Genomic DNA, 57,187 nt, shown 5'->3' with positions numbered 1-57,187 from the left:
GATGCGGTTCTTGAACGTGCTTTTTCCCGCCTTGGACGGTCCCGCCACGACGGTCAGGTGCTTGATGCGCCTTTTGGTGGCAACCACCAGGAAGCTTTTGCCCGCATTCGAGCTGAAGACCTGGACGGGCTCGAACGTGGCCATGTGCTGGTTGAGAATTCCCGCCATTGCCGCGGCGTTCGGCAGGAATGTGCAGCCGGCGACCTCATGCATCCTCGCCGCCAGCGGAACATCGATGACAGGCTCAGGCGCCCGAAAACGCGAAAGCCATCCGCGGCGCCGGCTCGGCAACTCGATGATCAGCCTCTCGCGCGCCATGGCCGCCATTCGCCTCAAGGCGTGAATCGGATCGAACAGCTCGGGCAGAACATTCAGGCAGGCCACGATATCGAAGTTTCCCGGTTCTTCGCCGCGCTCGAAGTCCCCGTGGATATATTCAGCAGCAAGCCCGGCCTCCTCCGCACGGTTCCTGGCGATGAGGACATTTTCCCGGATCAGCTCCACTCCGACAGCCCGCGCGGCGCCGAGGCGGAGCGCTTCGAGGCACAAATCGCCATGGTGACTCCCGATATCGAGAAAGCTCCTGCCTTCTATTTTGCCGTCGAAGATGCGGGCGTTACGAAAACCGACCTCCGCCGCATCCTGCCGGGCTGCGCCAGAATCGGTCAGCATCTCAGGCAGAAACCGCTCAACATCCATAGGCCCCACGCCATCGAGAACCCGACCCGGTCTCCGATATGTCAATCGCTCGAAATGCATCTGTCACTAAATTAGCAATTAAGCAACACTGGCGGCCACACGCTGATCCATGACCTCGACACCGAGCCAATCCTGGCCTCAATGCAAAAGGGGTTTGGCCGCACCGGCGCGCAGCAGATCACGGTCCACAATCTGCTCGGCAAGCCGCGGCATCCGCCCCTTTCCCGGTGAAATGCACTGCGTCCCGGTAGTTGTCGTTCAAACTCCGGTTGCCGACCGAAGAACAGTCCAGGCGACCGTTGAGGTCGACGACGAAGCCCACCCTCGCCGATGTCCTCCACAACGCGCCTATGCTCCCCGACGGCATCCGCGGGATCATCGGATTCGGCGGTCTCTATCGACTTTCCGAGGATGCAGGTTCCACTAAATTAGAGTTTTTGCAACATCAGCAGAGCGTGTAAGGTTCCAATGACTCCAGGACAGCATGCGCCGCTCGGTGAGAGCGGTCCCCTTCGGCGCGATTTGCACAAGTTGCGTTTCTGGACATTGTCGCTTACGGGCTGGCGCCTGGTTGGTGCTCGCTCCCCGCTAAGCAAGCTTGGCTATGCCACCTTTGGAGACGAATGATTTGCTTTGGTCAAAACCTGAAAAGAGATTCAAGGGCACTTGGGAAGACAGACTGGACGGAATTTTCTCCGCAGGCGTCACCTACACCGGCAAGTCGGTTTTAGATGTCGGTTGCAACATGGGCGTTGTCGCCTATGAGATATCCAAGCTGAGGCCCAGTTCGATTCATGGAATAGACGTACTCAGACCTCATATCGAGACGGCGAGGATGATTTTCTTAGGCTCGCCAGTAGAAAGCCGTTTTGATTGCCTCAACCTTGGCAGTCAGAAGCTGGGACGAGTGCTCCGACCGCGATATGATATCGTCATGCTCCTGGCAATCTACCATCACATGCAGGCCAGTATTGGCCAGAAAAAAGCGCGAGAGGTGCTTGCCGACATAGTGAGGCGCACCCAGACGATCGTTGCCCGCGTCCCCCCCAGAAAGGATCGCGAATTGATCGAATTGCTTTCAGGTGAAGGCTTTTCGGTCAAAGGCACCCACGTATCGCCTCTTGGCAGCCATGTCATTGTGCTCGAGAGATACTGACCGAGCATAGCAGCGGGAAGCGCTCGGCCAGCCGGGCCGTCGAACGCCACGCCAGGCAAAGGATTCCTGTTTGGCATTGACTGTGATCAAGAACGAAGTCACAGACAAATGGCCCATTAGGGGCAACTTATAAGCTGAACTGGACCGGTGCAACACCGGCATTGGCGGCAACGGGCGACGCAATGAAGGCGAAGAAACGGATTTCGGCGGCGCTAGCCTATCCGCTGGTGAACCGACTAATCGTCGAGAACCTGCCGCCGCACAAGATGCTGTACCTGACAGGGTTGCTGTGCTCGATCGCGGCCGCCGGCGCGACCGGCGCATCGGCCTGGATCATGAAAATCATGATCAACACCATCTATGTGGAGCGCAATGCCGCCGCCGTCTGGGGCATCAGCGCCGTGATCATCGGCATTTCGCTGATCAAGGGCATCGCCGCCTACAGCCAGACGATCACGACGGGAAAAATTCGCCGCGCCATCGTCTCCGATCTGCAGAACCGTCAGTTTTCCCGGGTGGTGCGTTTCGACATCAGCCGTTTCGCCAATCAGCATCCGGCGAAGTTCGTCTCCAAGATCATGTTCAACGCGCGCGCCGGTGCGTCCGTCATTCTCACCTTGACGAGCAGCACCGTTTCGGACGCCCTGACGCTGGTCAGCCTGACGGTCGTCATGATCAATCAGGACCCGGTGATGTCGCTGATATCCGTGGCGATTCTGCCCGTGTTGTTCTTCTCGGTGGGCGCCATAACGCGAAAGATCAAGGCGCTGGCAAGGGGAGAAACGGAGCTGGCGGCGCTGGTCCAGTCGATCGGCACCGAAGCCATCGAGGGCATCCGCACGATCAAGTCGTTCCAGCTCGAGGACAAGGCGGTTGCCAGCTTTGCCAAGGCCGTCCGCAAGATGGAGAAGCGTGGCATAGAGATCAACCGGACGTCGGCGATGATGAGCCCGCTGATGGAGACCGGCGGCGGGCTGATCATCGGCCTCTTCATCATCTACGCGAGTTGGCAAAGCCTGGGCAACGGCAAGACCCCCGGCGAGTTCATGGCCTTCATCACCGCTTTCCTGTTCGCCTATGAGCCGGCCAAGCGGCTGGCGCGCGTCAATGTTGATATTCAGAAGCAATTGGTCGCGGTCGAGCAGATGTACGAGCTGATCGACATGCCGGTGCAGCAATCGCGAGGGGATGGCGGCGAACGGCTGACCAACGCCCAGGGTGCTATCCGTTTCGAAGGCGTTTCCTTCTCCTATGACGGCGGCAACCCGGCGCTGCATGATGTTTCCTTCGACGTGCGACCGCGCGAAAAGCTCGCGGTGGTGGGGCGCTCCGGTGCCGGCAAGACGACGATCGTCAACCTGCTTCTTCGCCTGGTCGAGCCTGACAAGGGCAAGGTCTTCATCGACGGCAGGGACAGCGCCGCGATCAGCCTGGCCGATATCCGCGACAACATCGCGTTGGTGTCGCAGGACGTGTTCCTGTTCGAAGGCACAATTCGCGACAACATCCGCGACGGGCGCCCCAGCGCCACGGACGCGCAAATACAATATTCCGCGGACCTCGCCCAGGTGAGCAGCTTCGCCTCCGGCCTCGAAAACGGGCTCGACACGCTCGTCGGACCTGGCGGCACCAATCTGTCGGGCGGGCAGAAGCAGCGCGTCGCCATAGCGCGCGCGCTGCTGAAGAACGCGCCGGTCATCATCTATGACGAAGCAACGTCCGCTCTCGACGGCGAGAACGAGCGAGCCGTGATGGACGCGGCGTTCGACGCCGCCTTCAACCGCACGGTGATCTGCATCGCGCACCGGCTTTCGACGATCAAGGCGGCCGACCGCATTCTGGTCTTCGATGCCGGCCAGCTGATCGATTCCGGGACCCATAAGGATCTGGCCGGGCGCTGCGAAATCTATCGCTCGATCTTCCATCTCTCGACACCGGCGGTGATCGAAGGCGGCAGGAAGCTGCGCGCATGATTCCGACACGCCGTCCTGGTGGCAAGATGTCTGGCGAAGGCCGATGACCAGCTTCTACCACGGCTCCTACGTCCGCTACGCGATCGGCGGCCTGGGCCTGCGCCTGAGATGGGCAACCAAGGCCGTGCGAAAGCTGCTCGGGGCCAATGATCGCGGACCAGTTCCGGCCGTAGCGCAGCAAGCCAGAATCGACGCCCTGATCGCGCACCGGGACTGGAACGGCCTCGCTGCCGGCGTCAACGAGATGGCCATCATGGCCAAAGATACCGCAAACCCCCAGTTGATGCTGAAAGCGGGTCAGGCCTATGAACGGCTCGGAGATTTCGCGCGCGCGGCCGAACTGCGCCTCGCGGCGCGACGCGAGCGCAGAGGCGAAAGCGTGGCGGACTGGGCCGGCGAGGACATCTCGGCCGATACACTGCTGATCGATCTTGTCGAGGACGATCCACGCAGCCTTGGCCGCGTCATCCGACATGCCAGGCTTGCCGGCGCGGCCGCCGCGCGCGCCAAGGACGCCACGATAAGGGTCGAGCCGCGTATCGTGCCGCTGCTGCAACGCACTTTTCCAACGGCCAGGATCGTCGCCGCCGGGCAGGCCGCATCCGGCCAGAAGTTCGCGACGTTCGAACATCTCGCCTGGGTGTTCGGCCGTGACCCAGCCAGGCTTGCCGCCAGCTTCAAGCCGCTGCTGGCAGATCCCGACCTCGTCGAGGCGTTCCGCAGACGGTATCGCGCAGCGACGGATCTGCCGCTGGTTGGCCTGTCGTGGGGAAGCAAGTCGCACACCAAGGATGTGCCGGACTTTCCCGAATGGGCAAACTTCATGGCCAAAACGCCTGCGACCTTCGTCTCCCTCCAATATGGCCCGATCAAGCCGGCCCTGCGGCGCCTGCGCAAAGGCGATGATGCGCGCCTTATCCATGACGAAAGCGTCGACCAGATGGTCGATATGGACCGTTTTGGCGCGCAGATCGCGGCGCTCGATGCGGTGGTGACGATCAGCAACACCGCAGCCCATCTGGCCGGCGCGCTCGGCGTGCCGACCATCTTCCTGATCGACGACAAATTTCAGACGGCCTGGCCGGTGGCCGGCGACCGGACCCCTTGGTATCCAAGCGGCGTCGTCCTTCACAAGGACGGACGCGAATGGCCGGCGGTGCTCGACGAGGCCCGCCGCCGTCTGGCGCCGGTCCTGGCCGGGCGCTCCGATACCGGCTCGGCCGGTGGCGGCCGAAAATGACGCGGTCGATCCTTGAAAAGGCCAGGTCAGCGGACCTTCGACCGCAAAGCACGGCCGGCAAGCGTCTGCGGGCGATCGTCGATAGGGCGAAAGGTCTTTTCAAGCGACCTTCATGGCATGCCGATGCGCAGGTCCAGCGGCACACGCGGTCGATGGAAGAGAGCATCGAGCGCAGGGATTGGCCGGCCGCCCGGGACCACGCGCTGGCGCTGGGCGGACTCGGCGAGCGCCTCGGCGACGCCGGCCTGGTCAAGAAGGCGGGGCGCGCCTTGAGACGCCTTCACGGCGGCAACCGCACCTGGCAGCTGATAGCGGCGAGCAAGCGCGTATCGGGCAAAGCGGAATGGGACGGCAGCGATCTCGCCGGCCGAACGCTGCTCGTCGACCGTCGCGCCGGCGACCTGGCGATCTTCTTTCAGTTCGCATCGCTGATTGGTCCGGCTGTCGCAGCCGCCGACCGATGCATCCTATTCGTCGAGCCCAGGTTGGCGTCGCTCTATCGCCGGACCTATCCAAAGCTCGATGTCAGGGTCGAGGGAGAAGAAGACCTGGACGCCGTCGGGGCTGACGCCTTCTCGGGCTTCGAGACGCTGGCGACGCATTTCTGGCCGGACGATCCGGCAGCACGCGCCCCCTTCATCCCATTGCGGCCGGACCCGCAACTGGTCGCCGAACTGCGCAGCAGGTATCTCGATCGCGGTCCGGGCCCCCTGATCGGTTTCGCCTGGGGAAGCCTGAATAAAAGCAAGGACCTGCCGGCGCTGGAGGATTGGCGGGGCTTGCTCGGCCGATTGCCGGGCCGGCTCGTCAGCTTGCAATATGGCGATGTCGGGCCGGCGCTTTTGGAACTCGAGCGCCATGCGCCGGGCCGCATTGTTCTCGACACGTCCGTCGATCAGCTCTCGGATATGGACCGCTTTGCGGCGCAGATCGCGGCGCTCGACATGGTGGTGACGATCAGCAACACCGGCGCCAATCTGGCCGGGGCGCTGGGCGTGCCGACCATCGTCATGCTCGACGACGGTTTTCGCCTGTCCTGGCCCGCCTTCGGCGACACCGTGGCCGCCTATCCCAGCGTGCGACTGATCCGAAAGGGCGGCCGGGCCTGGGCGCCTGCCTTGCAGGAAGCGGCCGATCTGGCGAAAAGCATCATGGGTGGGTCTCACGATGGGCAATAGCCGGATTGTGCGGGGGATCCGCCGTATGGCCACGCTGGCGGGATACCGGTACAAGGTGTGGTTCAGGCGCCACCGGCGCCAGCTCTTCCTTCGCCTGCGCGACGGTGACCTGGCCGTCCAGATGGCGGACTATCGGCAGAGCGTCGAGGATCGCGACTGGCAGGCCGCGCTGCCCAAGGCCCTTGCCCTGGGATCAAGAGCCAAGGAGATGGGAGAGGTCCGCCTGCTCGACGAGCTTGGCCAGGGGCTGATGCGGATGGGCGCCTACGGCCCGGCGGCCGAGCTGAAGATCGCCCGGCGCCACGTCGTCCAGGGCCGTTCGGACGGCGAGTGGCTAGGACAGGATATTTCCGGAAAAGTACTGCTTGTTGATCTCATGGAGACCGAGAAGCAGGGGCTGGCCACGGCGATCCACCATGCCAGTTCGGTCGGGCGCGCGCTCGCCAGCGCGGCCCGGGTGATCGTGCTTGTCGAGCACCGGCTCGTTCCGCTTTTTCAGCGCACATTTCCCGCGGCCGATGTCAGACCCGTGGGTCCCGGGAAGAAGCAGGCCTATGCCGAGGCGCAGGCCTTCGCCGGTGTCCAGCATCTGACCGCCTTGTTTGAGGCCGACGAAAGAGCGATCCGGGCGCACTTCGTGCCGCTGAAGCCGGACCCTCAGCGCGTCGCCGAGCTCCGCGCCCGCTATCGCAAGGATGGCCGGCCGTTGGTCGGTGTCGCCTGGGGCAGCTCAAACCCCGGCAAGGATCTGCCGCCGCTTACCGCCTGGTGCGACTTGATCGGCCGTCCCGGCTTCAACTTCGTCTCGCTGCAATACGGCCCGATCGAGAACGACCTGAGGGTGCTGAGTGACGGCGTGCCGGAGCGCATCCTTTATGATCGGACAGTTGACCAGTTGGTCGACATGGATCTCTTCGCGGCGCAAGTCGCGGCCATGGACGCCGTGTTGACCATCAGCAATACGGGCGCGCATCTTGCGGGGGCACTCGGCGTTCCGTCGGTCTTCATCCTGGGCGACGGCTTCAAACGCTCCTGGCCTGTCGAAGGCGATCGCACGCCTTATTATCCATCTGCCGTGCTCGTCTCGAAGCGGGAGCGGCCATGGGGCGCGGTGATGACCGAGGCCGAGAGCATCCTGGCGCGCTGGGTAAAAACCAGATAGCTTTCACCGGCAATTCAAGGAGATCATCTTTAATGCTTTTCTCGAAATTGTTTGGGTTGAACGAACCACCCGTCCTTGTATCGTTTCCAAAATCAGGCCGAACCTGGCTGCGCGTCATGCTTGATGATCTTGGTGTTAATTTTCAATATATACACGACGGCACAGATCACAAGCAACTTAGGTCAATATCAAGTATAAATACAAGTAAATCTAGATATAAAAGAAGAACAACAGTAGTTCTTGTTCGAGATCCAAAAGACACAGTTGTATCCGGTTATTTCCAGATGCAAAAACGCCATAACCTCCCCACCGGATCGTTTAGCGACTTTATCAGAAGCGATCTGCACGGAATTGAAAAAATAGCGCTTTTCAACCTTGGCTGGTTTTCAGCAATGCCGCGATTGCATGCGGTACGCTACATCCAGTACGAGGATATTCACCGAGACACCGCCGGCGCTCTGAAGGCCATACTTGATTTCCTTGGCATAGAAATGGATGTTGGCAAGCTTACCGAGGTTGCCAACAATCGTACCTTTGAGAATATGCGATCAAGCGAGCAGACGGGCGATTTTTCGAGGCGCTACGGACACATATTACAACCCCGCGACCTTAATGACCCGGAAAGCTTCAAAGTGCGCAAAGGTAAGATTGGCGGCTATCGCGATTATCTCTCTGATGACGACATAGCCTACTGCGACGATCTTTTGTTGAAGCTCCGATATTGGGTGGAGTTGGACAAGGTGTTTCGCCAGAACGGCCTGTGCTATCAGCCTCAGGAGCAATCTCGGATTGCGGTTTCCGACTAGGAGCCATTGCCGCGATGGTCATGAGGACCGGATTCATCTGCGGCTGCGGACATAGCGGCACGACGCTGATCGCGACGATCCTGGCGTCCCATCCGGACGTTTACCTGCCCTTCGACGAGACCAATATCTTCTTCAAATGGACGCCGCTGGCAATGTTCCGTTACTGGAAGCTGAAGCTGGCGGCGAACGGCGCCGGCAAGAGCTTGCTGCTTGAAAAGACGCCGCGGCACATTCGTCGTGTCGCCCGGATCCGGACGTTGGTGCCCGGAGCCCGCTTCATCATGCCGGTCCGGGACGGTCGCGACGTCGTGGCCTCGCTGACGAGGCGTCTGGGCGATCCGAAAGAGGCGCTCGACCGCTGGATCACCGACAATGGTCTCGTCCTGGCCGAGCGAGGTGAACCGGACGTGCTGATCTATCGCTACGAGGACCTTGTCGAGGAGCCGGCCAAGGTCGTCGAGCGGATTTGCACCTTTCTCGATTTGGCTTACAGCCCGGACCTGCTCGACTATCACAAGCATCCGCAGAACTGGTTCAAGTCGAGCGGCGCCCAGGCCGAGCAGCAAGGGCATGTCGCGCTTCGCAACCAACAGGTCAGCCAGCCGATCTATGACGGGCGTGGACGATGGCGCTCGGAGGTCGGAGACCTCGAGCTGGAGGACCTGATGCAGGGGCGAGGCGCGCAGCTTATGAAGGAATTCGGCTACCGGTAGAGTCGGGAGTTCCTGCCTACCAGTCGATCGGCTTGATCAGGTTGGTTTCGGCCAGGCTCCGCACGCCTTGATAACGCACCGAATGGTCCGTCATCGCGCTGAGCACCGCCCTTTCGCTCGAGACCGCGTGATACTGGCGATATTTGGCGGCGCCGTTCCAGTACTGCCCCTCCTCCACCGCGGCCCGCGCCTTTTCGTTGAAGTCGGAGAAGAACTTGAAGTGAAGCAGCGCGCCGAACGCGTCCGCGTAGTTGCGCCAGTAGGGCAGCGGCGCGTGGATCGAGGTGAAGATGGTTGGCCGGTCGACATAGATGAGCGGAAATTTCATCAGCTTGTGCTGCCGGTCGAAAAGCCGGGTCCTGGGCCCGCCGGTTATTTTCACGCCCCGGGGGCTCCTGGTCACCTGATAGCCGGTGCTGTCGAAATGATCGGCCACCTGCCACGGCGGCACGCCAGGATCGAATCTTGCATCCCAGATGTTGCCGCCGGGGTACATATCGATCATCGGCGCCAGCAGACGTGACATCTTCCGCCGTTCCAGCCAGCGGATCAGCGCGCCGAGCGGATGGCGATCCATGCCCTCATAGACAAGGTATTCGTCAGCATCCACCGTGACATGCCACCGCGGCTGTCCGTATATCCGCGCGATACGCTGTCTCCACAGGTTCCCAAGGTCCGCCTGCGCATAGCTTATCGGCGAACGGAACAGGTCGACGTCCGGCTGCGCGGAGAGCATTTCCGCCGTACCGTCGGTGGAACGGTCATCGAGCACGGCGAATCTGGTGATCCCAAGTTCGCGATAATGCCTCAGGAACGGCGCCAGCCGTTCGGCCTCGTTGCGAACGACAACGATCAAGGACAGATCGTCCGGCTTCAGCGGCAAGACCGGTTTTGCCGAAGTAACCTCCGCGCCGCTCAGGCCATGCCGTAGCCGGTAAAAGGCCGTGTCGGTTATGCTTCTGCGCACAACGCTTGGCCAGGCCGTTCTGCTCAATGTCGCGTTTCCCCATGCCAGAAGTGACCGAACGTCCGGGGCCTGGACCAAAAAGGCTTCAGACCGGGCGCCGGGTTGATCTTTGCCTGCTAAATGCAGCAATGCTAAACAAACCGCAAGCTGACGGGAGCCGGAAGCGGATCGATCGGCTTGGCGCCGGGCTTTCCTACATCCCCCCGCTTGAGACAGCGGGGGTGCCCTCTAGATGCAGACAACAGCTCTCCGGCCCGACGGCACCTCCCGGAAGCCCATTCTGTTTGTGCGCCGGCAATATTCGCCATTCGGCGGCGGCGAGATCATGCTCGACACGATAGCCAAGGAATTCCGCGCGAGGGACATGGCGGTCGCGATCATGTCCGGCGACTGGCCGGCTAGCGAAGGCATAGAGTTCATTCGCTGCACCGGCCGCCACTTCCCGCGTGCGTGGCGGGCTCGATCCTTCGCCACGGCGGCGTGTCGCAGGATTTCGCAGCTCGACCCGGCGCCGGTGCTTGTCCAGAGCAACGACAGGTTGCCCTGCTGTGATATCTTTCGCGCCGGAGAGGGAGTCCATGCAGCCTACCTCGCCGAGCGCCGCCGGCTGTCGAAATTGGACGGCGCAGGGCTCAGTCTCAGCCTGTTTCACAAGGAAATGCTGCGTCTTGAGCGGCTTACCTTTCGAAGCGCAGGGCTCAGGGCCGTGATCGCCATATCGAAAATGGTGGCCGACGACATTCGTCGCCACTATGATTTTCCGGCCGACAGGATCCACCACATACCCAATGGTATCTCTCTGGCCGCGTACAACGTTGCGCTGCGCGACGAGCACCGGGCAAGGGTCAGGGCGCAGCTGAATGTTCTCCCGGATAAGCCCGTCATTCTGTTCGTCGGCTCCGGCTTCACAAGAAAGGGTCTCGCACCTCTCATCGAGGCCACGGCGATTCTGGAGTCCCTTCCGGAACTGTGGGTCGTCGGGCACGATACCCGAATGGAGACTTTCAGGCGCCTCGCGCAAAAGCGCGGCCTGGGTGACCGTGTGAAATTCGTCGGGCCGCAAAAGGATGTGAGGCCATGGTACGGGGCCGCGGACATCGCCGCCCTTCCATCGGTGTACGAGCCCTTCGGGACTGTGGTTCTGGAGGCCATGGCATGCGGGCTGCCGACCGTGGTGAGCACGATGTGCGGCGGCCGCGAGCTGGTCGAGCGCTTCGACCCTGCCCTTGTCTGCAATATTGCGGAGCGGGATGAGCTCGCGACGAGCCTCCGTCGAGCCCTGCAGCACTCCCGCTCGGGGGAGACCGCCCATTTGCTCAGGCAGGCTGCGAGCCAGTACGGCCTCGACACCATGATCGACAGGACCGTCTCCCTCTATGAAAGCGTCCTGGCGGAAAAGCGTCGAGAACAGGCAGCGGCCGCGCAGCGGATTTAAGTGTGACCGCGGCGCAACTTTGTTAGCCAACGACAGTTCCACCGGCCTATTGTTGCCCTCACCCGCCCCGACAGGCTTGCGTTGATAGCTGCCGTTGGGGCATATTCGCGTTTACGAATGTTCTAAATCGGCGGAAAGAGGGCCGTCCGTAAATTCGTTGTACGTCGCGATGTCGGCGATTGCCGACCTCATTCTGGCTTGGAGGTCCGGGGGCGGATGTTCACTGATCATAAATTCAACGGACCTTGGCCGTTGATCGATGGGTTGAGATGATGCCGAAGCTATCGGTCATCGTCATCACCCTTAACGAAGAGGCGTGCATCGAGCGTTGTTTGCGTTCGGTTGGCTTTGCCGACGAAATCGTCGTCGTCGACAGTGGCAGCACAGACAGGACCCGTGAGATCGCTGCTGCCATGGGTGCTGAAGTGCACGTCACCGAAGACTGGCCGGGCTTCGGCGTTCAAAAAGGCCGCGCGCTTGCCGCAGTCACCGGAGACTGGGTACTGTCGTTGGATGCCGATGAGTGGGTGGACGCTTCTCTCGCCGCGGAAATAAAGAAAGCCATTGCGGACCCGCGAGGCTGTGCAGGTTTCGAGATCCCCCGGAAATCGCGCTTCTGCGGACGCGTTGTAAACCATGGAAGCTGGTCTGCGGACTATGTCCTGCGCCTGTTTCGCAGGGATGCTGGTCGCTTCACCGACTATCCTGTCCACGAGAAAGTTGTCTTGCGAGGTAACCTGTCTCGCCTTTCCCGCCCCCTGGAGCATGATTGCGTAACCGATCTCGGTGACGCGCACCGTAAGATTCAGATGTATGCCCAAGCGTCGTCTACGCATATGGAAAATATGGGAAAGAAAGGATCCATCACGAAGGCGATCCTCCACTCCGCCTGGGCTTATCTTAACAGCTATGTTATTCGTTTCGGCATGCTTGATGGAGCAGTTGGTCTTCTGGTGGCCGGATACTGCGCGACTTATACCTATAGCAAATGGTCGGCCGCCCCATCCGCCGGCCGCGCCGATATACCGGTACGTGAAACCCCGGCTATAAAAATGAATTGAGCAAGTCTCCGATTATAGATCTTTCGACGATTATTTGCGCAGGGAATTAAATGGCGGGTAAGCAGTCAATCTGGATCGGTTTCGATCCTCGTGAAATCGATGCGTTTGCGGTCGCTCGCAACTCGATAAGGCGCCACATGATCTCACCCGTGTCGGCGCGCGGGGTGGTGTTGGCGGATCTCAGGGCTCGGGGGCTCTACACCCGCCCGACAAGCCGGAAGGACGGCCGCCTGTGGGATGAGATTTCTGAAGCTCCAATGGCAACGGAGTTCGCCTGCTCTCGTTTCCTGGTGCCGCATCTGGCGAATTCGGGTTGGGCTTTGTTTATGGATTGCGACATGCTGGTCCGCAGGGACCTGCAGCGGCTTTTCGGTCTTGCGGACCCGTCAAAGGCGGTGATGGTGGTCAAGCACAATCACCAGCCGACGGTGGACGTTAAAATGGATGGGCAGGCCCAGCTCCGTTATGCCCGCAAGAACTGGTCGAGCGTCATGCTTTTTAACTGCGACCATCCGGCGAACAAGGCTCTGACGCTTGAACTTGTCAACTCCGTACCCGGGCGGGACCTGCACCGTTTCTGCTGGCTGGAAGACGATCTGATCGGCGAACTGTCGCCCGAGTGGAACTGGCTGGTCGGTCACTCGGATCCAGGGATTGATCCCTCCATCGTGCATTTTACGGACGGAACCCCCGCCATGCCCGGCTATGAGCATTGTGCTTATGCCGACGAATGGAGGTCGGAATTGATCAGGTGGGCAAGCTGATGCCCTCGGTATCCGCCAGCCATTCGCAAGACACTGAACCAGCGCTAGGAGACCCCTGCTCTTTCGGGAAAGGCTATTTTTCGATCAGGCGGCGCTAATGCCTTCCTCAATTCCTTCATGATAGCCTGCCACCGAACAAACGGCACACATTACAGTAGCGGCGACCAGTATACTAGCACGGTCACCGACTCCGACTCGCGCCAACAAGTAACTTATCGCTGTGGTGCCGATCAAGCCGGATAAGCCGGACATCAATACAATAATCTTCCACGACGAAAACATTTGGCGATCTCCCGAGCCAGAGCAAATAAAAGCAAAATGCGAGCAAGATTGCCAGCTTAAATTTAAATCACTTCGATTAATTCCGGAGCAGACCGACAACGGGATCTCCGGTCGCCGCGAAGCCCGGATCGGCTTGAAGGTCGAAATGGAATGCGCGATTGTCCTCGTCTAGATGAAGGCCCTGGCAAAGGTCCAACGAGGCCAATGGATGCGTCATTTGAATTCGCGCTAATCCGCCGAGGGTGTCATCAGGTATGGGTTCAACCGAAATAGAAAGCACAGCCGGCACGACGGATATCCTTCTGATAAACCTGAATAAATCCGTAGACAGGTTAAGGCTTCAGGAAAGGCAGTTTCGGCGGATCGGGACGACGTTCCGAAGGCTGGAGGCTGTCGACGGAGCTTTGCTGCCCGACGACGAATTCCGCAAGCACGCCTATTTGTGGGAACGTCCTCTAAGCCGGTCTGAAGTGGGCTGCCTGCTTAGCCATCAAGCGTGCTGGCAGCAGGTGATCAGGAGCGGCGTGAACACGCTGATCTTGGAAGACGACGTGGTGCTCGCCCCCGAGATCGCCGCCTTCCTGCGTCATGCCGCAGCGGTAAAAGGTGCCATTGCGATCAACCTCGAAGCCCGTAGAGACTTGCGGCATCTGTCGACCGAACCCGTGACGCTCGAAGGGCTCGGCGATTGCCGCATCTTTGAGATGCTGATTGGAACGAGTGGCTCGGGAGCCTATTTTCTAACGCCCGATGCTGCAACCCGGCTCGTCGCGGATATTGGCCGCCGGGGTCCGATCGCCGACATCTATATCTGGAATGCTCGAGGGGTGAGCCGGTTGCAGGCCGATCCCGGCTTTGCCGCGCCTATGGATAAGATGCGCGGGATATTCGGCCATCATCTGCCCCGCCTGGGAGCAACGACGATCACCCGGGACATGAGCCTTGCCCGGAAACTTAGCAACCCCAGGCTGCTCGTCCGTCGGGCCATTGGCCAGCTGCGACTTGCCGGCGCCAAATGGAAATCGTTCCGGCATGCGGAGCGCCGGCGCGTGTCGCCACTACCTTCGATCCATGCCAGCTATCAGGCGATTGTGGATGACAGCCTCAACGAACATGTTCCGGAGCTGCAGGGCGAGTAACTGCCCGCGGGATCGTCCGTCATCCTGACCGGCTCCGGCGCCGGCCTGATGGGAACATCGGCGGCGCCGAAGCTGGTCCCCGAGCAATTTGTGCACCGTTGTCAGGCCATATATTAGCAAAAGCTTGTATTTGTTGATCCGCAGTTGGATAATATCGATCGGGCATCTGAGGGTTTGTCTGATGCGTTGGCCCTTGTTCGTCATCGCGCTCATTGTTGGCTTCATTCTGTGGGACCGCTTCGAGAACGACGGCACCTACACCGCCGAAGTCGAGCGGAGTTTCCGTAACGCATCGTTGGACATGCCGGGAGGCGGCAGTTGGAAGCCTCCAGCCATCACCGTCAACCACGACGCATTTAAATAAACCCTGAACGCCTCGCAGGGCGAGTTGATGACAATCACGAAAACCCAATCGCAGGAAAGCCGGCTGGTCCGGCTAACGACGAGAGGGCATGCGCCACCGCCTCTACCCTCACCCGCATGGGCCAAAATCCCATAGCCATTGTGCCGGCGAATTTTGCTTTGCGGCTTGATCGGCCTGCCTTAGCCTCGTTGTGCAACACCTTGCCGACAAGCCGATAGCCGGACCATGCCGTGCCTTTGAAAGCCACCGCCCATATCGAGGCCATGTCCGCTTTCGCGCTGGCGAATTTCGGCGGCTACGACCGGCCGACGCTGGCGCAGAACGAGAGCGCTTTCCCACCCAGCCCAAGCGCAATCGAAGCAGGCCGCGACGCCGTGGCGCGCAGCCACCTTTATCCGGATCCGGACTGGACCTTGCTGCGCGATACGATCGCCACGGCGTATGGCGTCGAGCGCGACCTTGTCCTGTGCGGCGCCGGCTCGATGGAGCTGATCGCCTGCACTATCGCGGCCTTCGCCGGTCCCGGCGCGGCCGTGCTGGGCACGGACTATGCCTATAATTTTGCCGCCTCGGCGGCAGCCCGTGTCGGGGCGACCTACGTCAAGGCCGCGGAGCGCGGCTACGAGGTGTCGATCGACGCGATCCTGGCGGCGGTGTCGCCTGCGACGCGCATCATCTTCGTCTGCAATCCGGGCAACCCCACCGGCACGCGCATCAAGAACGCCGAGCTGCTGCGCCTGCGCGCGGCGCTGCCCGGCGACGTTCTCCTGATGATCGATCAGGCCTACGGCGAATTCGACGACCAGGATCCGCAAGCCGTTTTTGCGTTGGCCGGGCGCGGCGACACGGTCGTGCTGCGCAGTCTGTCCAAGGCATACGGTCTCGCCGGAGCGCGCATCGGCTGGGGCCTGTTCGCGCCCCAGATCGCCGCCGAAGTGCGCAAGATGCAAAATTCCAACCAGGTCTCGACGGTCAGCCTTGCCATGGCCGTCGCGGCCGTCGAGGACCAGGCCCATATGCGCGCGACGGTGGCGCGCACATCGGACATTCGCGACCGCTTCGCGCAAGGCTTGCGCGCCGCCGGCTACGAGGTCTCGGAAAGCCGGACGAATTTCGTCCTGGTGCGCTTTGCCGACACGGCGGCAGCGGCGGCAGCCGACAACGCCCTACGTGGCGCCGACATCTTCGTGCGGGGTCTCGCCGGTTACGGCCTCACCGATTGCCTGCGCATCACGATCGGGCCGCAGGACGTCATGGATCGCACGCTGCGCGCGCTCACCGCCCTGCGCGGTCGGCAATGCTGGTAAGGGTTTTTATCCGAGGGGATTTCAAGACGTGACGTCCGACATGCCGTATCTGCCCGCCCGCGATTTCATCGGCTATGGCGAGCAGCCTCCGCAGGCTGAATGGCCCGGCGGCGCAAAACTGGCGCTCAACATCGTCGTCAATTACGAGGAAGGCGCGGAATACTCGATCGGCGAAGGCGACGGCGTTTCCGAGACGATCCTGTCCGATCTTGCCGTGTCGCCGGCCGTACCCGGCTTGCGCAACCGCAACATGGAATCGCTCTATGAATACGGCTCGCGCGTCGGCGTCTGGCGGCTGATCTCGTTGTTTCAGGACAAGGGTGTTGTTCCCACCTTCTATGTCGTCGGGCGCGCGCTGGAGCTAAACCCGGCCGCGGGCAAGGCGATCGCTGCGCTCGGCAGCGACATCGTCTGCCATGGCTGGCGCTGGATCGACTACGCGCCGCTCAGCGAAGAGGAAGAGCGCCAGCACATCGCCATGACGGTGGATGCAGTCCGCGAGATCACCGGCGTCGATCCGACGGGCTGGTACACCGGCCGGCCAAGCCTCAACACCAGAAGGCTGGTGGTCGAGCATGGCGGCCTCCTGTTCGACTGCGACGACTACAATGACGACCTGCCCTATTTCGTCGATGTCGGCGGCAAACGGCATCTGGTCGTGCCGCACAGCTTCGACAACAATGACAGCCGCTTTTCGCGCGGCTCAGGCCTGGAGACGGGAAGCCAGTTCTTCGACTATGTAAGCGACGGCATCGACTGGCTGCTCAAGGAAAGCCAAAAGACCCCGCGCATGATGACGGTGTCGCTGCATTGCCGGCTGGCGGCCCGGCCGGGCCGCATGATCGGGTTGGAACGCTTCCTCGACAAGATCACTGCCAACCCAGACATCTGGGTCTGCCGCCGCTCCGACCTCGCCCGCCACTGGCTGAGCCGCTTCGGCGGCTGAGCCAGCTATCGGCAGTCGATTAGCCGGCGGGGCCAGCCAGCGCCGCCCGTAGGCGAAGCCCCTACTTGTTCGGCACCTCATAGACCTTGCCGTGCCAAGGCGCGGCGTCGATCTGGTCGAGCGCCATCACGTAAAGCATTTTCTCGTCCGGCCCGAAGGTGAAGTTCGGCATGGAAGGCGACGGCACCGAAAGCGTGCGCAAAAGCTTGGCGTCCTTGTCGACGACGATGATCTTGCCAGGCGCGTCGAGCGAGCGCGGGCTCTGGCCGATATACATCTCGCCTTGCTTGTCCATCTTGATCCCGTCGGGCCAGATATGCGGCTGGTTCGGGAAGAGATCGTCGAGCCGCAGGAAGACGCGGCGATTGCTCAGGCTGTGGTCGGACGAAACATCGAACTCGATGATCCGGTTGTCCTCGGTCTCGACCAGATAGAGGATCTTGCCGTCATTCGATAGGACGAGGCCGTTGGCATTGTGCAGGTCGCCGGCGACCTTCTTCACGCTGCCATCCTTGCCGATGTAATAAGCTGAAGCGTCGATCAGCGGGCCGCCCTTGCCGGATCCGGTGAAATAGACGCCGCCATCCTTGTCGGGCGCGAAATCGTTCGGCCCGCTGAACGGCTTGCCATCCGTATCCTTGTCATAGGCCGGCAGCGTCTTGCCGTCGGCCGAGATACGGCCGATCGTGTTGTTGTCGTAGCAGGTGACGAGGAATTCGCCGGTCGTCGTCGGCAGCACGGCCGAAGGCCCGCAGCCATCCATCTTCCAGAAGATATCGTTCTTCTTGCCGTCCCACACGTCCACGGAGCCGCGACCGTATTCGACGTAGAAAAGCTTGTCCTGATACCAGATCGGACCTTCGGCGAACCACGCGTCGTCGTTGACCACCTTGACGTCGGCCGCCTGTGCGGCAGTCGTCAGCACCAGGGCAAGCATCGTGCCCAGCAAATGCCGTTTGATCATGCGATTCCCCTTTATTTTTAGTTGCTTGAAGTCCTCTTCAAATGTCGCGTATTCCCAGTCGCCAAGCGTTCGCGGCTTACGACCGCAGCCGCTTGCCTTCCGGATCGAAGGGCGGATGCGCGAGCAGCACCGCATCATGCGGTCGCCCGAGGATGGCGACGGTCACCTTGTCGCCGGCCTTTGCGGTTCCCGCCTTGACGTAGCCCATCGCCAGCGACTGCTCGACGAAATAGCCATAGGCGCCCGACGACACCTGGCCGATCGGCGTGCCGTCCGGCAGGAAGATCGGCTCGCCGCCGGTGGCGTCGGCATCCATGGCCGACACCGAAAGCATGATCAGCTCGTCGCGCGCCGGCTTCTCGGCGACGGCGAGATAGGCGTCGCGGTTGAGGAATTCCTTGTCCGTCTTGATCAGGCGGTCGAGCTTGACCTCCTGCGGCCAGTATTCCGGCGAATACTCGCGGCTCCAGCTGCCGTAGCCCTTCTCGACGCGCAGCGACATCAGCGCCCGCGAGCCGACCGGCCCGGCGCCGACCTCCGCGCCCGCCTTTAGCAACGCGCGGTAGAGCTCGACCTGGTCGGCGGCTTTGCAGTGCAGTTCCCAGCCGAGATCGCCGGTGAAGGAGACCCTGAGCGCCACGACATCGACGCCGGCGACAGTGATCTGGCGCGAGCGCATGAAGGGGAAGGCTTCGTTCGACAGGTCGTCATTGGTGAGCCGCTGCAGCAGTTCGCGTGATTTCGGCCCGGCGACGTTGAACCCGCCCAGTTCCTCGGTGCGCGAGCGAAAGGTCGTGCCTTCCGGCAGCGGCACCGATTTGAAGAAGCGCCGATGAAAACGCTCGGCCATGCCTGAGCCGATCACCATGAACTCGTCCTCCGCCAGCCTGGTCACGGTGAAGTCGCCGGCGATGCCGCCGCGCTTGCCGATCAGCGGCGTCAGGCAGGAGTTGCCGACCTTGGTCGGCATGCGGTTGGCGAAGAGCGCGTTCAGCCAGGCTTCGGCGCCCGGACCATTCACTTCGTATTTGGCGAAATTGGAGATGTCGATGATGCCGGCATGCTCGCGCAGCATACGAGCTTCGCGGCCGACCGGCCCCCACCAGTTCTGCCGCGTGAAGCCGACCGTTTCCTCGCGCGGCTCGCCTGCCGCAGCGAACCACAACGGATGTTCCCAGCCGAAATTGAGGCCGAACACGGCGCCCATCTCCTTCTGCATGTCATAGGCCGGCCGCGTCCGCACCGGGCGGCCAGCGGCGCGCTCCTCGTTCGGGAAATGGATCTTGAAGCGGTGGCTGTACTGGTCCTGCACGCGCGCCTTGGTGAAGGCCTTGCCGGCCCAATGGCCGAAACGGGCCATGTCCCAGCCGAACATGTCGAGTGAAGGCTCCCCCTCGATCATCCATTCGGCGGCGAGCTTGCCCATGCCGCCCGACTGCGAGAAGCCGGGAATGATGCCGTTGCAGCAGAAATAATTGCTGAGCTCCGGCACCGGCCCGAACAGCACCGCGCTGTCCGGCGACCAGATCATCGGACCGTTGATCACCTTCTTGACGCCGGCGGTGGCGGCCGCGGGAACACGCTGAACGGCGCGCATCATGTTTTCCTCGATACGGTCGAGATCGTCGGGGAACAGCTCGTGGCCGAAATCCAGCGGGGTGCCTTCCTCGGCCCAGAATTTCATGTTGCGCTCATAGGCGCCGATCAGCAGCCCAAGCCCTTCCTGCCGCAGGTAATATTCGCCGTCGCGGTCGGCGACCGACGGCAGGCGCCGGCCCATCGAGGCGATTTCGGGAATGGTCTCGGTGACGAAATACTGGTGCTCGGTCGGGATCAGCGGCAGCTGCAGGCCGGCCATGGCGGCGACCTCCCTGCCCCACAGTCCAGCGGCGTTGACCACCCACTGCGTGCGGATATCGCCCTTCGGCGTGCGCACGATCCAGCTGCCGTCAGCCTGCGCCTCGGTCGCTGTCACCGGCGTGAAGCGATGGATCTCCGCGCCGCGCTGCCGCGCGCCGGCGGCGTAGGCGGCCGTAACACCCGACGGGTCGACATTGCCGCCCTCCGGCTCGTACATGATGCAGCGTATGCCGTCGAAATCGACCAGCGGATGCAGCCGCTCCGCCTCGTCGCGGCCGACCTCGTAAAAATTCATCTTGTAGCGTCGCGCCTTGGCTTCCTGGAGTCTCAGCTGATGCTCGCGCGCCTCGGTCTGTGCGAGATAGAGCGAGCCCGGCTGGAAGATGCCGCAGCCCTGGCCGGTCTCGGCCTCCAGCTCCTTGTAGAGCGCCATCGTGTAATGCTGCAGGCGGCTGATATTGGTGGAATCATGCAGGCCGTGGATGTTGGCCGCCGCGTGCCAGGTCGAACCTGAAGTCAGCTCGCTGCGCTCCAAAAGCACGACATCCGTCCAGCCGAACTTGGCGAGATGATAGAGGATCGAGCAGCCGATCAGACCGCCGCCAATGACGACGGCTTGTGCATGAGTGCGCATTCTTGAGCTTTCTTCCCTGTGTTCTGCGACTTGTCTCGCGCTCTTTGGCAGCGCTTTGGGATTTCATCTAGCTGACTGATCAATCCCAGTCGCCGGTGAATTCAGGGGCGCAAAATTGCGCCCCTGACCATTGCCTTGATCTGCCGGGTTCAGGCCTTGTCCAGCCAGACCTTGTCCAGCTGCAGCTCGAAGGTCTGGTGCATGCCGAGGTTCTTCACGTAAGGGGCAAGATGGCGGTAGAGCGAGCGCCAGAACGCCTGGACCAGAATGCCGGAGTCCTGCAGGATGAACTCCACCTCCTTCATCAGCTCCTTGCGCTTGGCCGGATCGGCGACGGCCATCGCCTCGTTGAGCTTCTTGTCGAACTCAGGATTGGCGTAGCCGGACTCGTTCCACGCCTCGCCGCTGCGATAGGCGATCGCCAGCACCTGGACGCCCAGCGGTCGCATGCCCCAGTCGGTGGTCGACCACGGATATTTCGTCCAGTCGTTCCAGAACGAAGAGCCCGGGATGATGGTGCGCTTGACCTTGAATCCGGCCTCGCGCATCTGCGCGGCGACGACGTCGGCGGGGTCCTTCACATAGTCGGCATCGTAGGAGATCAGCTCGAACTCGTGGTCCGTCTGGCCAGCCTCGACCATCAGCGCCTTGGCCTTTGCCAGGTCGCGCGGAACTTTCGGCAGCGCGTAATATTCCGGATGGATCTGGCAGACATGATGGTTTTCAGCGACTTGCCCCAAGCCGCTATAGCCGAGCTTCAGCACCGTCTCGTTGTCGACCGCGAGCTGAATGGCATTGCGCACGCGTTTGTCGTCGTAAGGCTTGTTGGTCACGTTGGTGCGCAGCACGATCGTGCCGGCGGTGACCACCTGCTCCTTGACCAGGCCCATGCTGTCATAGAGATCGACCGTGCCGCCGACCGTCTGGTAGTTGCAGTCGATCTCGCCGGCTTCGAAGGCGCTGCCGATGGCGGGGTTCGAGGCGTCCGATCCGTAGTCGGTCCAGTCGACGCCGTCGAGATAGGGCTCGCCGCCGAACCAGGTGAAGTCCTTGCGCCGCCGCACGGAGGCAGACTCGCCGACCTTGTAGGAGATCAGCTCATAGGGGCCGGTGCCGGGCGTCTTCAGCATGTCGGCGCCGTTCTTGTCGAAGTCGCGATGGACGATGACCGCCGGATAGTCGGAAAAACCCGGGATGATGGTGACGTCCGACTGGTTGCATTTCAGCTTCACCGTATGGTCGTCGACCTTGGTGATGGCGCCGGCGGCGGCCTTCTTGGTGGCGGGATCGATCAGTGAGCTCATGCGGCCGGCCATCGAATTGCCTTCGGCCGCCTTATCGCACCAACGCGTGATGTTGTAGACGATGTCGTCGGCGTTGAAGTCGTCGCCGTTCGACCATTTCACCCCCTTGCGCAGGTGCAGCGTGTATTCGGTGGCGTCGTCGCTCACCTCCCAGCTCTCGACCAGATGGCCCTCGAAGGTGAAGTCGGTGGTGTAGCGGATCATGTAGTCGTTGCACTGGCGCATGACATTGGCGATTTCGGACCAGTCCCAGCTGCGCGGATCCTTCATATCCTTGATGATCATCTGCATCTTCAGGATGCCGCCCTTCTTGCCGGGCAAGGGTGCAGCGGCCTTGGCCGGCTCGATCCCTGCCATCGAATAGGCGAGCGCCGTGGAAGCGCCCATCACGCTTGCCATGGCCAGGAATTCGCGGCGGTCCATCCCACCCTTTTTGACTTCGGCTGCGTAGCTTTCGATGACCGCCGGGACGCGGTCACCGTTGCTCTTGAACATCGTCATCGTTGTTCTCCGGTTTAGGGCTTTTTGCCCGTTGCATTCCCCTTGCGGCATGCATGTTAGGGGCGATGCAAAAATCCCGGAAGGGCTCGATCCTTCACAAACCGCAGAAACCCGGCCTTTGAGGCCTAAAAAAACGATGCCATTGGCCGGTCAAATTTTTGAGGCTGAAACGGGTGCTAAGGTCGCGCGGCGTCTTCCCTGGCCCTGGAAAGGATCCATTCCTTGACGGTGCGCGCGATGTTTCCCTTCGAAAGCTGGCTCTCGGTCAGATAGTAATTCCAGGGGCTTGGCGGCCGCACGGGAAACGGCTCGACGAGCAGCCCGCGATCCATATAGGCGTGCGACAGCGAGCGTTGCGTGGCGACGAGGCCGGCGCCCATGGCGGCGAGCTCGAGCGCGATGTTGGAGGCGTTGGTCGACAGGCCCTTGTCGTGCTCTTCCAGATCGACCCCGAGCGCCTCGGTCACCACCTGCCAGTATTCCTGGCGGCCATGCACGAAGATCCAGTCAACCTTGAGCATGTCCTGCGGTGTCTTCAGCGCATGCTCGCCCTCGAGCAGGCTGGGAGCACAGAGCAAGACCAGCTCGTCGTTCCAGAGCGGAATGGCGGCGGGCGGCCGGTCGTCGAAACGCCGCGTCGAGATGGTGATGTCGGCGATCTGCTCACCGATATCCTCCCAGATCGTGCCGTGCAGCACGATCTCGATCTCGGGATGCTTCTTGCGGAAGGCGGCCATGCAGCCCGCCAGCCAGTTTTCCGCAAGGCTCATCGGACAGGAGACGACCACGGTCTTGTTTCGCGAGGAAGCGACGATCGCTTCGGTCGCCTGGTCGATCTGGTCGAGCGCCTGGCGCAGTGTCGGCAGGAACGCCTCCCCCATCTCGGTCAGCTTCAGGCTGCGCGGATAGCGGATGAAGAGCTGCCGGCCGATATAATGTTCGAGCGCCCGCACATGTGTGCTGACCGCGGCTTGCGTGTAGCCCAGTTCCTTCGCTGCCGTGGTGAAGCTCAAATGGCGGGCCGAGCTCTCGAACGAGCGGATATAGTTCAAGGGGGGTGGCGGCTTCATCCCGGTCTCCTGCGGCGCATTCGCATAGCTATCGCATGGGCGACCGGACGTTCAATCGTAGACAAGCGACATGGCATCGATATTTTTGGCCAAAGCCGCCAAACTAATCGCGTGCCTGCGCGATGAACCCAATTTAATGATGTTGTGGAGAGACAGGGGAGATAAGCGCGTGGCTGTGCCGTCATACCGGCGTGAGGGGCCTGTCGTCAGTTCCGATACGTTCACGCGGCTTGCCGATTTCGTGCTGCGGCGTCCTGCCTCCGTCTTTCCCCAGCCGGTGCTGGAACAGGCGCGTTATCTCCTGCTCGACACGCTGGGCATCGCCATCGCCGCCGGGCCGATGGATGCGGGCCGCATCGCCCGTGATGCGGCCGTGCTGCTCTACGGTTCGAGCGATCCGCACTATTCGGCCCGCATGCTGTTCGACGGGCGGCGCGCCAGCATTGCGGGCGCGGCTTACGCCGTCGCCACGCAGACCGACAATCTCGACGGCCACGACGGCTACAGCCCCACCAAGGGCCATATCGGCGTCGCGGTGGTGCCGGCGCTTGCAGCGCTCGCGGAAGCAAGGCCTGACCTCACCGGGCCGGAGGCGCTGGCCTCCCTGGTCATCGGCTACGAAGTCGCCGGCCGGGCCGGCATCGCCTTGCATGCGACAGTGAGCGACTATCATACCTCCGGCGCCTGGAACGCCTTGGGCGTGGCGGCGATCGCGGCACGGCTGCGGCGGCTCGACGAAACGCAATTGCGCGAAGCGCTGGGCATTGCCGAGTATCACGGCCCTCGCAGCCAGATGATGCGTGAGATCGCCACCCCCACCATGCTGCATGACGGCTCCGGCCCGGGTGCCCTTATCGGCCTATCGGCGGCGGTGCTCGCCGAACGCGGCTTCACCGGCGCGCCGGCGGTCACCGTCGAGGCGCCGGAGGTCGCGACGCATTGGCAGGATCTCGGCGTCTTCTGGCAGTCGCTGCATCAATATGTGAAGCCCTACCCGATCTGCCGCTGGGCTCATGCGGCGATCGACGCGGTGCGCGGACTTTGCCTGGCGCACAATCTTGCCCCCTCCGACATCGCCCATGTCCAGGTCAACAGCTTCCACTACGCCGCCACCCTGTTTGACGGCATGCCGGACACGACCTCGAAGGCGCAGTACAGCCTGCGCTTCGCCGTCGCGACCTTCATCATCCATCGGCGCATCGAGTTGGAGCATATTTCGGGCGCCGGGCTCGCCGACGCCGCGGTCGCCGACATGCTCACCCGCGTCACGGTGGTCGAAACCGAACGGCATAGCGCCCGCTTCCCGGTCGGCCGCTGGGCCGACGTCGTCATCACGACCAACGATGGACGCGTATTGATGTCGGGCGACGTGCATGCGCGCGGCGGCCCGGAAGCGCCGATGACCAAGCAGGAGGTCGAGGCCAAATACATGGAGTTCGCGGCACCCGTGCTCGGCTCCGACCGCGCCGCGGCGATCCGTGACGCGGTGCTTTCGCTCGACGACCGTGACAGCCGCTTCTCCGATCTCTCGGCGCTGCTCTACGATCCTCCCACGGCTTCGAGCTGAGCCCGCAATGCCCCTCAGGCTCCTGAAATACGGTCTCAGCAGGGACTATCCGGTCAGCGGCGACATCCCCGCCACGCCCGAGCTGAAGCCGGCCTATGACGTCGTCATCATCGGCGGCGGCGGGCATGGCCTATCCTGCGCGCATCATCTTGCCAAATATCACGGCATCAAGAGCGTCGCGGTGCTGGAGAAGGGTTACCTCGCCGGCGGCAACACTGCGCGCAACACCACCACGATCCGCTCCAACTACATCACGCCGGAAGGCATCGCCTTCTACAAGGAGGGCGTCGAGCTGTTCGAACGCTTGTCGCAAGAACTCGACTTCAACGTCATGTTCTCGCAGCGCGGCCAGCTGACGCTCGCGCATACAGAGGCGACGATGCGCAGCTTCCATTTGCGCGCCGAGATGGGCAAGCACATGGGCACGCGCACCGAGGTCGTCGACCAGAAGGGCGTCGAGGAGCTCTGCCCGCTGCTGAACATGGATTATGGCGGCCCGCTCGAAATCCTTGGCGGCCTCTGGCATGCCGATGGCGGAACGGCGCGCCACGACGCCGTCGCCTGGGGCTACGCCGCCCAGGCGTCGCGGCGCGGCGTCGAGATTCACCAGCGCACCGAGGTGCAAGGCTTCGAGGTCGTCGGCGACCGAGTCCAAGCGGTCAACACGAACCGGGGCCGCGTCGCCTGCGGCCAGGTGCTGATCGCCACCGGCGGCATGAATTACGACGTGGCGCTGATGGCCGGCGTCGAGCTTCCCATCCGCTGCTATCCGCTGCAGGCGATGGTGACCCAGCCGTTGAAACCGTGGCTCAACACGCTGGTCTCGTCGGTCTCGCTGCACACCTATCTCGTGCAGTCCTCGCGCGGCGAGGTGGTCATCGGCGGCGGCTCCGATCCCTACCAGCTCTATTCGACGCGCTCGACGCTCGACATGAAGGAGCATCTCGCCGAAGGCGCCGTCCACCTTTTCCCCTTCCTGCAGGGCGTTCGGCTGCTGAGGCAATGGGCCGGCATCACCGACATGACGCCGGACTACAGCCCGATCATGGGTGCCAGCCCGCTCGCCAATCTCTGGCTCGACTGCGGCTGGGGCACCTGGGGCTTCAAGGCGACGCCCGTCGCGGGAAAGCGCATGGCGCAGACCATCGCCGACGGCCGTGTGCCCGACATCCTGAAACCATTTGCATTGGAGCGGTTCGAAACGTTCCAACTGCTCAATGAAATGGGCGCGACCGCCGCGAGCCATTGATCCATGAAACTGCTCACCTGCCCCATGAACGGTCCGCGCAACATCGACGAGTTCCAGTCCTTCGGACCGGTGCGCGCGCGGCCCGATCCGAACGCAACCGCCGACAGGGACTGGTCGCGGCACCTGTTCCGCGCAGAGAACCGCAAAGGCGTCGTGGTCGAGTGGTGGCGGCACGTGCCAAGCAACTATTTCTTCCTGGCCGAGCGCGATCTCGTGAGCAACGAGATCCTCCGCACCTTCGACGCATCCGAACTGCGGGACCGCGCATGAACCGGCTGCCCGCCCCTTTCGGAAGCCGCATCGACCGAAGCCGCTGCATCCGCTTCACCTTCGAGGGCAAGCCCTTCGAAGGCTATGAGGGCGACAGCATCGCCAGCGCGCTTGCCGCGTCCGGCCAATGGGTGCTGTCGCGCTCGTTCAAGTATCACCGCCCGCGCGGCATCCTGTCGATGACCGGGGCCGACGCCAACGCGCTGGTGCAATTGCCGTCCGAACCGAACGCCGCCGCCGAACGCACGCCGATCAGCGAAGGGCTGCGGGTCAGCGCCCAGAACGTCAACGGCTCGCTCGAGCGCGACCGCGACGCCATCATGGACCGGTTCGGCCGCTTCCTGCCGGTCGGCTTCTACTATCGCACCTTCATGGGTCCGCGCCGCGACAGCTGGCTGCAATTCTGGGAGCCGATCATCCGCCGCAAGGCAGGCCTGGGCGTGGTCGACACCAAGGCTCCGCATCGGCATTTCGACATGACGCATCTGCATTGCGACGTGCTCGTCGCCGGCGCCGGCCCGGCGGGACTGAGCGCCGCGATCGCCGCCGCCGAGGCCGGCGCCGATGTGGTGCTGTGCGACGAGAACCCCGAGATCGGCGGCGCGCTGAGCTATGGCCGCTACGATCCAGCGCTACTCTCCGGCCTGGCTTCGCGGCTCGAGGCGTTGCCCAATCTCAAGCTGCTGACCGGCACCGTCTGCAATGGCTGGTACGAGGACAATTGGCTGCCGCTGATCCAGGGCAATCGGCTTCATCGCACCCGCGCCCGCGAGGTGATCCTCGCGACAGGCGCCATCGAGCAGCCAGCCGTTTTCCGCAACAACGACCTGCCCGGAATCATGCTCGGCGGCGCCGCCCAGCGGCTGATCCGGCACTATGGCGTGCGACCCGGCCAGAGTGCGGTGGTGCTGGCCGCCAATGACGACGGCTACCGGAAGGCGCTCGACTTGCTGGACGCAGGCGTGTCGGTCGTCGAGCTGATTGACCCGCGATCCGCTGATAAGGCCGGTCCGTTGGAAGCCGAGCTCCGCGGCAAGGGCGTCGCCATCCGCAAAGGCGCGACCGTCGAGGCGGCGGACGGCACGGCCGGAAATCGTCATCTCGCCCGCGTCCGTGTCGGCGGAGGCTGGATCGCCTGCGACCTGCTCGCCGTTTCGATCGGCAGCGCGCCGGCATGGCAATTGCCGTGCCAAGCCGGCGGCAAGGTCGGCTACGACGCCAGTACGCAAACGATGACGATCACGCTTCCGCAGGGCTCTGTCCATCTCGCCGGCGCCGTTGCCGGAACGGACGAGATCGAGGACGCAATCGCCAGCGGCCGGCGTGCGGCGGCAACCGCGCTCTCGAGACTCGGCCACGCGGTTGCCGATGAGCCTCCGGCAGCCAGCCCAAAAGTCGCCCGGCCACGCTATGTTCAACCGATCGTCGCCGATCCCAAGGGACGCGACTTCGTCGACTTCGACGAGGATCTGCAGGTCAAGGATCTGCAGAACGCGACCAAGGACGGCTATCGCGAGATCGAACTGGTCAAACGCTTCACCACTGTCGGCATGGGTCCGAGCCAGGGACGTCATTCAGCGCTGGCGACCGCCCGGATCGTCGCCGAAGCGACCGGCCGGACCGTCGGGGAAATTGGCATCACCACGGCGCGTCCTCCGGTCGGACCGGAAACGCTCGGCGTCCTCGCCGGCCATCACGAAGTGCTGGAGCGCCGCACCGCGCTGCATGCGCGGCACGTCGCGCTGAAGGCTGCGATGAAGCCAGTCGGCGCATGGTGGCGGCCCTACTATTACGGCGACGCCAGCAGCGCTGAGGAAGCCGTCCGAGAGGAAATCCTGGCCGTGCGCGAAGGCGTCGGCCTGCTCGACGTCTCGACGCTCGGCAAGCTGGAGATCCGCGGCCCGGACGCCGGTGAATTTCTCGACCGGCTCTACACGATGGCGCATGCCAACCAGCCAGTGGGCCGTGTCCGCTACTGCCTGATGCTCAACGAGATGGGCTCGGTGATCGACGATGGCGTCGCCTACCGGATGGATGAGGACCAGTTCTATGTCACGGCGACCACCGGCGCCGTCGCGCGCGTCTATGCCGACATGCTGTTCTGGAATGCCGAGTGGCGCCTGAAGGTCGACGTGCTCAACCTGACCGGCGCTTTCTGCGGCTTGAACGTAACCGGACCCAAGGCGCGCCAGGTGCTCGAAGCGCTAGACAGCGACATCGATTTCAGCCGTGACGCCTTCCCCTATCTGAGCGGCCGCGACGGCACCGTCGCCGGCGTGCCGGTGCGGGTGATGCGCATCGGCTTCACGGGCGAGCTGAGCTATGAATTGCATTGCCCCTCGAGCCTGGCGCCCAGCCTCTGGGATGCAGTGATGGCCGCCGGCAAGCCGCATGGCTTGCGGCCCTACGGGCTGGAGGCGTCGCGCATATTGCGCCTGGAGAAAGGCCACATCCTGATCGGCCAGGACACGGATGCGATCACCACCCCGGACGAACTGGGCTTCGGCTGGGCGGTCTCGAAGAAGAAGCCGTTCTTCGTCGGCAAGCGCTCGATCGAGATGCGCGCAAGGCTCGGCCAGACCCGCAGGCTGGTCGGCTTGCAGTTCCCCGAAGGCGCCCGCAGCATCCCTGGCGAAAGCTGCCTGGTGTTGCGCGGCGGCACGCCCGTCGGCCAGATCACATCAGTCGGATATTCGCCGTCGCTTGGGCGCCACATCGCGCTCGCCTATGTCCATGTCGACGACCAGGCGGAAGGCAGCCGCGTGACGGTGAAGTGCCGCAACGGCGAGTTGGTGGAGGCCACGGTCGTCGCCCACACCTTCTTCGACCCGACCAACACGCGGCAGGAGATCTAGATGGCCGCCGGCACCGCGACTCGCGTCTACCCCTTCATGCCCGGCGGCGCGGCCGACGGCGCGAAGCTGGTTTCCGGCGCGGTCGCGTTGAGCGATCTTACAGACAAGCCGCGCTTCGGCCTGAAAGGCGGCGGCAGCGCAGCCTGGCTTGCCGCGCAAGGCATTCCGCTGCCGGCCGTCAACCGCATGGGCGAGCATCGCGGCATGCGGGTCCTTCGCCTCGGCAACGAGGACATCCTGCTACTCGCCGAGGACGCCGGCGAGACGCTCGTCCAGGTCAAAGCCGCCTGGCATGCGGCGACGGCGCCAAAAGGTTACTCGTCATGGCGCGAGGAAGGCTGGGCATGGATGCGCCTCTCCGGCCCTCGCCTCGCCGAAGCGATGAGCGGGCTTTGCGCGCTGGATCTGAGACCCTCAAAATTCGGCGCCGACGACATCGCCCAGACCCGCGTCGGCCATGTCGAGGCCGTGACGTTCCGTTCGCCGACAGGTTTCGACATACTCTTCGACGTCACCGCTTCGGCCTACTTCGCCCGCGCCGTCGCGGCGGTGGCCGGCCACACAGACCAGCACAGAGGACTTTCATGACCCGCCCGCAAGGAACAATCGCTCCCATCCTGACGCCGTTCGAAGACGACGGCCGCATCGCGCGCGATCTCTGGATATCTCACGCCAAATGGGTGCTCGGCCAAGGCGCGCATTTCCTCTCGCCCTTCGGCACGACCGGCGAAGCGCTGTCGGTGTCCTTGCGCGAACGCATGCAGGCGCTGGAGTGGCTGGTCGAGGCCGGCATCGCGCCGGACCAGCTGATGCCCGGCACCGGCGTCACCGCGCTGCCCGAAACGGTCGAACTGTCGGCCCATGCCGTCGGCCTCGGCTGTGCCGCGGTCATGGTGCTGCCGTCCTTCTTCTACACCGGCGCCGGCGACAACGGTCAGGCACGCTATTATAGCGAGCTGATCGAGAAGGTGGCAAAACCTTCGATGCGCGTGATCCTCTATCACATCCCGCAGAATTCCGGCGTGCCGGTCAGCCCGGCGCTGACGGCGAGGCTGAGCAAGGAATTTCCGGACACGGTCGTCGCCTACAAGGACAGCGCCGGCGACTGGAACAACACGGCCGCCATCATCGCCGCCGCGCCTGGTATCTCAGTCTTTCCGAGCTCGGAGGCACAGCTCACCAAGGGTCTGGCGAGCGGCGCGGCCGGCTGCATTTCGGCCACGGTCAATCTGAACGCCGCCGCCATCCGCCGCCTCTATGACGCGGCCCGCAAGGGCGAGGACGTCGCCGAGGCGGATGCCGCCATCAAGGCGTTTCGGAAGGTGATCCAGGATGCCGGGCTGATCCCGGCGATGAAGGCGGTGCTTGCGGTCAAGTCCGGCGACCGGCGCTGGCTGAACCTGCGCGCCCCGCATGAGAATGCGACGCTGGAAAACGGCCAGGCTTTGCTTGCCACCCTCGGCGGCGCCGCCGACCATATCGGCCGCGATTGAGATAGCGATGTCGGCGCGCCCAACAATCATCCTGCACACCGACAAGCCGGCGGGCGCGCTTGCCGTGCTCGCCGAGACGCATCCCGATCTCGATGTCCATGCCTGCGACACCTATGCCGGCCTTCCCGCGCTGATCGAGCGCACCAACGCCGAAGTGGTCTATTCGATCCGTTTCGACGGCACGCCGCGCTATCCGCGCCAGGCCCTTGTCGAGAGCCCCACGGTGAAATGGATATCGATTGGCGGCTCCGGTACCGACCATCTCGGTCGCTGGGATCCCGCGCATGTGACGGTGACGAATTCGGCCGGTGTCGCCGCCGGCATGCTGGCCGAATATGCGCTCGGCGCCATGTTGTCCTTCTCGCTCGACCTGCGCGGCTTCGAGCGTCGCCAGCAGGCCCGCCAATGGGGCGGCGGCCGCGTCGAGCCGATCGAGGGCAAGACGGTCCTCATTGTCGGCCTCGGCAAGACCGGTGAGGCCGTCGCACGCCGCGCACAGGCGGTGGGCATGCGCACGCTGGGCATCCGCGCGCGACCGAAACCAATGCCCTCGCTCGACGAAGTGCATGGTCCCGACGCGCTGCCGGCATTGATTGGCCGCGCCGATTTCATCGTCTGCTGCGTGCCGCTGCTGCCCAGCACGCGCGGCCTGCTTGGCGAAGCCGCCTTCGCGGCCATGAAGCCGTCCGCCGTGCTCATCGACATTTCGCGCGGCGGCGTCGTCGACGAAGCCGCATTGCTGCGCGCGCTCGACAACGGGCGGATCAAGGGCGCGGCCCTCGACGTCTTCGCGACCGAGCCGCTGCCGGCAGAGCACCCACTCTGGGCCTACGACAACGTCGCCGTCACTCCGCATTGCGCGGCGGTCTATGACGGCTGGGACATCAAGTCGGTGCGCATGTTCGCCGACAACCTGGCGCGCTACCGCAAAGGCGAGCCGCTGGAGAATGTGGTCAATCCGGAACGCGGCTATTGAAAGCAATTCCAGGAAAAGTGTGAGCGGTTTTCCGTCCGGAATTGCGAAAAAAGAGGATCGGGAAGGAGTAGTCCGATGTCACAGGACAGGCGCGGCGGCGGTCGCCGATCGAAGCTCGGACGCAGCGGCGGCGGCATCGCGCAACTGCCGTGGCAGAGCGTGAAAAACCCCTACCCGCCGATGCAGCTCCTCGACGAGGAGCGCATGGACCAGTTGCACAAGACGTCGATGCGCATCCTGTCGGAGCTCGGCATCCGCGTCATGAGCGAGAAGGTGATGGACCTGTTCGCCAAGGCCGGCGCCATCGTCGACCGCGAGAGCAACACCATCCGCATCGACGAGAGCATCGTCGCCGACGCCCTGCGCAACGTTCCCTCCTCCTTCACGCTGACCAGCCGCAATCCAGGCAAGCAGGTTGAGTTCGGCGGCAATTCGCTGGTCTTCGGCCTGGTCGCCGGTCCGCCCAACGTGCATGACCGCATCAACGGCCGCAGGCCTGGCAACCTGCCCGACTACCAGAACTTCATCCGGCTGGCGCACCACTTCAACGCCATCCACATCATCGGCAACCAGGTGGTGGCGCCAATCGAATTGCCGGCCAATTCGCGCCATCTCGACACCTACCATGCCAATCTGACGCTGAGCGACCTCTCCTTCCATTGCACGGCGATCGGCCGCGCCAGGGCGATGGACGGCATCAACATGATGGCGATCGCGCGCGGCGTCTCGGTCGAGGAGATGCGCGCTTCGCCGGGCGTGACCACGATCATCTCGATCAACTCGCCGCGCCTGTTCGACGACGCGATGGCGGAAGGCCTGATCGCCATGGCCGAGCATGGCCAGCCGGTGACCGTCACGCCGTTCACGCTGATGGGCGCGATGACGCCGGTGACGCTCGCCGCAGCACTTTGCCAGCAGAACGCCGAGGCGCTGTTCGGCGTGACACTGACGCAGCTCGTCAATCCCGGCACGCCGGTAATGTATGGCGCCTTCACCTCCAATGTGGACATGAAGTCGGGCGCGCCCGCCTTCGGCACGCCGGAGAACGCCAAGGCCAACATCATCGCCGGGCAATTGGCGCGCCGCTACAACCTCCCCTACCGCACCTCCAACGCGAATGCCTCCAACGTCGTCGACCTGCAGGCGGCCTACGAGACCGAGATGGCGACCTGGGGCGCGGTGCTCGGCGGCGCCAATTTGATCTACCACGCGGCCGGCTGGCTGGAGGGTGGCCTGACCGCGTCCTACGAGAAGCTCGTGCTCGACGTCGAGATCCTGCAGAACATGATGGAGTTCCTGCGGCCCTTACCGTTCCAGGAAGACGACCTCGGCTTCGAAGCGATCAAGTCGGTTCCGGCCGGCGGCCATTTCTTCGGCGCCGAGCACACCATGTCGCGCTACACCACCGCCTTCTACCAGCCGATGCTTTCCAACTGGCAGAATTACGGCGCCTGGCAGGAAGCCGGCGGCAAGGACGCGCTGGAGCGCGCGACCGATCTCTGGCAGCAGGCGCTGCACGACTATGAGGAACCGGTGATGGACCCCGCGATCCGCGAGGAGCTCGACGCCTATGTCGCGCGACGCCGTGAAGAGATCGCCGCCAATCCGGAAACCTAGGAACTCCACCCAATGCCTTACGATCTCGTCATCCGCCACGCGACGCTGATCGCCGGCGACGGCTCGAAATCCTTCCAAGCCGACATCGCTGTCACGAGAGACCGGATCGCGGCGATCGGCCGGCTGGACGACGCGGAGGGCATCGAGGAAATCGACGCCAAGGGCAAGGTGGTCGCGCCGGGCTTCATCGACGTGCACACCCATGACGACGGCGCGCTGCTAGCCCCGCGCGGCATGGACCCGAAGATCAGCCAGGGTGTGACCACTGTCATTGCCGGCAATTGCGGTGTCAGCCTTGCCCCGCTGCTGCTCGACAGGGCCCCGCCGCCGCCCTTCACGCTGGTCGGCGGCCGCGAGAATTTCCGCTTCGACCGTTTTGCCGACTATGTCGCCGAGCTGAAGCGCCGCGGCATTGCCACCAACGCGGCCCTGCTGGTCGGCCACACCACCTTGCGCCAGCGCTGCATGCCGGTGACCGATCGTCCGGCCAATGAAGCGGAAACGGCGGCGATGCAGGAAGCCGTCGCCGAGGCAATGGCCGAAGGCGCGTTCGGCCTCAGCACCGGGCTCGACTATCCGCCGGCCGTCAAGTCTTCGACCGACGAGGTCAAGGCTTTGGCGACAACCGCTGCGCAGCTCGGCGGTCCCTATGTCACCCACAAGCGCAACTATTTCGAGATGATGGACGAGGCGATCGAAGAAGCGATCGACATCGCCGAGCATGCCGGCGGCAAGCTGTTCATCTCGCATCACCAGTGCACCGGCCGCGCCAATTTCGGCAAGAGCCGGCCGTCGCTCGAGCGCATCGATCGGGCGCGCGAGACGATGGACATCGGCATGGATGTCTACCCCTATGCCGCGAGCTCGACGGTGCTGCGGCTGGAGCGCTGCGACACGGGCCTGAAGATACTCATCACCTGGTCCGATCCGCATCCGGAGATGGCCAGGCGCGAGATTGCCGACATCGCGCGCGAATGGAACTGCACCGAGCGCGAGGCGGGCGAGCGCCTGCTGCCGGCCGGCGCGGTCTATTTCCAGCTTGACGAGGACGATGTCCGCAACATCATCGCCCATCCGCGCACCATGATCGGCTCGGACGGCTTGCCGCACGACATCCACCCGCATCCGCGCCTGTGGGGCACCTTTCCGCGCGTGCTCGGGCACTACGCGCGCGACGTCGGTCTGCTCAGCCTCGAGGAGGCCGTGTTCCGCATGACCGGCCTGCCCGCGAAGGAATTCGGCATCGCGCGGCGCGGGCTGCTGGCCGAAGGCAATTTCGCCGACCTCGTCATCTTCGATCCCGAGACGATCATCGACACCGCCACCTTCGAGGAGCCGCGCCGGCCCGCCGCCGGCATCGAACATGTCTTCGTCAACGGCGTCTCGGTGTGGCGCGGCGGCAGGGCGACTGGCGCGCTGCCGGGTTTGGTTCTGAAACCATCGGCTTCAAAGCCGACCGTCAGAGGCGCATGCGGCTGCGGCGCCGATCACAGCGCCTCGTAAATCCTATCGACCGTCTCCAGCGTGTAGGCGAACTCCACCGGCCGCGTGCAGCGCCAGCCCTCGAAAGGCTGCCCGGCAAGTGCCTTCAGCGCCTCGGGCTGCCGTAGGATACCACCGCCATAGAGCCGGTTCGCCATGTCGAGCATGCCGGTGCGATGCATGGCCTCCGTCATGCTGCCGCAGGCCTCCTTGACCAGCCAGACGCGAAACCCCTGATAGACCGCGTCGAACACGCTTGCGGTCACGCAGCTGTCGGTCAGCACGCCGGCGACCACCAGGTTCTCGATGCCGAGCGCGGCGAGCTGTTGCGAGAGATCGGTGCGGCGAAAGGCGCTCGGCCAGTGCTTGTGGATGACGATGTCGCCCGGCAGCGCCGCCACCTCGGCGCAGATTTCGGCGCCCTCGCTGTCGGCCACGGCCGAGCGCAACTCCTCCGTCAGGACCTCCTCCTGCCGCGCATAGCCGTCGCGTTCCTCCGGCTTCACCCAGGCCTGCGCGTGGATGACGGACACACCCGCCGCCCGGACGGCTCCGATCAGCGCGGCGGTGTTGGCGAGCACCGCGTCATAGCCGACGACCGGCCATGCGGCGCCGGGACGGTATTCGTTCTGCAGGTCGATCACGAGCAAAGCGGTCTTGGCGAGGTTCATGGTTGTTCCAGCGGGTTGTCGAAGTCGGTCACGAAACGCAGAAGCAGTCGGATCGCCTGATCGAGATCGGCGACCTCCATCGCTTCATGCGGGTTGTGGCTGCCGTTCTCGTTGCGCACGAAGAGCATCGCTGTCGGAATGCCGGCACCGGCGAACGTCACTGCGTCGTGCCCGGCTCCGCTCGGCACATGCGGTGCGCGCATCTGCAATTCGGTCGCAGCGCTATCGAGCTTCGCGATCAGCGCCGGTGACATCGTCGCCGGTTCCCAGGTGAAGCGCGGGCCTGTCTCGAAGGTCACGCCGCGCTTGGCGCCAACTTCCGCAAGAATGGTCCGAAGCCGCGCCTCAACCCGCTCAAGAACGGCCGCCTCGGCGCTGCGCACGTCAAGCGTGAAACTGAGCTCTCCGAGAACCCGGCTGCCGCCGTGCTGCGTGGGATCGGACTGCACGCGGCCGAAGGTGATTGTTGCCTCATGCCCTTCGCGCTCGAGCGTGTCCCATTCCGCCTCGAGGCCCGCGACAAGATCGGCAAAGCCGAGCACGGCGTCATGCCGGGCAAAGCGCGGCTCGGCGCCGGAATGAGCATAAGCGCCAAGGCACTTCGCATCGACATAGCGGAACCCGCCGGCAATCCCGGTGACGATGCCGACCGGCGCACCGGCGGCGACAAGGCGCGGTCCCTGCTCGATATGCACTTCGATGAAGGTCGCGATCCGGCCGGCATCGATGCCTGGCACGCCGCGCCGCACGGCATCGGGGTCGAACCCTTCCTCGCGCATGTGCTCGGCCAGAGTACGGCCGCTATCGGATCGCCGGGCTTCGAGCGCCTGGGGATCCAGCAGGCCGAGCGCCGCCTGGCTGCCGGGGTAGGAGAGCGGAAACCAGACCGCTTCCTCGGCGCGAGTCGCCAGCACGATGAGATCGCGCGGCAGTCGGACGCCCTGAGCCACCAGTTCCGCCATCACGGCCAGCCCGGCCACGACGCCTGCGGCCCCATCGAAATTGCCGCCATGCGCCACGCTGTCGAGATGCGAGCCGATGACGATCGCCGGCAAATCCGGGTCACGGCCTTTCAGCGTCAGATAGAGATTGCCGGCGGCATCGGTGCGAGCGATGGCGCCGACCTTTTCCCCCTCATTGCGCACGAGATCATGGGCGAACAGCTCGCCGGGTCCATAGGCGACCCGTGTAATGCCTGGCGCATCGGTCGTCGCGTCAGCGAGCGCATCCAGGATGCGCCCGGCCAGTTCGCCTCCAGCCGTCAGGACGGCGCTGTTCATGACGCAACCTTGCTGGTTTCGGGCGAGACGTTGCGTAGCCGGTGCGGTGTGAGATCGTCCAGCGACACGCCTTGCCTCGCGACATCGTCCGGCAGGCCGCGTCCGGCGATCAGGCTGGCGCAAACGCGCGACAGCGCCGGCGACGTCTTGATGCCGTAGCCGCCCTGTGCGACCAGCCAGACGAAATCCGCAAACTCGTCATCTGGCCCGACCACCGGCGAGCCGTCGGCGACGAAGGTCCGCAAACCCGCCCAGGAGCGCGACACGCGCTGCACCTCGATTGTGGTCGCCCGTTCGAGGCGCTCGGCGCCGATCGCGACATCGATGTCTTCCGCAAAGGCGTCCATCGGCGCCGACGGCGTGGCGTCGGCCGGTGAGACGAACAACTGCCCGGCATCCGGCTTGAAATAGAACTCCGCGCCGACATCGTTGACCAGCGGCCAGTCGCTGATGTCGAGACCGGCCGGCGCCGGGATGTTGAAGGCGGTGCGGCGTTTCGGCAGCAGGCCGACCGGGCGCACGCCCGCCATCAGCGCGATCTCGTCGCCCCAGGCGCCGGCGGCATTGACGATCAGCGGCGCAAGGAATGTGCCCGCTTCCGTCTCGACCCGCCATTGGCCGCCCTGCCTGCCGATGCCTCTCACGCCGGCCTTGGTCACGATGCGTGCGCCATGCGCCCGGGCACCGCGCAGAAACCCTTGGTGCAGGCCGTTGACGTCGATATCCATCGAATGCGGTTCGATATACGCGCCGGCGAGATAATCCCGGCGCAGCACCGGCACGCGCGCGATCGCCTCGTCCGGCGTCATCGCGACGATCGAGGGCACCAGCGCCTGCGCCGCCGCCAGATCCTCGTGCAACAGGTCGAGCTGGTCGGCACGCGCCACGGTGATCATGCCACGCTTGCTGAGCAGTGGATAATCGCAAAAACCTGTCGGCGCCTCGGTCAGGAATGCGCGGCTGGCGAGCACGATGCGACGGATGACGCCATTGCCGTAATTCTCGGTGAAGCTCGCCGCCGACCGTCCCGTGGTGTGGTAGCCGCAATGGCTCTCACGCTCGAGCAGCACAACCTTCCTGTCGCGCGAAATCTCGAAGGCCGCACCCGCGCCGGCCATGCCACCACCGATGATGATCACGTCGGTTTGTTCGTTCATGGATCCCCCAAAACTGGTCCGCGCGGCACGGCAGGCGGCTCGCCCAGCCGGCCGCGCCGCGCGCGATCGCGAGCGCCTCGCCCTTCGGCCAGATTGTCGGCCGGCGAGTTCTGCAAGGCGCAATCCCGCAATGCGAGATCGGTGACCAAAGGCACCGGCTTGCCGGCGATTGCCATGCCTTTCAGCCGCGCCCAAACCGCGCGCCGCTTGCGCACCTGGTGCGACTGCAACTCGCTGATCTCGGCAATGTCGCTCTCCCGCTTGATCTGCAGCGCGCCAGCCTCGACGGCCGCATCGAACAGCTCCAGCCCGCGCTTCGTGCGAACTATGATGCCGTTGAGCGGTTCATCCTCGAACGCCGGTCCGCCGTTCAGCCAGGCATCCGACACCGCGATATCCGCGACCTGGCCGATCGCGTCGGGACAAATCTTGCAGCGCGGCTGGATCATCCATTTGTCCTCGTCCTCCCAGAGCTGCCGATAGCTGATCTCGAAGGAGCGGCCGACCTTGGTTTCGATCCGGTTGAGGCCTGGGTTGCCGTGCCCCCGGTAGCGGAAGAGCGCGAGCTCATCCTCGCTCAATCCGAAACGCTGCAGCACCTGCTCCGACTTGGTCAGGTCCGAGGCGCCGCCGCAGACGAAGGCGAGCGCGTAGCGCATGTGCTCGTCGACGCGGGGATCGAGCCGCGCCAGGTTGCGCACGGCGGTGATGTCGCAGGGCTTGGCGATCAGCGCGAACGGCTCGCCGCGATCGAGGATGTCGTTGAAATCGACCAGCGTCGCCGCGGGCCCATAGCGCGAGCCGGCGCCTTCGAGCACTGAAGCGGCGTCGAAGCTCAGCTTCCGTTCCGTGCGCATCGGCATCGAGCGCGAGGCCGCGACATGCAGCACGAACTTGACCCGCCCTGAGGTGAGCAGGAATTGCCCGAGCGCCGTCAGCGTCCCGCCGCCGGAGCCGACAAACCGGACCGTGGGATGGCCGGCGGAGCCGAGCACGATACGCTCGACAGGCCCCCAGACCGTGTCTGCCAACGCAGCCTCGCTTATCTGCGCGGGCAGCGGACCGGCGATGCGGGTTCCCGGGCAAACGGCGTTGATCTTCGCCAGTGTCGGCTTGTCCAACGCCCGCAACGCCACCGGCCGCTCGCGCCCTTCCGGCGTCGTCACCATCTCGACGTCACCGGGACCGGCGATCGACCGGCAGAGGCCGCAGCCGATGCAAAGACCATTCTCGATGATCTCCCCGAGCGACAGCGGATCGGGCCGAAGCGGCGCTGTGTCCTGGCTGCATCTGGTCTCGATCGGGCCCATCGATGTCAGACCGGATCCGAGATGCGCTTGTACTGGTCCGGGCGGCGATAGAGCGCGAAGTTGAAATTCACCTTCCGGCATGTCTCGATCAGGTCGAGATCGGCGCGGTGCACGATCACCTCGTCGTCGAGCGACATCGCCTGCGCGGCGATCTCACCCGTCGGCGCGACAATGCAGGAACCGCCGATCAGCGCCTGGCCGTCTTCTAGTCCCGCCTTGGCGGCGGCGCCGATCCAGAGCGTGTTCTGATAGGCGCCGGCCTGCATCGGCAGGTGGTTGTGGAACATCCGTAGATGCGCCAGCGCCGGCGCTTCGTCGAGCAGCAGCGGCGTGTTGTAGCCGAGCAGCGCCACCTCGGCGCCGTTGAGACAGAGCATGCGATAGGTCTCCGGCCAGCGGCGGTCGTTGCAGATCGCCATGCCAACGCGAACGCCGCGATAATCGAAGACCGGGAAGCCTAGATTGCCCGGTTCGAAATAGCGCCGTTCGAGATGCGTGGTCGTGCCCGCCTCGGGTTCGCTCGACCCCGGCACATGCATCTTGCGATAGCGGCCGATGAAGGCGCCATCCGGCCCGACAAGATCCATCGTGTTGAAGTGGCGGGTGCGACCATCCTCATGTGTGAGTTCGCAATAGCCCAGCGCGAAGCCGACCTTCAGGCGCGCCGCGGCATCATAGAGGCGCTGCGTCTCCGGCCCCGGCATCGAGGCTTCGAAGAAGGCGTCGATTTCGGCCTGGCCGTCGATGCGCCAACGCGGGAAGAAAGTGGTGAGCGCCATTTCCGGAAAGACCGCAACCTCGGCGCCGGAAGCCGCTGCCTTTTCCAGCAGATGCACCAGGCGCCCGACCGTCTCGGCGCGCGTGGCGCTGCGCTGGATCGGTCCGGTCTGGCAAACGGCGATGGTCAGGCATCGAGCCATGGTGTCCAATCCTCGACTGGTTTTCCCGAAAGTGTGGGATCGGCTGCCATTCGAGCCACAAATTGCCCGAAGCCAGGTTCGGCCTGCAGCTTACCGTCAGCAACCACCGGCACGCCGCGCACCAGGACGGTGGTCGGCTTGCCGGTAACGACCCTGCCCTCATAGGGCGTGAAGTCGACGCGCGAATGCAGCGCCTCGTGCCCGATCGTCCAGCGTGCCGACGGATCCCACAGCGCCAGATCCGCGTCGAGCCCGACGGCAACGCGACCCTTGCGATCGGCGAAACCGTAGGTTGAGGCGGCATTGCGCGAGATCAGGTCGAGATAGCGCTCGAGCGTCAGCCGGCCGGTGAGCAGCCCTTCCGAAAACAGCAGCGGCAGCCGTGTCTCGATCCCGGGAATGCCGCTCAGCGTCGTGGTGAAGCCTGGCGTTTCGGAACGGCCGATCTTGTCCGCGAAATAGTATGGCGAATGGTCGGACGACCACAGGTCGATGCCGCCATTGATCAGCTCTTGCCACAGATGCTCATGGCTGTGCGGCGAGCGCGGCGGCGGCGAAAAGACGAAGCGCGCGGCATCGATTGCCGGGCGGTTAAGATCGCGCGCGCCCAGGAAAAGGTATTGCGGACAGGTCTCGGCGATGGCGGCCACACCGCGCGCTTTCGCCCGCGCCACCTCCTCCGCGGACTGCCAGGACGACACGTGCACGATGGTCATGCGTGCGCCGGTCATTTCGGCGAAGGCCAGAGCCCGATGCGTCGCCTCGCGCTCCATCGTCTCGCTGTGGGCGACGACATGATACCGAATGTCGGTGCGGCCGAGATCGATCAGCCGCTGGCGCGTGCGGCGGATCGCGGCGTCGTTTTCGGCATGGACCATCACGATCCAGCCCAGCCGCCGTGCCGTATCGAGCACCCTGAAGAACAGATCGTCGTCGACGGCAAAACCCTGATAGGTCATGAACAGCTTGACCGAGGCGATGCCACGTCCGGCAAGCTGGTTGAGCTGGGCCTCGACATCCGCGCCGGTGCCCATGGTGACCACGGCATGCAGCCCGTAGTCGATCACGGCGCGTCCTGCCGCGCGCTCCAGCGCGCGGTCGATAGCGCCGATCGTCGTCATGTCCTGTCCGGGCATGCCGAACGGGACGATGCAGGTGGTGCCGCCAAAGGCGGCGGAGATCGTGCCGGAATAGAAATCGTCGGCATTGCCCGCGCCACCCCAGACCGGCTGGTCGAGATGGCAATGCGTGTCGATGCCGCCGGGCATAACCCAGCGGCCGGCGGCGTCGATCGACCTCTGGCCGGAGAGACCCTTGCCGATGGCCGCGATGCAGCCGTCGTCGACGCCGACGTCGCACTCGGACCAGCCATCGTCGAGCGCCACGCGCCCGCCTCTTATCACCAGCTCATGCATTGGCGTATCCTCGCCGGCCGGCTCAGCCGACAGCCGCCGTCACCATGATCTCGACACGATACTGGTCGCCGGCAAGCCGCGCTTCCACCGTGGCGCGCACCGGCATGGCGCTGCGGTCGATCCAGGCGTCCCAGGCAGCGTTCATCATCTCGAAATCGGCAATGTCGCGGAGCCATATCTGAGCGCTCAAGAGCTTCGACTTCTCGCTGCCGGCCTTGGCAAGAAGCGCGTCGATCTTGGCGAGGATCTGCTTGGTCTGACTGGTGGTGTCGCCGGAAAGATCGTCCGCGGTCAGTCCGGCCACATAGACGGTGCCATTGTAGCGCAGCACCCGGCAGAAACGCTGTCCGTTTTCGAGGCGTTCGATCGTCATGCTGTTCCCTTCCGCTGGTTCCCGGGTCTTGGCTTTTGCCTATGGTAAGGAGGGTGCAAAACGGCTGTAAAGCCCGGCGGAAGCCAAGAAGCCGCTTTCCTTCGCGGGCATGGCCAAAAAAATTTTAGCCATAGCCGCGTCAATCTTCGTTTGTGGCAACCACGCTAGAGTGTAGCTTCTTCTCGGGCTGCCGTCGGTCAACGGTCACGCCAGGGGAGCCACTGCAGCCGCATCCATGAGGTCGATCGCTCAATCCGCGGCGCGGCTCTGGCAAAATGCAGAGCGCTCCCGCGCCATGCTGCCGATCCTTGTCGGCGTCTGCCTGGCCTGTATCGGCAGCGCCATGCTGACCACCGCCGTATCGCTGCATCTCGGCAAGCCCGGCATGTCTCCCCAGGTCGTGCAGATCGTGTTGACCGCCTACCCAGTGGGCTTCCTCGTCGGATGCTTGGTGGCCCGCCCGGCGGTCGCGCAATACGGCCATGAGCGGACCTTCGTGGTGATCCTGGTGCTGGCGTTGCTGGCGGCTTGCGGCTTCGTCTTCACCGATTTCCTGCCAAGCTGGATCTGCTTTCGCCTGCTCGGCGGCATGGCGATGGCGTCGCTTTTCGTCGTCTGCGAAAGCTGGATCAACCTCTATGCCGAGCAGCACAATCGCGGCGCGCTGTTTTCGCTCTACATGCTGACGACAGCGATCGCGGTGCTGCTCGGACAACTCCTTGTCGGACTGGTCGGCCCGCAATCGCCGCATCTGTTCCCGGTCGCCGCCGCGACGGTGCTTCTGGCGCTGATCTCCAAATTCGTCGGCGGACGCTGGCCGGCGCTGCCGGCCTCGCCTCCTGATCCTGGCCACACGGGTTCAGCGAGACCGGTCAAACGCCTCGGGCCGCTGGCGCTGTTCCGGCTGGCGCCGGTGACGGTCGTCGCGATCTTCCAGGGTGGCATCACCAACATGAACATCTTCGTGCTGACGCCGATCTACGGCACCCAGATTGGCCTGTCGGCGGCAACGACGGTCGGGCTTGTTACGACCATCAGCATCGCTGGCATGCTGGCGCAAACCCCGGTCGGCTGGCTGTCGGACAGGTTTGAACGGCGCATCATACTGCTTGTCCAGGGCATCCTGTCGATCACGCTCTGCGCCACGATCGCCTGGCTCGGCAATTCTTCGGTGCCGCTGCTTTTCGTGCTGTTCTTCGTCTATGGCTGCACGGCACTGACCGTTTATCCGGTGGCGATGGCGTTCGGCGCCTCGCAATTGCATAGCCGGCATATGGTCGGCGCTTCCGGCACGCTGCTTTTGCTCTATTCGATCGGCAATGTTGCGACGCCCGGCATTTCCGCCGGCCTGATGCAGCATATGGGTGCACCAGCCATGTTCCTGCTTCTGGGTGGCGGTGCCGTGCTGGTCACGCTTGCTGCCTGCTACAATCTGTTGCGCCGTCCAGTCACCATGGCGACGCTGCAGGCCATAGAGGAGCAGGTCTGATGACCGATCCAGCCAAGAACCGCCTGCAAGACAGCGTCATCCTGATCGCCGGCGCCGCGAGCGGCATCGGTGCGGCAATCGCCCGCCGCTGCATTGCCGAAGGCGCGAAGGTGATCTGCGCGGACTACGATCTGGAGCCGGCAACAAAACTTGCCGAAGCGCTCGGGCCTTCCGCCACCGCTTGCCAGTGCGACGTGACGAACATCGATTCCGCGAAATCGGCCGTCGACTTCGCGCAGAAAAAATACGGCCGGCTCGACGGGCTGGTGCACAATGCCGCGGCGCCCTCGACCAGCGCCACCGTCGTGGATCTCGACGAAAGCGCATGGCGGCACGAAATCGATGTTGGTTTGACCGGCGCCTTTCTGATGAGCAAGTTCGCCGTGCCGCTGATCGCGGCGAGCGGCGGCGGCTCGGTCGTCTTCATCGGCTCGCAGTTCGGTCGCGTCGCCACCACCAGGGCGGTCGCCTATTGCGCCGCCAAGGCCGGGCTGATCCACCTCGCCAAAGCGATGGCCGTCGACCACGCGCCCGACAAGATCCGCGTCAACAGCCTGTCGCCCGGTGCGGTGGCGACAACGCGCCTGCTGCGCCGGTTCGCCGATTTCGAAGCGGCCAATGCCGGCCTCGGCCCCGCCCATCTGCTCGGCCGCATCGCCGAGCCAGACGAGATCGCCGCGGCGGCGGCCTTCCTGCTTTCCTCCGACGCTTCCTTCGTCACAGGATCCGACATGCTCGTAGATGGCGGCTATGCGACGCGCTGAGCTCGTGTTTTCAAAGGAGTTCCCATGACCCTGCTCGTCACCGGCGGCACCGGCTTTGTCATGAGCGTGGTCGCACGCGCCTGGCTCGACCGAGATCCGCAGGCCCGCGCTGTGATCCTCGACCGGTCCAGCCTCGACGCGGCGGCCGAAAAGCATTTCGCGCGGGTGCGTGATCGGCTGACGGTGATTTCCGCCGATATCCTGGACCAGCAGTCCTGGTCCGCGACGCTCGACAAGCAAGGCATCACGGCGATCGTGCATGGCGCGACGATCACACCGATCTCGCGCGGCAGTGCCTCCGAGGCAAAGCGCCAGCCTGAGGCCGAAGACCCGGCGCGCATCGTCGACGTCAATCTCATGGGCACCGTGCGCATGCTGGACTGGGCGCGCACGAATCCAGACCTGAAGCGCTTCATCTACGTCAGCTCCGGGTCCGTCTACCGCCACAATGGCCCCGACTGGAGTGGGGAACCGCTGCCGGAAGACGGCTATGTCGCGCCGCTGACGCTCTACGGCATCTCGAAATTCGCTTCCGAGATGGTCACCAACCGCTATGCCGACCTGTTCGGCCTGTCGGCGGTCTCGGTGCGGCTTGCTTCCGTCTACGGTCCGATGGACCGCGCCACCGAGAGCCGCAATTTTCGTCATGTTCCCAACCGCGTCGCGCATATGGCGTTGGCCGGCGAGACGATCAGGCCGAACAGCCTCGAACCCGTCGGGGACTATGTCGCCTCGACCGACGTCGCTGCCGCGATCCTGGCGCTGATCGATGCTCGGCACCTCAACTACCGCCACTACAATATCGGCTCCGGCTCCAGCCAGACCATCGGCGAGATCATCGGCTGGGCAAAAGAACGCGTGCCGGGGCTGAAGGCCGAGGTGACATCAGGCGAAGACGCCAACATCGTCCAGGATGTGACGCTGAAAGGCGGCATGTGGGGCGCCTATGACATCGCCCGCATCATGCGCGACACGGAATGGCGGCCGCGCCCCGGCAAGGAAGCCTTCCACGCCTACATGGACTGGATTGCCGCCAACGAAAGCTGAGCCGAACCAAGCCGAAGGAGGATGAAAGATGCCGACCGATCCGCAGCAAGCGCAGCAGCCGCGCGACTTCGTCGGCTACGGCCCGCACCCGCCCTTCGTCACCTGGCCGGGCGGCGTCAAGCTCGCCGTCAACCTCGTGCTCAACTACGAGGAAGGGTCGGAGTACAACTGGCTGGAGGACGGCCGCAACGACAATTGGGGCGAATACAATCTGACCGGCAGCATGCCGGTGCGCGACCTCGGCACCGAGACGCATTACGAATATGGCAGCCGCGCCGGCGTCTGGCGCCTGGCCAGGCTGTTCGACCGCTACGACATTCCGGTCACCTTTTCCGCCTGCGCCATTGCGCTGGAGCGCAACCCGCCTCTGGTCGAGTGGATGAAGGCGCGCAGGCATGACCTGATGGGACATGGCCTGCGCTGGATCGACTACCCGGTGATGGAGCGCAGCGAAGAAGAGCGCCATCTGCATGAGGCGATCACGCTCTACGAGAAGCTGCTGGGAAAGCGGCCTCTGGGCTGGAACTGCCGCTCGCTGCCCAGCGTCAACACGCGCGATCTTCTGGTCGAGGAAGGCGGCTTCCTCTACCACTCCGATCCCTGCAACGACGACCTGCCCTATTTCCTCGACCATCATGGCACGGAGATTCTCGTCGTGCCCTACTCCAAGGCGCTCAACGACAGCCGCTACCTCGTCGCGCCCGGCTACGGCAATCCACGCGACTTCGCCGAGGATTGCCGCTCGGCCATCGACTATATGCTCGACGAGGCGGACGAGACCGGCGGCCGGATGCTGACCATCGGCATCCACGCCCGCTGGACGGGCCAGCCCAACCGGGCATCCGGCCTGCGCGAGGTGATCGAGCATGTTCAGAGAAGCGACGGCGCCGCCTTCATGCGCCGCGAGGACATCGCCCGCTTCTGGCACGCCAACCATGCCCGCTTCGAACAGCGCGGCTAAGCGATGTTCGACACGCTGATCCGCGGTGGAACGCTGGTGAATGCCGACGGCGTAAGCCGCGGCGATATCGGCATTGCCGCGGGCAAGGTCGCGGCAATCGTCGCGCCAGGCGAAGCCGCCGAAGCCGGGACGGTCATCGACGCTTCCGGCTGTTTCCTGCTGCCCGGTCTCGTGGATGCGCACGCGCATCTGCGCGAGCCTGGGCTGACGCATAAGGAGAATTTTTCCTCCGGCACCCATGCGGCGGCCCTCGGTGGCGTGACCACCGTGCTCGACATGCCGACCGACGAGCCTTGGACCGCAACGGCCGAGCAACTCGTCGACAAGATGGCAACCGCCGCAAACCGCATCCATGTCGATGTCGGCCTGCAGGCCGTGGTCGGCCGCGACCTGTCGCTCATCCCTCGCCTGCTCGACCACGCGCCGGTCTCGTTCGAGCTCTTCACTGCCGACGTGCCGGACGGATTCCTGTTTGCAACGCTCGACAGCGTCGCCGAGGCGCTGAAAGCGTTCGCCGGCGCCGATACGCTGGTCGGCATCTCGCCCGGCGACCAGTCGATCCTGACCGGCAGCACGGAGCGGGATCGCTCGGGCACCATCGCCGCCTTCCTGGACAGCCGGCCGCCCCTCGCCGAAGCCAACGGCATCGCGCGGGCGCTTGTTGCCGCCGCCTCGGCCGAGGCAAGGATCCATGTCCGCCAGATCAACTCCGAACTCGGCGTCGAGACCTGGAGCCGGCTGCGCGGCGTGGCCGACGCCAGCGTAGAAACGACGCCGCAGAACCTGTTCTTCACGGCGCAAGATTACGAAACGCAGGGCGCCAAGCTGAAGGCCTCGCCGCCCTTGCGCTTCGCACACGACGTCGACGCACTGCGTGCCGCGCTGAGCGCCGGGCTGATCGACATCGTCGCCACCGACCACGCCCCGCACGCGCCGGCCGAGAAGGCGGCGCCCTACGCGGCTTTCGCTGACATCCCGGGCGGCATGCCGGGGCTGCAGACGCTGCTTGCGACCATGCTGAGGCTGGTCGACGAGGGGCTTATCGCCCTGTCCGACCTGGTGCGTATGTGCTCGCGCAACCCGTCCGAGCGCTTTGGCCTCGGGCGGCGCAAGGGGAAGATCGCCGCCGGCTACGATGCCGATCTGCTCATCCTCGATCCGCGCCGATCCAGCACCATCGCCAGCGCCGAGCAGGTGTCACGGGCAGGCTACACGCCTTTCGACGGCTGGGCCGTGAAAGCACGGCTGACAAACGTCTTCCTGCGCGGCCGCGAGATCGTGCGCGACGGGCGGCTGGTCGGCCCGGCGCAAGGCAAGATCGTCACCCGGGAGAGCTGAACACCATGGCCCTGCTCGCCAACAAAACCGCCATCGTCACCGGAGCGAGTTCCGGCATCGGCCGCGCCATCGCGCTGAAATGCGCCGCCGAAGGGGCCAACATCGTCGTCGCCGACACGGTGGAGCAGCCGATCGAAGGCGGTGAGAGTACCGTGGACATGATCCGCGCGGCCGGCGGCACAGCCATCTATGTCAGAACCGACAACTCGAACTGGGATGCCGTCGACGCGCTTGTCGGCGCAACCGTCGATCGCTTCGGGCGACTGGACGTGATGGTGAACAACGCCGCAATCTACACCAGCACCAACCTGATCGAGACGACGCCGGAACAATGGAGCCGCGTCATCGGCGTCAATCTGACCGGTTCTTTCTACTGCAACAAACGCGCCGTCACGCAGATGCTCACCCAGGCGCCGGTCAACGAGGTGCGCGGCCGCATCATCAACATCTCCTCGCAGCACGGCATGGTAGCCTGCCCCGGCGATTTTCCCTACTCCGTGAGCAAGGGAGGCATCGTCCAGATGACGCGCCAGATCGCGGTCGACCATGCCGACGATTTGATCGTCTGCAACGCCATCGCGCCGGGAAAAATCATCACCGGCAAGCCGGGCGTCGCCAACGACCCTGATGCGCTCGACTATTCGCGCCGCCGCACGCCCTGGCCAAGGCTCGGGCATCCCAACGACGTGGCGGGCGCTGCGCTGTTTCTCGCTAGCGACATGGCAAGTTACGTCACCGGCGTCAACCTGATGGTGGATGGCGGCTGGATGGCCGGCTGACGGACCGCATCCAGCGGCAGGAACCTTTGCGGAAACCGCCCGTTGACCCTGCTGCGAGGGGGCCAACGATATCTGGGACCCGTTGCCTTGGACGCCAAAACTGAAAGAAAAGAGCGCGAAACCGCTCCCGCCGAGAAAACGCGGGCTCAGCCCCGCTCCGATCGACGCCCGCCGGGCGACGAAAAACGCGTGGAAAATGAGCGCGCGGACGATAAGCGCGCGCAAGACACGCAGGCGAATGACAGTCGGTCCGACAGCAACAAACCCGGCCTCATCAGACGCCATCCCTACATAGCCGCGATCGTCGCCATCCTCATCCTGTTGGTCATCGCGGCCGTGGTCGTCTGGTGGCTCAACGCGCGCCACTATGAATGGACCGACGACGCCTTCATCGACGCCCGCACGGTGACGGTCAGCGCCGAAATTGCCGGGCGCATCACCGATGTCGCCGTCACCGACAACCAGCCGGTCGAGGCCGGCGCGGTGCTTCTGCGCATCGACGACAGCGATTATCAGGCTTCGCTTAAACAGGCGGAAGCCGGCGTGGTGGCGGCGCGGGCCGAGATCGCAAACGTCGAGGCGCAGACCCAGGCGCAGAACGCCAAGATCGATGCTGCCCAAAAGCAGGTGGCCCAGGCGCAGGCGGCGCTCGAATTCGCCAAGTCCGAGGACCAGCGCAACCGCGAGCTCCTAGCCAAGGGCACGGCGACGCAGCAGCAGGCGCAGCAGGCTGCGTCAACCTTGCGCCAGGATCAGGCCGCGCTGGACGCCGCCAATGCCAATGCCGAGGCGGCGAAAAGTCAGGTGGCGGTCCTGCAGGCGCAAGGCAAGAGCGCCGAGGCCAAGCTTCGCCAGGCTGAGGCCGCCGAGAACCAGGCCAAGACCACCCTCACCCGCACGACCATCACCGCTCCCGCCGCCGGCCATGCCACCAGCATCACGGCGGCAAAAGGCACCTATGCGCAGCCCGGCCAGGTGCTGATGATGTTCGTGCCCAACAACGTCTGGGTGAAGGCGAACTTCAAGGAGACGCAGCTTGACCTGATGCGGCCTGGCCAGCCCGTTGATATCGCCATCGACGCCTATCCGGAAAAGACCTTCCATGGCCATGTCGACAGCGTCCAGGCCGGCAGCGGCACGGCGTTCAGCCTGTTGCCGGCAGAAAACGCCACCGGCAATTTCGTCAAGGTGGTGCAACGCGTGCCGGTCAAGATCGTCTTCGACCAGCCGCCCGGCGTGTACGTCGGCCCCGGCATGTCGGTGGTGCCGACGGTCAAGGTACGATGAGCGATGCCGCCGCAACAGCCCGGGGTGACCAGAGCCGGTCGGCGGCCGGCGGCCGTAACCCCTGGCTGATCGCGATCGTCGTCTCGATCGCGACCTTCATGCTGGTGCTCGACACCTCGATTGCCAATGTCGCGCTACGCAACATCGCCGGCAGCCTTGCCGCCGGCATGGACGAGAGCACATGGGTGATCACCACCTATCTCGTCGCCAACTCGGTCATCATCCCGGTCAGCGGGTGGCTGACCAGCATCATCGGCCGCAAGCGCTACTACATGATCTGCGTCGCGACCTTCACGCTGTCGTCGCTGCTCTGCGGGCTGGCGCCTAACCTGCCGACGCTGATCGCCTTCCGCATCCTGCAGGGGCTCGGCGGCGGCGGCATGGCGCCAAGCGAGCAATCGATCCTCGCCGACACGTTTCCGCCCGAAAAGCGTTCGCAGGCCTTTGCGCTCTACGGCATCGCGGTGATCGTCGCGCCGACGGTCGGGCCGACCATCGGCGGCTGGCTGACCGACAATTTCTCCTGGCATTGGATCTTCTTCATCAACGTGCCGTTCGGCATCATGTCGCTGGCGCTCGTGCAATGGCTGGTGATCGAGCCCGACATCCTCGAACGCGAGCGGCAGGAGCGGTTGAGCAAGGGGCTGAAGGTCGACTGGATCGGCTTCATCCTGGTGGCGATGGCGCTCGGCTGCCTGGAAGTCTTCCTTGACGAAGGTCAGCGCAACGATTGGTTCGCCTCGACCTTCATCACGACTTTCGCCGTGATCTCGGCGGTATCGTTCCTGCTGCTGGTCCCCTGGGAGTGGACAAGGCGCGAACCGATCGTCGACATCCGCCTGCTGTTCAGCCGGCAATTCGGCATGTCGTTCCTGGTCATGATGGCGGTGGGCGCCGTGCTCTTCAGCACCACGCAGCTTTTGCCGCAGCTGCAGCAGACGACCTTCGACTACACCGCCACGCTCTCTGGCCTGTCGATGATGCCGGGCGGCATCGCCATGCTCATGCTGATGCCGATCTCGGGCTTTGCCGCCGGTGTCATTCAGCCGCGCTATCTCATCATGTTGGGCATGTCGGTGGTCGCGGTCGCGCTCTGGCACACGACCTCGCTGACGCCCGACGCCAGCTTCAGCTTCTTCGCCTACGCTCGCGTCTTCATGATGATCGGACTGCCGTTCCTGTTCATCCCGATCTCCACCGCCGCCTATGTCGGCCTGCCGCCACAGAAGACCGACCAGGCATCGTCGCTGATCAATGTCGCCCGCAACATCGGCGGCAGCATCGGCGTGTCGCTGTCCAACACGGTCATTGCTCAGAACGCGCAATTCCACCAGTCGGTGCTGGTCGGCCACACCGCGCAGTCGAGCGCGACCTATCAGGAGACGCTTCGCCAGGTGACGAACCATTTCGTTGCCGAGGGCTCTCCGCTGGTCGAAGCCAGGCAGCAGGCAGTCGGCTGGATCGGCCAGGAGATCGGCCGGCAGGCCTCGCTGCTCGCCTATGTCGACGTTTTCTTTTACTGCGCGATTGCAACGGCGGTGCTGGTGCCGTTTGCCCTCTTGCTGCGGCCGCCCAAACAGGCGCCAGCGAAGCGTTAGCTCTTCCATTGTCCCGAGCTTGCACCTTGGCGTCCTCCGCGCCAAGCTGGCGATCTCTGGAGGAATCTCATGCGTAACATCACGGCATCGGCGCTGTTTTTGGCGGCGGCATTCTTCACGACCAGCGCGAGCGCGCTGGACAGCTCGAACACGCCGGTCGTGGTGACGCCGCTGGCGTCGAAGACGACGACCGCGTCCGGCCAGCCGATCACGCTGCCGCAAAAAAACGTAGAGGTTCAGGTCTCTGCCTATCAGATCGCCCCGGGCACGACGCTCCCGGTGCACAAGCACCCCTTCCCGCGCTATGCTTATGTCGAGCAAGGCACGCTCAAGGTGACCAATGTCGAGACCGGTGCCGCCAACACCTACAAGACCGGCGACTTCATCGTCGAGATGATCGGGCAATGGCACCAGGCCACCAACATAGGCGCCGATCCGGTGAAGCTTCTGGTGATCGACCAGGTCGAGCAAGGCGCCAAGAACACGATCCTGAAGCAGTAGGGCTAAAGGCGAGAAGGCCCTTCGACGGAGGCCCATTTGTGCCTACCCCCAGGCACCCACCGGTTGCCGCGTGGTGGCGTTGAGGCGGTTGAAGGCGTTGATCAGCGCGATCTGGATCACCAAAGCGGCGAGCGCCTTGTCGTCATAGTGGCGCGCGGCCTCGTCCCAGACATCGTCCGGCACCGCGTCGGAACGGTCGGCCAGGCGCGTCGCGGCCTCGGCGAGCGCAAGAGCGGCGCGTTCGGCATCGGTGAAATAAGGCGTCTCGCGCCATGCGGACACAGCGAAGATCCGCTCGTCCTTCTCGCCTGCCTTCTTCAGCTCGCGCGCATGCATGTCGACGCAGACGGCGCAGGCGTTGATCTGGCTGGCGCGCAGGTGAATGAGCTTGCGCGTGACATAGGGCACATCGCCGGCCTCGGTCGATTTGTCGAGCGCCAAGAGCGCCTGCAGCGCGCCGGGAATGAGCATTACCGGGTTCTTCAATCTTGCTTCCATCATCCGTCTCCTCAGGTTCGTGCGGCCGATAGGCCAGTATCAATACATAACTTTCCAGTTATGAGTTACCCATAACTTTGCAGTTATGCATTGTCAAGCGGCTCTGATGGCTGGACCGATGGTTGCGGCTTTCGCGGCGACACGCCCGATGCTAGGGCAGGACATCTCCTCGAAAGCATGGATGGAAAACGGTGGCGGACACGCAAAAACCCCTGATCGAGATCTGCGTCGAAGGCATTGACGGTTTGCTTGCCGCGCAGGCCGCCGGCGCCGACCGGGTCGAGCTCTGCTCCAGCCTGATCGAGGGCGGCATCACGCCGAGCCTCGGCACGGTGCGCGCCGCGCTCGAAAGCGCGACCATTCCCTTCCACGTCATCGTGCGCCCACGCGGTGGCGATTTCCTCTACAGCGAGGCCGAATACCGCTCGATGCTCGCCGATGTCGAGGCGCTCCGCGAGCTCGGCGTTGCCGGTGTCGTCGTCGGCTGCCTGACCGCGGACGGTGCGATCGACGAAGTGCGCATGAGCGCGCTGGTTGCGGCCGCCGGCCCGCTCAACGTCACCTGCCACCGCGCCTTCGACATGACGCGCGACCCGGCCGAGGCGCTCGAGGCGCTGATCCGCTGCAAGGTCGGCCGCGTGCTGACCAGCGGCCAGCGCGACACGGCCGTCGAAGGCATGGAGCTTCTGGCTGAGCTTGTTCGCCAGGCCGGCTCCCGCATCATTATCCTGGGCTGCGGCGCGCTGGGGCCCGACACCATCGGCGAGGTACGCAGGCGGACCGGATTGACCGAGATGCATTTTGCAGCACTCGCGGACGTGCCGAGCGCCATGCGCTACCGCAACCCGAATGTCGGCATGGGCGGCACCGATCTTGACCGCGAATACCGCAACACGGTGACTGACGAAGCCCTAGTGGCGGCGACGATTGCGGCCGCGAGAGCCTGATGGCCAAGATGATGACCAACGAGTTGCTGCCGATCGAACAGATCTCGCCCGCCGACGAGGCCGTCATCCTCGCGCTTAACAACGAGCATGCGGCGGAGCTGTCCTGGCTCGAGCCGGAGCGGCTTTCATTCCTGCTCGGCGAGGCTTTCTACACCCGCCGCATCGGCGCGCTCGAAGCCTTCATCCTATGCTTCGACCAGGACGCAGATTACGACAGCCCGAACTTCCTCTGGTTCCGCGAGCGCTATCGGCGCTTCGTCTATGTCGACCGCGTGGTGGTCGCCGCCGCGGCGCGCGGCCGCGGCCACGCCCGCCGCCTCTATGAGGATCTGTTCGAACAGGCCCGGCGCGCCGGCCACACGATCGTCACCTGCGAGGTCAATGCCGATCCGCCCAACCCGGCTTCCGACGCCTTCCACGCCGCGCTGGGCTTCGCCGAGGTCGGCCATGCGGTGATCCATGGCGGCAAGAAATCGGTGCGCTATTGGGCGAAGCCCATCACCGCCTGAACGCACTTGAACGCTGCTGGCCAGAAGAACAAGCCGAAGCTAATATAACCGCTCCGCTGGCTGGGGGCGCTATATCATGCCGAGCAATGTCTTCCGCTTCGACGAAAGCTGGGACATCCCTGAAGGCACGCCCCAGGAAGTGTGGGACGTGCTGTCGGACGCGGAGCTGCTGCCGCTCTGGTGGGGCGATGCCTATAAGGAGGTGGAGCCGCTCGACAAGAAGGGCAAGGGCGTTGTCGGCGCCCGCGCCAGGGCGAGAGCGCGCGGCGCCCTGCCCTATGAGCTGAACTTTATCATCGAGGCTGCCGAGCTCATACCCGGCCGGCTGGTGGTGGTAAAAACCTTCGGCGATTTCGACGGAGTCTGGCGGGCGGAGCTGTCTCCTTTGGGAAGCGGCACGCATGTCGACCTGGTCTGGCAGGTCACCGTCGAGAGGCCGATCCTCAAGCTGCTGGCGCCACTGCTGAGACCGGCCTTCGCCTGGAACCATCGCTGGACGACGCCGCGCGGCGAAGCCGGACTTCGCCGCTATCTCGCCGCTCGGAGGAACGGCAAGGCCTGACCTCACCAGTTGCGGTTGAGCCAGCCGCGAGCCGGTTTCTCGACAATGTAATAGCTCGCCAGCGCGCAGGCGAACACGGCCGCCAGCATCGGCACCGGCACGCTGCCGCGCTCATCGACGAATTTGTAGAAAGGCTGCTGCCAGAGATAGAGCGAGTAGGACCACAGGCCGAGCATGACCATCGGCCGCGACGACAGCAGCCCCGTCAGGTAGCCGCCGGCGAAGTCAAGCGTGTTGACGGCAAGCGCCAGCAGCGGCACGGCGACGAGATAGTGGATCGGGGTCGGCACCGGATCGAGGAACAGCAATACGCCGGCAATTGCGGCTGCAAGCGCCACATGCTGGCTCTTCAGGAAAGCCGGCAGGCGGCCGTCGGCCTTGAGCAGGCAGATCGCGGCGGATAGCAGGATCGAGGCGATGTGCACATCGGTGCGCCAGTAGGTGGTCTCGTAGCTCATGCCGAGAAGCCCATACGAAATGGCGCCGTTGGCCATTGCCAGCAGCGCCAGCACGACCAGAAGCCGCACGACATTCGCCCTGCCGGTGACCATCACGCTGATCAGCGCCAGCAGGATATAGGAGTGCTCCTCGACGCAGAGCGACCAGATATGGTCAAGCGCGCCGGCGCGGGTGATGAAGATGCCGGCGTAATTATAGGTGAAGGTCAGCGCCGTCAGCGCCGCCTTCCATTTGAACATGATGAAGGTCCCGGCGAGGCCGATCATGGCGGCAATCACGAACACCACAAGCGCCGGATAGATGCGCGAGAAGCGGCGCTTGAAGAATTTCTTCAGCGGAAAACGCTCGATGAACAGGATCTCGCCCATCAGCCGACCGCTGAGCACGAAGAAGAACTCGACGCCGAGCACGCCGAGATTGATTCCCGGCACCGGGAAGAAATGGCCGATCAGCACCAGGGCGATCGACAGGCCGCGCCAGCCGTCGAGATAGGCCAGCCTTGCGCGTGCCGCTTTGTCTTCTGAGGCCCGTGGCAAGGCACCGGCGGTCGCGGAGATGTCGGTCATGCCCGTCTTTCGCAACTCGAGGCCAGCACGGGATCGCCGTGCCGGAACCCGCTTCGTCTCCCGCCGCGTTTATTTTGCAGTGCGGGATATTATTGTGCAAGTGCGAAGCTGCGAATTCTCGGGTATTCCCGCCAAGTTGTTGCGAATACAAAAGGAAAAGGGGCCGCGTCGGGCCCCTTCCCTTGATCCGGGTTGAAAACGTTTCAGGCGTTGGCGGCTGCCACCGCGCGCTTGGCCATCACCGCGATCAGATTGGCGCGGTAGTCGGCGGAGGCATGGATATCGCTCATCAGCCCCTTTGCCGGCACTTTGAGGCCGTCGAGCGCCGAGGCGTCGAAGCTCTTCGCCAGCGCCGCCTCGATGTCCTTGGAGCGGAAGACACCGTCCTCGCCGGCCCCGGTCACCGCCGCCCTCACCCCGTCCTTGCCCTTGGCCACGAACACGCCGACGATGGCGTAGCGCGAAGCCGGGTTGCGGAACTTCTGGTAGGCCGCCTTGGCCGGAGCGGTGAAGCTCACCGCCGTGACGATCTCGCCCTCCTTCAGCGCCGTCTCGAACAGGCCCTTGAAGAATTTGTCCGCAGCGATCTCGCGCTTGTTGGTGACGATCGTCGCGCCCAGCGCCAGCAATGCCGCCGGATAGTCAGCCGCCGGATCGTTGTTGGCGATCGAGCCGCCGATCGTACCCTTGTAGCGCACCGCCGGATCGCCGATCAGCGATGCCATATGGGCAAGCGCCGGGCAGGCCTTCTTCAGATTCGCGTCGGCCGAGACATCGTAATGCGTGGTCGCCGCACCTATGGTGACCGTCTTGCCGGACACCTTGACGCCCTGAAGCTCCTTTAGCCGCGAGACATCGACAAGGTCCGACGGCGCCGCGAGCCGCGTCTTCATGGCCGGGATCAGCGTCATGCCGCCGGAGAGAAGCTTGGCGTCGCCGCTTTTCAGCAGCTTGGCGGCATCGGCGACCGAGGCGGCGCGGTGATAGTTGACTGAGTACATGTCTTTTTCTCCCTTTGGGAGAAAGCGAGTAGGGAGTAGTGAGTAGCGAATAGAATTGCTCCACCCGCACCGCTCTCTGTCCCTATTCGCTACTCCCTATTCGCTATTCGCTTTTCAATGCTTCTTGGCACGGATCGCTGCCCACACCGTCGCGGGCGACGCCGGCATGGCGATTTCGACGATGCCGAGCGCGTCGGTGATGGCATTGATGATCGCCGGCGGCGAGCCGATGGCGCCGGCCTCGCCGCAGCCCTTGATGCCGAGCGGATTGCTGGGACAAGGCGTGTTCGAGGTCGAGACCTTGAAGGACGGCAGGTCGCCCGCGCGCGGCATCGTGTAGTCCATATAGCTTGCCGTCAGAAGCTGGCCGTTGCCATCATAATGCGCGCCTTCGAGCAGCGCCTGCCCGATGCCTTGCGCGATGCCGCCATGCACCTGGCCTTCGACGATCATCGGATTGATGATGTTGCCGAAATCATCCGCCGCGACGAACTGGATAATGTCGGTGACACCCGTCTCCGGATCGATTTCGACCTCGCTGATGTAGCAGCCCGCCGGGAAGGTGAAGTTCGCCGGATCGTAGAAGGCGGTTTCCTTCAGGCCCGGCTCCATACCGGCCGGCAGATTGTGGGCGGTATAAGCTGCAAGCGCCACCTGGAACCAGGGCAGGCTCTTGTCGGTGCCGGCGACCTTGACCTCGCCATTCTCGATGACGATGTCG

General features: G+C 64.1%; 53 protein-coding genes (2 of these 53 cut by a window edge). 36 read left to right on the top strand and 17 right to left on the bottom strand.

Features of this window, described 5'->3' with window-relative positions; translation table 11 throughout:
• On the bottom strand, nt 1-699 hold the 5' portion of the coding sequence (locus EN862_RS07685) for a class I SAM-dependent methyltransferase (RefSeq protein ID WP_189400864.1). 495 nt of this gene lie to the left of the window's left edge; 699 of the gene's 1,194 nt are visible here — the first part of the coding sequence; it begins with the start codon at nt 697-699; its stop codon lies off the left edge, out of view.
• 628 nt (nt 700-1,327) lie between these two features.
• Between EN862_RS07685 and EN862_RS07680 the strand changes: the two genes are divergently transcribed.
• From EN862_RS07680 to EN862_RS07650, 7 genes are all read left to right on the top strand, one after another.
• A complete protein-coding gene (locus EN862_RS07680; RefSeq protein WP_127863527.1) occupies nt 1,328-1,855 on the top strand; it encodes a class I SAM-dependent methyltransferase in 528 nt (175 codons plus the stop codon).
• Between the two features lie 182 nt (nt 1,856-2,037).
• Entirely contained in the window at nt 2,038-3,828 is a 1,791-nt protein-coding gene (locus EN862_RS07675; protein WP_127863526.1) for an ABC transporter ATP-binding protein, read from the top strand.
• A 43-nt stretch (nt 3,829-3,871) separates the two neighbouring features.
• Nucleotides 3,872-5,068 carry a hypothetical protein gene (locus EN862_RS07670; protein ID WP_127863525.1) on the top strand — a complete coding sequence of 399 codons (1,197 nt, stop codon included), beginning with the start codon at nt 3,872-3,874 and terminating at the stop codon, nt 5,066-5,068.
• Entirely contained in the window at nt 5,065-6,246 is a 1,182-nt protein-coding gene (locus tag EN862_RS07665; RefSeq protein WP_127863524.1) for a hypothetical protein, read from the top strand. The genes EN862_RS07670 and EN862_RS07665 overlap by 4 nt, the downstream gene beginning before the upstream one ends.
• A 25-nt stretch (nt 6,247-6,271) precedes the next feature.
• A complete protein-coding gene (locus EN862_RS07660; RefSeq protein ID WP_127863523.1) occupies nt 6,272-7,408 on the top strand; it encodes a hypothetical protein in 1,137 nt (378 codons plus the stop codon).
• Complete coding sequence (locus EN862_RS07655; protein WP_127863522.1) at nt 7,348-8,214, top strand: sulfotransferase domain-containing protein; 867 nt, start codon at nt 7,348-7,350, stop codon at nt 8,212-8,214. The genes EN862_RS07660 and EN862_RS07655 overlap by 61 nt, the downstream gene beginning before the upstream one ends.
• A 14-nt stretch (nt 8,215-8,228) precedes the next feature.
• Nucleotides 8,229-8,927 (top strand): sulfotransferase, encoded by a 699-nt coding sequence (locus tag EN862_RS07650; protein ID WP_127863521.1) that lies wholly within the window; start codon nt 8,229-8,231, stop codon nt 8,925-8,927.
• A gap of 16 nt (nt 8,928-8,943) precedes the next feature.
• On the opposite strand, the gene EN862_RS07645 is transcribed toward EN862_RS07650, so the two are convergent.
• Entirely contained in the window at nt 8,944-9,783 is an 840-nt protein-coding gene (locus EN862_RS07645; protein WP_210235653.1) for a glycosyltransferase family 2 protein, read from the bottom strand.
• A 343-nt stretch (nt 9,784-10,126) separates the two neighbouring features.
• Between EN862_RS07645 and EN862_RS07640 the strand changes: the two genes are divergently transcribed.
• The 8 genes from EN862_RS07640 to EN862_RS07605 all read left to right on the top strand — a co-directional run bounded on the left by EN862_RS07640 (nt 10,127) and on the right by EN862_RS07605 (nt 17,192).
• Complete coding sequence (locus EN862_RS07640; RefSeq protein WP_127863519.1) at nt 10,127-11,329, top strand: glycosyltransferase family 4 protein; 1,203 nt, start codon at nt 10,127-10,129, stop codon at nt 11,327-11,329.
• Nucleotides 11,330-11,598: 269 nt separating this feature from the next.
• Nucleotides 11,599-12,390: a glycosyltransferase family 2 protein gene (locus EN862_RS07635; RefSeq protein WP_127863518.1), complete on the top strand. Its 792-nt coding sequence runs from the start codon at nt 11,599-11,601 to the stop codon at nt 12,388-12,390.
• A gap of 50 nt (nt 12,391-12,440) precedes the next feature.
• Nucleotides 12,441-13,154 (top strand): hypothetical protein, encoded by a 714-nt coding sequence (locus EN862_RS07630; protein ID WP_112127516.1) that lies wholly within the window; start codon nt 12,441-12,443, stop codon nt 13,152-13,154.
• A 220-nt stretch (nt 13,155-13,374) separates the two neighbouring features.
• Nucleotides 13,375-13,608 (top strand): hypothetical protein, encoded by a 234-nt coding sequence (locus EN862_RS07625; RefSeq protein WP_127863517.1) that lies wholly within the window; start codon nt 13,375-13,377, stop codon nt 13,606-13,608.
• Between the two features lie 82 nt (nt 13,609-13,690).
• Nucleotides 13,691-14,575: a glycosyltransferase family 25 protein gene (locus EN862_RS07620; RefSeq protein WP_127863516.1), complete on the top strand. Its 885-nt coding sequence runs from the start codon at nt 13,691-13,693 to the stop codon at nt 14,573-14,575.
• Between the two features lie 181 nt (nt 14,576-14,756).
• Nucleotides 14,757-14,939 (top strand): hypothetical protein, encoded by a 183-nt coding sequence (locus tag EN862_RS07615; RefSeq protein WP_127863515.1) that lies wholly within the window; start codon nt 14,757-14,759, stop codon nt 14,937-14,939.
• A gap of 230 nt (nt 14,940-15,169) precedes the next feature.
• Entirely contained in the window at nt 15,170-16,246 is a 1,077-nt protein-coding gene (locus EN862_RS07610) for a histidinol-phosphate transaminase (protein WP_245519518.1), read from the top strand.
• A gap of 28 nt (nt 16,247-16,274) precedes the next feature.
• Nucleotides 16,275-17,192: an allantoinase PuuE gene (locus tag EN862_RS07605; RefSeq protein ID WP_245519517.1), complete on the top strand. Its 918-nt coding sequence runs from the start codon at nt 16,275-16,277 to the stop codon at nt 17,190-17,192.
• Nucleotides 17,193-17,253: 61 nt separating this feature from the next.
• On the opposite strand, the gene EN862_RS07600 is transcribed toward EN862_RS07605, so the two are convergent.
• The 4 genes from EN862_RS07600 to EN862_RS07585 form a co-directional block, all read right to left on the bottom strand.
• Nucleotides 17,254-18,156, bottom strand: coding sequence for an SMP-30/gluconolactonase/LRE family protein (locus EN862_RS07600; RefSeq protein WP_189400870.1), 903 nt, complete (start codon nt 18,154-18,156; stop codon nt 17,254-17,256).
• Nucleotides 18,157-18,232: 76 nt separating this feature from the next.
• Complete coding sequence (locus EN862_RS07595) at nt 18,233-20,650, bottom strand: FAD-dependent oxidoreductase (protein ID WP_127863513.1); 2,418 nt, start codon at nt 20,648-20,650, stop codon at nt 18,233-18,235.
• 149 nt (nt 20,651-20,799) lie between these two features.
• Nucleotides 20,800-22,455, bottom strand: coding sequence for an ABC transporter substrate-binding protein (locus EN862_RS07590; protein ID WP_127863512.1), 1,656 nt, complete (start codon nt 22,453-22,455; stop codon nt 20,800-20,802).
• 176 nt (nt 22,456-22,631) lie between these two features.
• Entirely contained in the window at nt 22,632-23,525 is an 894-nt protein-coding gene (locus EN862_RS07585; protein WP_127863511.1) for a LysR substrate-binding domain-containing protein, read from the bottom strand.
• 169 nt (nt 23,526-23,694) lie between these two features.
• On the opposite strand from EN862_RS07585, the gene EN862_RS07580 reads away from it, so the two are divergent.
• The 9 genes from EN862_RS07580 (at nt 23,695) to EN862_RS07540 (ending at nt 35,055) form a co-directional block, all read left to right on the top strand.
• Nucleotides 23,695-25,092, top strand: a complete 1,398-nt coding sequence (locus EN862_RS07580) for an MmgE/PrpD family protein (RefSeq protein ID WP_245519516.1) — start codon at nt 23,695-23,697, stop codon at nt 25,090-25,092.
• Between the two features lie 7 nt (nt 25,093-25,099).
• Nucleotides 25,100-26,341, top strand: coding sequence for an FAD-dependent oxidoreductase (locus EN862_RS07575; RefSeq protein ID WP_127863510.1), 1,242 nt, complete (start codon nt 25,100-25,102; stop codon nt 26,339-26,341).
• A 3-nt stretch (nt 26,342-26,344) separates the two neighbouring features.
• Entirely contained in the window at nt 26,345-26,611 is a 267-nt protein-coding gene (locus tag EN862_RS07570) for a sarcosine oxidase subunit delta (protein ID WP_127863509.1), read from the top strand.
• Complete coding sequence (locus tag EN862_RS07565) at nt 26,608-29,466, top strand: 2Fe-2S iron-sulfur cluster-binding protein (protein ID WP_127863508.1); 2,859 nt, start codon at nt 26,608-26,610, stop codon at nt 29,464-29,466. The genes EN862_RS07570 and EN862_RS07565 overlap by 4 nt, the downstream gene beginning before the upstream one ends.
• Entirely contained in the window at nt 29,467-30,054 is a 588-nt protein-coding gene (locus EN862_RS07560; protein WP_127863507.1) for a hypothetical protein, read from the top strand.
• Nucleotides 30,051-30,959, top strand: a complete 909-nt coding sequence (locus EN862_RS07555) for a dihydrodipicolinate synthase family protein (RefSeq protein ID WP_127863506.1) — start codon at nt 30,051-30,053, stop codon at nt 30,957-30,959. Before EN862_RS07560 ends, EN862_RS07555 begins: the two co-directional genes overlap by 4 nt.
• A gap of 7 nt (nt 30,960-30,966) precedes the next feature.
• Entirely contained in the window at nt 30,967-31,935 is a 969-nt protein-coding gene (locus tag EN862_RS07550; protein WP_127863505.1) for a D-2-hydroxyacid dehydrogenase, read from the top strand.
• Nucleotides 31,936-32,010: 75 nt separating this feature from the next.
• A complete protein-coding gene (locus EN862_RS07545; protein ID WP_127863504.1) occupies nt 32,011-33,552 on the top strand; it encodes a trimethylamine methyltransferase family protein in 1,542 nt (513 codons plus the stop codon).
• Nucleotides 33,553-33,564: 12 nt separating this feature from the next.
• A complete protein-coding gene (locus EN862_RS07540; RefSeq protein WP_127863503.1) occupies nt 33,565-35,055 on the top strand; it encodes a D-aminoacylase in 1,491 nt (496 codons plus the stop codon).
• Here the strand turns inward: EN862_RS07540 and EN862_RS07535 are convergent.
• From EN862_RS07535 to EN862_RS07505, 7 genes are read right to left on the bottom strand one after another with little or no spacing between them, the layout of a single operon-like run.
• Nucleotides 35,040-35,705 carry an isochorismatase family cysteine hydrolase gene (locus tag EN862_RS07535; RefSeq protein ID WP_127863502.1) on the bottom strand — a complete coding sequence of 222 codons (666 nt, stop codon included), beginning with the start codon at nt 35,703-35,705 and terminating at the stop codon, nt 35,040-35,042. The genes EN862_RS07540 and EN862_RS07535 overlap by 16 nt on opposite strands.
• Nucleotides 35,702-36,985 (bottom strand): Zn-dependent hydrolase, encoded by a 1,284-nt coding sequence (locus tag EN862_RS07530; RefSeq protein ID WP_127863501.1) that lies wholly within the window; start codon nt 36,983-36,985, stop codon nt 35,702-35,704. Before EN862_RS07530 ends, EN862_RS07535 begins: the two co-directional genes overlap by 4 nt.
• The gene (locus tag EN862_RS07525; RefSeq protein ID WP_127863500.1) at nt 36,982-38,142 is read right to left on the bottom strand and encodes an FAD-binding oxidoreductase; all 1,161 of its coding nucleotides are present in this window, start codon (nt 38,140-38,142) and stop codon (nt 36,982-36,984) included. The genes EN862_RS07530 and EN862_RS07525 overlap by 4 nt, the downstream gene beginning before the upstream one ends.
• Nucleotides 38,139-39,452, bottom strand: coding sequence for a Coenzyme F420 hydrogenase/dehydrogenase, beta subunit C-terminal domain (locus EN862_RS07520; RefSeq protein WP_127863499.1), 1,314 nt, complete (start codon nt 39,450-39,452; stop codon nt 38,139-38,141). The genes EN862_RS07525 and EN862_RS07520 overlap by 4 nt, the downstream gene beginning before the upstream one ends.
• A 5-nt stretch (nt 39,453-39,457) precedes the next feature.
• Nucleotides 39,458-40,372, bottom strand: a complete 915-nt coding sequence (locus EN862_RS07515; protein WP_127863498.1) for a nitrilase-related carbon-nitrogen hydrolase — start codon at nt 40,370-40,372, stop codon at nt 39,458-39,460.
• Complete coding sequence (gene hydA, locus EN862_RS07510; RefSeq protein WP_127863497.1) at nt 40,357-41,787, bottom strand: dihydropyrimidinase; 1,431 nt, start codon at nt 41,785-41,787, stop codon at nt 40,357-40,359. Before hydA ends, EN862_RS07515 begins: the two co-directional genes overlap by 16 nt.
• 22 nt (nt 41,788-41,809) lie before the next feature.
• Entirely contained in the window at nt 41,810-42,160 is a 351-nt protein-coding gene (locus tag EN862_RS07505) for a RidA family protein (RefSeq protein WP_127863496.1), read from the bottom strand.
• Between the two features lie 235 nt (nt 42,161-42,395).
• On the opposite strand from EN862_RS07505, the gene EN862_RS07500 reads away from it, so the two are divergent.
• From EN862_RS07500 to EN862_RS07460, 9 genes are all read left to right on the top strand, one after another.
• Nucleotides 42,396-43,649, top strand: a complete 1,254-nt coding sequence (locus EN862_RS07500; protein WP_245519515.1) for an MFS transporter — start codon at nt 42,396-42,398, stop codon at nt 43,647-43,649.
• Complete coding sequence (locus tag EN862_RS07495; RefSeq protein ID WP_127863495.1) at nt 43,649-44,413, top strand: SDR family oxidoreductase; 765 nt, start codon at nt 43,649-43,651, stop codon at nt 44,411-44,413. The genes EN862_RS07500 and EN862_RS07495 overlap by 1 nt, the downstream gene beginning before the upstream one ends.
• A gap of 24 nt (nt 44,414-44,437) precedes the next feature.
• The gene (locus EN862_RS07490; RefSeq protein WP_127863494.1) at nt 44,438-45,460 is read left to right on the top strand and encodes an NAD(P)-dependent oxidoreductase; all 1,023 of its coding nucleotides are present in this window, start codon (nt 44,438-44,440) and stop codon (nt 45,458-45,460) included.
• A gap of 28 nt (nt 45,461-45,488) precedes the next feature.
• A complete protein-coding gene (locus EN862_RS07485) occupies nt 45,489-46,421 on the top strand; it encodes a polysaccharide deacetylase family protein (RefSeq protein ID WP_127863493.1) in 933 nt (310 codons plus the stop codon).
• A 3-nt stretch (nt 46,422-46,424) separates the two neighbouring features.
• Complete coding sequence (locus tag EN862_RS07480; protein ID WP_127863492.1) at nt 46,425-47,759, top strand: dihydroorotase family protein; 1,335 nt, start codon at nt 46,425-46,427, stop codon at nt 47,757-47,759.
• A gap of 5 nt (nt 47,760-47,764) precedes the next feature.
• Nucleotides 47,765-48,538, top strand: a complete 774-nt coding sequence (locus EN862_RS07475; protein WP_127863491.1) for a glucose 1-dehydrogenase — start codon at nt 47,765-47,767, stop codon at nt 48,536-48,538.
• 189 nt (nt 48,539-48,727) lie between these two features.
• Nucleotides 48,728-49,825, top strand: coding sequence for an HlyD family secretion protein (locus EN862_RS07470; protein WP_127863490.1), 1,098 nt, complete (start codon nt 48,728-48,730; stop codon nt 49,823-49,825).
• Entirely contained in the window at nt 49,822-51,423 is a 1,602-nt protein-coding gene (locus tag EN862_RS07465) for a DHA2 family efflux MFS transporter permease subunit (RefSeq protein WP_127863489.1), read from the top strand. The genes EN862_RS07470 and EN862_RS07465 overlap by 4 nt, the downstream gene beginning before the upstream one ends.
• Before the next feature lie 69 nt (nt 51,424-51,492).
• Entirely contained in the window at nt 51,493-51,924 is a 432-nt protein-coding gene (locus EN862_RS07460) for a cupin domain-containing protein (RefSeq protein ID WP_127863488.1), read from the top strand.
• Between the two features lie 42 nt (nt 51,925-51,966).
• Here EN862_RS07460 and EN862_RS07455 read toward each other — a convergent pair whose 3' ends face one another.
• The gene (locus EN862_RS07455; protein WP_073985823.1) at nt 51,967-52,422 is read right to left on the bottom strand and encodes a carboxymuconolactone decarboxylase family protein; all 456 of its coding nucleotides are present in this window, start codon (nt 52,420-52,422) and stop codon (nt 51,967-51,969) included.
• A gap of 191 nt (nt 52,423-52,613) precedes the next feature.
• On the opposite strand from EN862_RS07455, the gene EN862_RS07450 reads away from it, so the two are divergent.
• The 3 genes from EN862_RS07450 to EN862_RS07440 all read left to right on the top strand — a co-directional run bounded on the left by EN862_RS07450 (nt 52,614) and on the right by EN862_RS07440 (nt 54,440).
• Nucleotides 52,614-53,369, top strand: a complete 756-nt coding sequence (locus EN862_RS07450) for a copper homeostasis protein CutC (RefSeq protein WP_127863487.1) — start codon at nt 52,614-52,616, stop codon at nt 53,367-53,369.
• 11 nt (nt 53,370-53,380) lie between these two features.
• Nucleotides 53,381-53,878, top strand: a complete 498-nt coding sequence (locus EN862_RS07445; RefSeq protein ID WP_127864015.1) for a GNAT family N-acetyltransferase — start codon at nt 53,381-53,383, stop codon at nt 53,876-53,878.
• A 76-nt stretch (nt 53,879-53,954) separates the two neighbouring features.
• Nucleotides 53,955-54,440 (top strand): SRPBCC family protein, encoded by a 486-nt coding sequence (locus tag EN862_RS07440; RefSeq protein ID WP_127863486.1) that lies wholly within the window; start codon nt 53,955-53,957, stop codon nt 54,438-54,440.
• Between the two features lie 2 nt (nt 54,441-54,442).
• On the opposite strand, the gene EN862_RS07435 is transcribed toward EN862_RS07440, so the two are convergent.
• The 3 genes from EN862_RS07435 to EN862_RS07425 all read right to left on the bottom strand — a co-directional run.
• Nucleotides 54,443-55,465 carry an acyltransferase gene (locus EN862_RS07435; protein WP_127863485.1) on the bottom strand — a complete coding sequence of 341 codons (1,023 nt, stop codon included), beginning with the start codon at nt 55,463-55,465 and terminating at the stop codon, nt 54,443-54,445.
• A gap of 203 nt (nt 55,466-55,668) precedes the next feature.
• Nucleotides 55,669-56,466: a xanthine dehydrogenase family protein subunit M gene (locus EN862_RS07430; RefSeq protein WP_127863484.1), complete on the bottom strand. Its 798-nt coding sequence runs from the start codon at nt 56,464-56,466 to the stop codon at nt 55,669-55,671.
• Nucleotides 56,467-56,580: 114 nt separating this feature from the next.
• Nucleotides 56,581-57,187, bottom strand: partial view of a xanthine dehydrogenase family protein molybdopterin-binding subunit gene (locus EN862_RS07425; RefSeq protein ID WP_127863483.1) — the final stretch only. The gene runs 1,742 nt beyond the window's last position; the window shows 607 of its 2,349 coding nt (coding positions 1,743-2,349); its start codon lies beyond the right edge, outside the window — the gene reads right to left on this strand; it ends in the stop codon at nt 56,581-56,583.

The sequence above is a fragment of the Mesorhizobium sp. M2E.F.Ca.ET.219.01.1.1 genome (assembly GCF_004016445.2).
GTDB lineage: Bacteria > Pseudomonadota > Alphaproteobacteria > Rhizobiales > Rhizobiaceae > Mesorhizobium.
The sequence above is the reverse complement of the archived record's forward strand: the minus strand, read 5'-3'. Positions and strand labels throughout refer to the sequence as shown.

What these genes read in the sequence shown, in the direction of transcription:
- EN862_RS07675 (WP_127863526.1), top strand. Translation starts at nt 2,038, where the DNA reads ATGAAGGCGAAGAAACGGATTTCGGCGGCGCTAGCCTATCCGCTGGTG.
- EN862_RS07670 (WP_127863525.1), top strand. Translation starts at nt 3,872, where the DNA reads ATGACCAGCTTCTACCACGGCTCCTACGTCCGCTACGCGATCGGCGGC.
- EN862_RS07665 (WP_127863524.1), top strand. Translation starts at nt 5,065, where the DNA reads ATGACGCGGTCGATCCTTGAAAAGGCCAGGTCAGCGGACCTTCGACCG.
- EN862_RS07660 (WP_127863523.1), top strand. Translation starts at nt 6,272, where the DNA reads ATGGCCACGCTGGCGGGATACCGGTACAAGGTGTGGTTCAGGCGCCAC.
- EN862_RS07655 (WP_127863522.1), top strand. Translation starts at nt 7,348, where the DNA reads ATGGGGCGCGGTGATGACCGAGGCCGAGAGCATCCTGGCGCGCTGGGT.
- EN862_RS07650 (WP_127863521.1), top strand. Translation starts at nt 8,229, where the DNA reads ATGGTCATGAGGACCGGATTCATCTGCGGCTGCGGACATAGCGGCACG.
- EN862_RS07640 (WP_127863519.1), top strand. Translation starts at nt 10,127, where the DNA reads ATGCAGACAACAGCTCTCCGGCCCGACGGCACCTCCCGGAAGCCCATT.
- EN862_RS07635 (WP_127863518.1), top strand. Translation starts at nt 11,599, where the DNA reads ATGATGCCGAAGCTATCGGTCATCGTCATCACCCTTAACGAAGAGGCG.
- EN862_RS07630 (WP_112127516.1), top strand. Translation starts at nt 12,441, where the DNA reads ATGGCGGGTAAGCAGTCAATCTGGATCGGTTTCGATCCTCGTGAAATC.
- EN862_RS07620 (WP_127863516.1), top strand. Translation starts at nt 13,691, where the DNA reads ATGGGTTCAACCGAAATAGAAAGCACAGCCGGCACGACGGATATCCTT.
- EN862_RS07615 (WP_127863515.1), top strand. Translation starts at nt 14,757, where the DNA reads ATGCGTTGGCCCTTGTTCGTCATCGCGCTCATTGTTGGCTTCATTCTG.
- EN862_RS07600 (WP_189400870.1), bottom strand. Translation starts at nt 18,156, where the DNA reads ATGATCAAACGGCATTTGCTGGGCACGATGCTTGCCCTGGTGCTGACG.
- EN862_RS07595 (WP_127863513.1), bottom strand. Translation starts at nt 20,650, where the DNA reads ATGCGCACTCATGCACAAGCCGTCGTCATTGGCGGCGGTCTGATCGGC.
- EN862_RS07590 (WP_127863512.1), bottom strand. Translation starts at nt 22,455, where the DNA reads ATGACGATGTTCAAGAGCAACGGTGACCGCGTCCCGGCGGTCATCGAA.
- EN862_RS07585 (WP_127863511.1), bottom strand. Translation starts at nt 23,525, where the DNA reads ATGAAGCCGCCACCCCCCTTGAACTATATCCGCTCGTTCGAGAGCTCG.
- EN862_RS07575 (WP_127863510.1), top strand. Translation starts at nt 25,100, where the DNA reads ATGCCCCTCAGGCTCCTGAAATACGGTCTCAGCAGGGACTATCCGGTC.
- EN862_RS07570 (WP_127863509.1), top strand. Translation starts at nt 26,345, where the DNA reads ATGAAACTGCTCACCTGCCCCATGAACGGTCCGCGCAACATCGACGAG.
- EN862_RS07565 (WP_127863508.1), top strand. Translation starts at nt 26,608, where the DNA reads ATGAACCGGCTGCCCGCCCCTTTCGGAAGCCGCATCGACCGAAGCCGC.
- EN862_RS07560 (WP_127863507.1), top strand. Translation starts at nt 29,467, where the DNA reads ATGGCCGCCGGCACCGCGACTCGCGTCTACCCCTTCATGCCCGGCGGC.
- EN862_RS07555 (WP_127863506.1), top strand. Translation starts at nt 30,051, where the DNA reads ATGACCCGCCCGCAAGGAACAATCGCTCCCATCCTGACGCCGTTCGAA.
- EN862_RS07550 (WP_127863505.1), top strand. Translation starts at nt 30,967, where the DNA reads ATGTCGGCGCGCCCAACAATCATCCTGCACACCGACAAGCCGGCGGGC.
- EN862_RS07545 (WP_127863504.1), top strand. Translation starts at nt 32,011, where the DNA reads ATGTCACAGGACAGGCGCGGCGGCGGTCGCCGATCGAAGCTCGGACGC.
- EN862_RS07540 (WP_127863503.1), top strand. Translation starts at nt 33,565, where the DNA reads ATGCCTTACGATCTCGTCATCCGCCACGCGACGCTGATCGCCGGCGAC.
- EN862_RS07535 (WP_127863502.1), bottom strand. Translation starts at nt 35,705, where the DNA reads ATGAACCTCGCCAAGACCGCTTTGCTCGTGATCGACCTGCAGAACGAA.
- EN862_RS07530 (WP_127863501.1), bottom strand. Translation starts at nt 36,985, where the DNA reads ATGAACAGCGCCGTCCTGACGGCTGGAGGCGAACTGGCCGGGCGCATC.
- EN862_RS07525 (WP_127863500.1), bottom strand. Translation starts at nt 38,142, where the DNA reads ATGAACGAACAAACCGACGTGATCATCATCGGTGGTGGCATGGCCGGC.
- EN862_RS07520 (WP_127863499.1), bottom strand. Translation starts at nt 39,452, where the DNA reads ATGGGCCCGATCGAGACCAGATGCAGCCAGGACACAGCGCCGCTTCGG.
- EN862_RS07515 (WP_127863498.1), bottom strand. Translation starts at nt 40,372, where the DNA reads ATGGCTCGATGCCTGACCATCGCCGTTTGCCAGACCGGACCGATCCAG.
- hydA (WP_127863497.1), bottom strand. Translation starts at nt 41,787, where the DNA reads ATGCATGAGCTGGTGATAAGAGGCGGGCGCGTGGCGCTCGACGATGGC.
- EN862_RS07505 (WP_127863496.1), bottom strand. Translation starts at nt 42,160, where the DNA reads ATGACGATCGAACGCCTCGAAAACGGACAGCGTTTCTGCCGGGTGCTG.
- EN862_RS07500 (WP_245519515.1), top strand. Translation starts at nt 42,396, where the DNA reads ATGAGGTCGATCGCTCAATCCGCGGCGCGGCTCTGGCAAAATGCAGAG.
- EN862_RS07495 (WP_127863495.1), top strand. Translation starts at nt 43,649, where the DNA reads ATGACCGATCCAGCCAAGAACCGCCTGCAAGACAGCGTCATCCTGATC.
- EN862_RS07490 (WP_127863494.1), top strand. Translation starts at nt 44,438, where the DNA reads ATGACCCTGCTCGTCACCGGCGGCACCGGCTTTGTCATGAGCGTGGTC.
- EN862_RS07485 (WP_127863493.1), top strand. Translation starts at nt 45,489, where the DNA reads ATGCCGACCGATCCGCAGCAAGCGCAGCAGCCGCGCGACTTCGTCGGC.
- EN862_RS07480 (WP_127863492.1), top strand. Translation starts at nt 46,425, where the DNA reads ATGTTCGACACGCTGATCCGCGGTGGAACGCTGGTGAATGCCGACGGC.
- EN862_RS07475 (WP_127863491.1), top strand. Translation starts at nt 47,765, where the DNA reads ATGGCCCTGCTCGCCAACAAAACCGCCATCGTCACCGGAGCGAGTTCC.
- EN862_RS07465 (WP_127863489.1), top strand. Translation starts at nt 49,822, where the DNA reads ATGAGCGATGCCGCCGCAACAGCCCGGGGTGACCAGAGCCGGTCGGCG.
- EN862_RS07460 (WP_127863488.1), top strand. Translation starts at nt 51,493, where the DNA reads ATGCGTAACATCACGGCATCGGCGCTGTTTTTGGCGGCGGCATTCTTC.
- EN862_RS07455 (WP_073985823.1), bottom strand. Translation starts at nt 52,422, where the DNA reads ATGGAAGCAAGATTGAAGAACCCGGTAATGCTCATTCCCGGCGCGCTG.
- EN862_RS07445 (WP_127864015.1), top strand. Translation starts at nt 53,381, where the DNA reads ATGACCAACGAGTTGCTGCCGATCGAACAGATCTCGCCCGCCGACGAG.
- EN862_RS07440 (WP_127863486.1), top strand. Translation starts at nt 53,955, where the DNA reads ATGCCGAGCAATGTCTTCCGCTTCGACGAAAGCTGGGACATCCCTGAA.
- EN862_RS07435 (WP_127863485.1), bottom strand. Translation starts at nt 55,465, where the DNA reads ATGACCGACATCTCCGCGACCGCCGGTGCCTTGCCACGGGCCTCAGAA.
- EN862_RS07430 (WP_127863484.1), bottom strand. Translation starts at nt 56,466, where the DNA reads ATGTACTCAGTCAACTATCACCGCGCCGCCTCGGTCGCCGATGCCGCC.